Raw genomic sequence first — 55,096 nt, forward strand, 5'->3', positions numbered from 1 at the left:
ACCCAATTGCCGTTGGGATCGTCCTTGATCGACTGGTACAGCGCGACCGTCTCGATGACGTTGAGGAGCTGGCGCTTGTATTCGTGGATGCGCTTGATCTGCACGTCGAACAGCGCGCCGGGATCGACCTTGATGCCGAGCCGCTCGCCGATCAGCCGCGCCAACGCCGCCTTGTTGGCGTGCTTGACGGCGCGGAATTTCTTCTGGAATTCGACGTCGCTGGCGCGAGCTTCGATCAGGCTGAGCTGGGTGGGATCGTCGAGCACGGCTTCGCCGCAGGTCTCGCGCAAGAGATCGGTCAGCTTCGGGTTCGCCAGCATCAGCCAGCGGCGGAAGGTGATGCCGTTGGTCTTGTTGGTGATGCGGCCGGGATAGAGATGGTTGAGATCGTGGAACACGGTCTCGCGCATCAGGTCGGAATGCATCGCCGAGACGCCGTTGATGCGGTGCGAGCCGACGAAGGCGAGCTGGCCCATGCGCACCCGGCGGCCGCTCTTCTCGTCGATCAGCGAGACCGAAGCGCGGAAGTCGATGTCGCCGGGGCAGCGCGCTTCCGCGAGCGCCAGATGCTGCACGTTGATGCGGTAGATGATCTCCAGATGCCGCGGCAAGAGTCGCTCGAACAGCTCGACCGGCCAGGTCTCCAGCGCCTCGGGCAGCAGTGTATGGTTGGTGTAGGAGAGCGTGGCGACGGTGATCTTCCAGGCCTCGTCCCAGCGGAAATTATGCAGGTCGACGAGGATCCGCATCAGCTCGGTGACCGCAAGGCTCGGATGAGTATCATTGAGCTGGACCGCGACCTTGCTGGCGAGGCTGCGCAGCTGGCCGTCGGAGGCGAGGTGCCGTTTCACCAGATCCTGGAGCGAGGCGGAGACGAAGAAATATTCCTGCCGCAGCCGCAGCTCGCGGCCCGCCGGGCTCTCGTCGTTCGGATAGAGGAATTTGCAGATCGCCTCCGCGCGCGCCTGCTCGGCGCTGGCGCTGACATAGTCGCCCTTGTTGAAGGCATCGAGCCTGAGCGGATCGGGCGAGCGCGCCGACCACAGGCGGAGCGCGTTAACGTGCTGGCCGCGCCAGCCGACGATCGGCGTGTCGTAGGCGATCGCCTGCACGGTCTCGCCCGGATGCCAGATGGCGCGGTCGCGGCCCTTATCGTCGACATGCTCGACGGCGCCGCCGAAATTGATGTCGTAGATCACCTCCGGCCGCTGCAATTCCCAGGGATTGCCGAAGCTCAGCCATTCGTCCGGATATTCCTGCTGCCAGCCTTGATTGATGATCTGGCGAAATAGGCCGTAATCGTAGCGGATGCCGTAGCCGATCGCAGGGATCGACAGCGTCGCCATGCTCTCCATGAAGCAAGCGGCGAGCCGGCCGAGGCCGCCATTGCCGAGCGCCGCATCCGGTTCGCATTTGCGCAGCTCGGGCAGGGAGACACCGAGGTCGCCGAGCGCGACCTCGAAGATCTTCAGGAGCCCCATATTGTTGAGCGCGTCGGTGAAGAGGCGGCCGATCAGGAATTCGAGCGAGAGATAATAAACGCGCTTGCGCCCGGCATCGTAGCTCAGCTTCTCCGCGCTCAGCCAGCGATGCACGATGCGGTCGCGCAGCGCGAGCGCTGCGGCCTGGTACCAATCGTGCCGGGTCGCCATGCCTGCGTCCTTGCCGATGGCAAGGCGCAGCTTGGCGAGGATCGCGCCCTTGATCTCAGCCAGCGCGAGCTCGTCGATAGGCTGTCCGGGAGCGGGAAAATTCGGCTGGAACGATTGATCTTGCAAGGCCTTCACTTCCTGGTCGACTGAACACTCACCCTACGCGTCTTGCTTCTGCGCCGGAACCGTCACTGGTGCGGCCGTGCACTGCGCTGGCTTAAACTTATGCAAGGAACGCGCCGGCTTGGGAACCCGGACGAGCACGGAGAAACACGGATTTGCTGCTAGAATGCAGGCCAATTCAGCCATCACTATGGAGGAGACCGTTGAGACCTCTGATGAGACTGCTGATCGAAATCGCCACTGCGACCTTGCTCGTCGTCTGCATCACCGTCTCCACCGCCGCCTCCGCCGCCGGCAGGCCGGGCCGCAGCGCCGATGGCCTCAGTTGCGCCGTCTCCCTCCCGCAAAACGCAACGTCAGCAGCACGCTGCGCCGCCATCAAGCGCCAATGCGGCGGCAAGTTTTATGCGAGCGCGTGCGGAGACAAGTTGATGTCGGCGGCGAGGTGAGGCGAGGGATCGTACCGCGGAATCAGCGTTCGTTTGGGCGAAGGCTTTCACGCGGGTTGTTTCTCGGCAAAGGCCGGGACGACCTTCTGGACTCATCAGAACGAATTAAGAACACTTTAGCAAGTCTTTGATATATCATAGTGATTCGGCGCCGTGCCGACACAATATCTAGCGTCCGTCAGACTTTGCGAGGACTACATGTCCACCATTGCCTTCGATCAATTTGCCCTCACCCGGATCGCCGATTTTGCGCGGTCGCTGTCGCTTCTGCATCGGGCGGCGCGGCGCCAGAGGATCGATGACGACCAGTTCGACCGCGAGTTCAATGCGGTGTGCCAGTCGATCTGGGGCTACACCATCGACGATATCAGCGACGAGCTGTTTTCGACCGACGACCATCTGTTCCTCGACACGCTGGACGAAGCGCATGCGCGCATCTTCGCGGCCGAGCAGGGTTATGACCTCGTCGACGATCAGGGCATGCTGACCGATTGGTGGGGCTTTTGCTGGATGATCCTGGCCGAGAAGCGCGGCCTCCTCACGCCGGAAAACCGCGCCGCTGCGCGCACGGCGATCGAGGAGAAATATCTGGCGGCGCCGAATGTGATCGGGGTGATCATCGGGAGGTGACGGCTCAGTTGCCGTCATTCCGGGGCATCGCGCAGCGATGAACCCGCAATCTCGAGATTCCGGGTTCGATGCTGACGCATCGCCCCGGAATGACAACTCATTCCACTAATCCAACCCTGCGCGCTTGGCCGGCTTTGCCGTCTTCGGCACCGTGACGTCAGGCAGCGCCTCGCGCACGATCTCGGCGGCCGGGGCATCCGCCGCGACCGTCTCGGCCCGCACCGGCGCCACCTTCATCTCGCCGAGCCGCGCGCGGACCTGTGCGGTGAGGCCGGGATAAGAGGCAACCGGGGTGAAGTCCGCAGCCTGGTCGTTGCCGACACGGATGCCGGTATAGGCGACGAGGCCGTCGGCCGTGGCAATCACGTCGCCGGCTTTCAGCGATGAATCCAGCGCGAGATCGACCGGCGCGAGGCCGACCGGCTCGCGGCCGTTGCAGGTGCAGTCGGCGCGCAGCGCCTTGCGATACGCGAACGCGTTCTCGCTGTCGGTGTAGCGCTCGCCGGTCTGCGACGCGGCCGCCTCGATCGAGGAGCCGAAATAAACCTTCGTCGCACTTGCAGGACAGAACGCCTGACACATCTGGGCAGGCGAGGCGAGCCCGCGCATCAGCGGGAAATATTTACCATCGCAGCTGCGCACGCAGAAGGCCGGGCCGGAGCCGCCGGCCGCCGCCGAACGGGTCGGCGGCACGTATTGCGGGGTTGCGGTATTCTGCTGGCCGGTGAAGGGATCGGCGTAGGAGCCCGCCTGCTGCGGCACCTCGCGCTGCGGGCGCTGTTGCTGCATGGCGCCGAAAAAGAAGTCGAACAGGCCTTCGGCCGCAACCGGGGCCGGGGCCGCGAGCAGCGGAGCGGCAAGGCTGGCGGCCACAAACATCGCGCGACGCCGCCGGCGCGCATGGGACGAGATTGTACGCAATGCGCTACTCCACCCGACGCTACTGAACCGGCCGAGACCAGCGAGGTCTTGGCACATGGTTCACCATAAAGCGGGATGGTAAATGAGCAGTTGAGCGGAGGCGGTTTCAAGTCGAGGCCGTGACCTCTTTGAGGCCGGGCACAGCTTCCGACAAATCGTTGCTTCCGGGCCACGCCCGGGCATGACGGCCGGGGCTGTTTCGCGGCCTCAAGCCTTCAAGAACTCGGATGCCTTGTACAGCGAGCGGAACGGCAGGCCGGCCGCACCGAACGTGTCGGTGGCGCCTTCCTCGCGGTCGACCATGGTCAGAACCAGCACCACATTGGCGCCGGTCTCGCGCACGGATTCCACCGCCTTCATTGCCGAGCCGCCGGTGGTGGTGACGTCCTCGACGATCACGACGCGCTTGCCGGCCAAGGTCTCGCCCTTGGGCAGGCCCTCGATCGCGAGCTTGGCGCCGTGCTCCTTCGGCTTCTTGCGCACGAAGAATGCCGCGATCGGATGGCCTTTGATCCAGGAGATCTGCGCCAGCGCCCCGGCGAGCGGCACCGCGCCCATCTCGAGCCCGCCGATGAAATCGAGCTGGTCGTCCTTCAGCGCCTCGTAGGTCAACTCGGCGAGCAGCGTCGCGCCCTCGGGGTCGAGCATGGTCGGCTTCAGGTTGAAGTAGAAATCGCTCTTGCGGCCCGACGCGAGCGTCACCTCGCCGCGGCCGAATGAACGCCGGCGGATGATTTCGAACAGGCGGGCGCGGGAGGCTGATTTCGACACGGCGGTCCCTCGGAAGCATTTTTGGAGGAGGCGGAATTTATCCGCGACCGCCGCCACATTCCAGAGGGGGCGTCCCCCGTCAACAGGGATCGGCTATCCCGGTCCGCCGGTTGTGGGGGTGCAACCTTCTGGAGTAGGTGAGGGCCGAACCTTTCAGGGGCAAGGAAGCAAGGCATGAGCATCGAACTGCACACCTGGAACACGCCGAACGGCCGCAAGATCTCGGTCGCGCTGGAGGAGATGGGGCTGCCTTACAAGGTGATCCCGGTGAACATCACCAAGGGCGAGCAGATGGCCACGGAGTTCCTGAAGCTCTCCCCCAATAACAAGATCCCCGCGATCGTCGACCCCGAGGGTCCCGACGGCAAGCCCGTCAGCATCTTCGAATCCGGCGCCATCCTGCTCTATCTCGGCGAAAAGACCGGCAAATTCCTGCCGAAATCGCTTGGCGGGCGCATCCCCGTCTATGAATGGCTGATGTGGCAGATGGGCGGTTTCGGCCCCATGCCCGGACAGGTGCACCATTTCATCGCGCTCGAAAACGAGCAGGACCGCGCCTATGGCCTCAAGCGCTTCATGGCGGAGACGCGCCGGCTCTATGGCGTGCTCGACCGCCGGCTGGAGGGTCGCGACTTCGTCGCCGGCGACCTCTCGGTTGCCGATTTTGCCATCCTGGGCTGGGCCTGGCGCCATCCTCGCCACAAGGTGGACCTCGCCGACTTCCCCAACGTCAAGCGCTGGTACGAGGCGCTGATGGCACGGCCCGCCGTGAAGCGGGGCATGGAGGCGAAGCTGGATTAATTTCGCTTACCCTCCCCTGGAGGGCCTTCCAGGAGAGGGTCAGAAAGCTCACACCTTCTTCGCCTCGACCGCCATCCGCACAGCGAGCCCGGCCAGCACCGTGCCCATCAGCCAGCGCTGCACCAGCATCCAGCTCGGCCGACTTGCGAGGAACAGCGCAATCGATCCGGCTGCGAGCGCGATCATCGCATTCACGCTGACGCTGATTGCGATCTGGATCGCCCCTAACACCACCGACTGCGCCAGCACGCTGCCGGCAGTGGGATCGATGAACTGCGGCAGCAGCGCCAGATACAGCATCGCGATCTTCGGGTTGAGCAGGTTGGTGACGAAGCCCATCGCGAACAATTTGCGCGGGCTGTCGATTGCGAGCTTCCTGACCTGGAACGGCGAGCGTCCGCCCGGCTTCACCGTCTGCCAGGCGAGCCACAGCAGATAACCGGCGCCGGCAAAGCGCAGTGCGTCATAGGCGAAGGGAATCGCGAGCAGCAGCGCCGTGATGCCGAAAGCTGCGCACAGCATGTAGAACACGAAACCCAGCGCCACGCCGCCGAGCGAAATAATGCCCGCCATCGGCCCCTGCGTGATCGAGCGCGAGATCAGGTAGATCATGTTCGGCCCGGGCGTGAGCACGAGACCGAGGCAAACGAGGGCAAAGCCGAGCAGGGCGGGGGTGTGGGGCATGGGGCGACCGGTGCGGCAGACGGCACGGTTCTAATATGCGTGGGATCGCCTCGCCATCGCACAATTGCTCGGAGGACAATTGAGTACTCGGGTCCCGGACGTGGCGCACGTGAAACCGTGCGCCACGCAACATCCGGTGAAAGTAGGATCAATGCGCCTCGTCCCAGTTCGTCGCCGCCCGCGCATCGACATGCAGTGGCACTGATAGCAGCACGGCTGGGAAGGGCGCGTCCTGCATCACGTGCTGCACCACCGGCAGCGTCGCCTCGACCTCGTCGTCCGGCACCTCGAAGATCAGTTCGTCGTGCACCTGGAGCAGCATCTGCGCCGAGAGCTTCTTCTCGGCCAGCGCGTCCTCCACCCGCGTCATGGCGCGGCGAATGATGTCGGCAGCGGTGCCCTGGAGCCGTGCGTTGATCGCGGCGCGCTCGTTGAAGGCGCGCACCGAGGCATTGGAGGCCTTGATATCCGGATAGTGGCATTTGCGGCCGAACAGCGTGGTGACGTAGCCGTGGCTGCGGCAGAAGTCGCGCGTCTCGTCCATATAGGCGCGGATGCCGGGGAAACGCTCGAAGTATTTCTTAATGTAGGCGGCCGCTTCCTCGCGGGCGATGCCGAGCTGGTTGGCGAGGCCGAATGCGGAGATGCCATAGATGATGCCGAAATTGATCGCTTTGGCGCGGCGGCGGATTTCACTCGGCATGCCCTTGATCGGCACGCCGAACATTTCCGACGCCGTCATGGCGTGAATGTCGAGCTCGTCGCGGAACGCCTGCTTCAGCACGGGAATGTCGGCGATCTCGGCCAGCAGCCGCAGCTCGATCTGCGAATAGTCGGCGGAGACCAGCTTGTGTCCGGGCGTCGCGACGAAGGCCCGGCGGATCTTGCGGCCGTCCTCGGTGCGCACCGGGATATTCTGCAAGTTCGGCTCGTTCGACGATAGCCGGCCGGTCGTGGTCGCGGCCAGCGCGTAGGTGGTGTGGACGCGGTGGGTCTGCGGATTGACGTAGGTCGGCAGCGCGTCGGTGTAGGTCGATTTCAGTTTCGAGACCTGGCGCCACTCCAGGATCTTCTTCGGGAAGTCGTGGCCCTGCTCGGCGAGCTCGTCGAGCACCTGGGCGGTTGTCGACCACGCGCCGGTCTTTGTCTTGGTGCCCCCGGGCAGTCCCATCTTGCCGAACAGGATGTCCCCGATCTGTTTGGGGCTGCCGACATTGACCGGCTCGCCCGCAATCTCCTGGATCTCGGCCTCGACCCGCGCCGCGGTCTGGGCGAATTCGCCCGACAACCGCGACAGCACCTGGCGATCGATCGAGATGCCGCGCCGCTCCATGCGCGCGAGCACGGACACCAGCGGCCGTTCCAGCGTCTCGTAGACAGTGGTCATGTGCTCGGCGACGAGGCGCGGCTTCAGCACGCGCCAGACTCGCAGGGCAATATCGGCAGCTTCCGCCGAGAGCGGCGCGGCCTTGTCGATCGTCACCTGGTCGAACGTGATCTTGCCCTTGCCGCTGCCGAGCAGCTCGCTCTCCTTCAGCATGGCATGGCCGAACCAGCGCTCGGCGAGCTGCTCGATCGCATGCGAGCCACGGCCGGCGTCGAGCACGTAGGAGATGAGCTGCGCATCGTCGATGTTGCGCAGCGTGATTCCGTGCTGCGCCAGCATCACGGCGGTGAATTTGACGTCGAAGCCGATCTTGAGGATGCCTGACGATTCCAGAACCGGCCGCAGCGCTTCGATGGCATCAGTGTGCTTGATCTGGTCGGGTGCCAGACCCGCGTCGAACAGGCCGGCACCACCGCCGGATTGCTTGTGCGCCAGCGGCACATAACAGGCCTCGTTCGGCGCCACCGCCAGCGCGATGCCGCAGAGATCGGCCTGCATCGGATCGATGGAGTTGGCTCTCGTCTCGATCGCGACGTGGCCGGCGTCATGGATGCGGGCGATAAAGGCGTTGAGCTCCTGGAGCGTCTTGATCGCCTGATACTTGCTGCGCTCGACCGGAAGCTTGCGCAGTGCCTCTTCGCGCGCGGCGGCCAGCGAGATCGGCGCACCCTTCTGGCTTGCGGCCTTGTCCTCCTTGCTCGCCGATTTATTGCGTTGGCCGGGAGCCGCTTGTGCCGGCGTGCCGGTGCTCGGCGCGGGCACGACGTCCGAGGGTGGCAACGGCGAGAACACGCTGGCGCCGCTCGTATAGCCGGGATCGGCATCGACACTGGCGGGATCGATCTGGGAATATTCGGCGACGCGCCGCGTCAGCGTCGTGAATTCCATCGCCTTCAGGAAGGCGATCAGCTTGCGTGCATCCGGCTCGTGGACGGCGAGATCGTCGAGTGGCACCTCGAGGCCCACCTTGTCGTCGAGCAGCACGAGCTGCCGCGAGATGCGCGCCTTCTCCGCATTCTCGAGCAGCGCCTCGCGCCGCTTGGGCTGCTTGATCTCGCCGGCGCGGAACAACAATTGGTCGAGGTCGCCATATTCGGTGATCAGTTGCGCCGCGGTCTTGATGCCAATGCCGGGCACGCCGGGCACGTTGTCGGTCGAATCGCCCGCGAGCGCCTGCACCTCGACCACCTTGTTCGGCGGCACACCAAACTTTTCGATCACCTCGGGGATGCCGATGCGGCGATCCTTCATGGTGTCGTACATCGTGACGCAATCGGTGACGAGCTGCATGAGGTCCTTGTCGGAGGACACGATGGTCGCGCTCGCGCCGCGCTCGCAGGCCTGCCGCACATAGGTCGCGATCAGATCGTCGGCCTCGAACCCCACCTGTTCCAGGCAAGGCAGGTCGAAGGCGCGCACGGCCTCGCGGATCAGTGAAAATTGCGGGATCAGATCATCAGGCGCCGGCGGCCGGTGCGCCTTGTAGTCGGAATAGATCGTGTTGCGGAAAGTGATTTCCGACTTGTCGAAGACGATCGCCAGATGCGTCGGCCGGTTGTCCTCGGGCATCTCGCGCAACAGCTTCCACAGCATGTTGCAGAAGCCGAGCACGGCATTGACCTGGAGGCCGTCGGACTTGCGGTTCAGCGGCGGCAGCGCGTGATAGGCGCGGAAGATGTAGGAGGAACCGTCGACCAGGAAGACATGGTCGCCCTTGCCGGCCGCCTTCGCCGCGACCGGCTTGGCAGCAGCTTTGGCAGCAGACGATTTGCTCTCGGCGGCCGCCTTAGGTGCGGCCTTGGTGTCAGCTATGGCGGTGGTCTTCGGGGATGTCTTGGGCATGGCCGCAATGTATGAGTTTTTGCGGGCTTTGACAGCCTTCGGAGGCGGATTTTTGGCTCGCTATCCCCACGGTCATCCCCCGCCTCCGCGAGGGCATGACAGCTATTCCGCCGCCTGCAACACCGCCCCGGCTTTTTTCTTCGGCGCGATCCAGAACGCATCGGGCCGCTCGAACAGGAAGTGCGCATGGAGCCGCAGCGCAATCTGCCAGATCGCGAGTGCCCCGAGCACGCCGAGAACAGTGACGATCAGCGAGACCGTGCCGATGTCGCCAATGACGCCCGTGCGCAGCAGCAGCGTCCGCGTCGCCGCCATCGGCAGGAAGAAGGCGAGATAGATCACGATCGAATGCTCGCCGCAGAAGCGGAGAAAGTTCAGCCACTGCGCGCGCGCGAGCAGCGTGCCGATCGTGATGATGGCGCAAGCGCCGGCGAAACCGAGCACGAGCGAGACGATCTTCCATTCGCTGGCCCCATGCGCGACGAGGCCGGCATTGACCAAGGCCCAGCCCGCGAGCGCCGCAAGCGCAAGGGCGGGACGGCTGCGTGCGCGATCCGACAGCGCGAACACGTAAGGCGCGAACAGATAGCCCGAATAGAAATAGACAAAGCGCGCGCAGAACTCGTCGATGACGGTCCAGCCGGTCGTGATGCGTGCCGTCTCCAGCGCCGCGGCGGCGAGCCAGATCGCGAGCGGCGGGATTTTGCGTGTCAGTTTCGTGACGACGAAGAAGATCGGCAGCAGATAGATGAACCAGAGCGTGCCGAACGGCTCGATGAAGGATTCGAGGTACAAGAGGCCAACTTCGCGCCAGTTCGTTTCCGCCGCGAAGGCCGGCGCCTTGAAGCCGAACTGGATTGTCACCCAGACGACATAGAAATAGGCGAAATGCACCACCTTGCGGTCGAGATAGGTTCGCCAGTCCCGATCGATCACCAGGGCCAGGAACAGGCCCGAAATCAGGAAGAAATCCGGCATCCGGAACGGCTTTGCGAAGGCGACGGCGACATGCATGAAGCCTGTCTGGCCAGCGGCGAGCTCAACCCCGAGCACCGAATGCATCATCACGACCATGACGATGCAGATGCCCTTGGCGTAGTCGACCCAGTCGACACGCGCGGCAGAAGGGGGCTTGGAACGGCCGCCTGCAGCGATTGTGCCTGATCGTGCCATGGTGTCCCCTTTTGAGGCGTGTTCCGCCGCTCTCCGTCTGTCAGCGGGGCAGTGTGGCGCCTTGCGGTTTCAGACTTCTTTACCGGTTCAATTCCCGTGCCGCTTTTTTGCATGCGGACTCTTCCCTCCCCTCGGGAAAATGCTAAACCGCCCCGCGTCGGGGTTTCATTAACCAATCTAAGACAGGGATTTTCATGCGCATCGCGATGATCGGCACGGGCTATGTGGGATTGGTGTCCGGGGCCTGCTTTGCGGATTTCGGTCACGACGTCACCTGCGTCGACAAGGACGAGAAGAAGATCGCGGCGCTTCATCGCGGCGAAATCCCGATTTACGAGCCAGGGCTGGACGAGCTGGTGGCGAACAATGTGAAAGCCAAGCGGCTGGATTTCACCACTGATCTGTCCAAACCGGTCGCGGAGGCCGATGCCGTGTTCATCGCGGTCGGCACGCCCTCGCGTCGTGGTGATGGGCACGCTGACCTCTCCTACGTCTACGCCGCCGCTCGTGAGATCGCGCAGTCGCTCACCGGCTTCACCGTCGTGGTGACGAAGTCGACCGTTCCGGTCGGCACCGGCGATGAGGTCGAGCGCATCATCCGCGAAGCCAATCCGTCAGCCGACGTCGTGGTCGCCTCTAACCCCGAATTCCTGCGCGAAGGCGCGGCGATCCGCGACTTCAAATTCCCCGACCGCGTCGTGGTTGGTACCTCGGACGAGCGTGGTCGCAAGCTGATGGGCGACATCTACCGCCCGCTGTCGCTGAACCAGGCGCCGCTGATGTTCACGGCGCGCCGCACCGCCGAGATGATCAAATACGCCGCCAACGCGTTCCTGGCGACCAAGATCACGTTCATCAACGAGATCGCCGATCTCTCGGAAAGGGCCGGCGCCAACGTCCAGGAGGTCGCGCGCGGCATTGGTCTGGACAACCGCATCGGCACCAAATTCCTGCATGCCGGCCCCGGCTTCGGCGGCTCGTGCTTTCCGAAGGACACCAAGGCGCTGATCAAGATCGCGCAGGACTATGACGTGTCCCTGCGCATCGTCGAATCCGTGCTCGCCGTCAACGAGAACCGCAAGCGCGCGATGGCGCGCAAAGTGAGCCAGGCGCTCGGCGGTTCGCTGCGCGGCAAGACCATCGCGGTGCTCGGCCTCACCTTCAAGCCTGATACCGACGACATGCGCGATGCACCCTCGATCCCGCTGGTCACCGGCCTGATCGACATGGGCGCGAGCGTCAAGGCGTTCGATCCCGTCGGCATGGAGCAGGCCAAGGGTGAGCTGCCCAACATCATCTATTGCGAGGATGCCTATTCCTGCGCGCAAGGCGCCGATGCGCTCGTCATCGTCACCGAATGGGTGCAGTTCCGCGCGCTCGATCTCGACCGGCTGAAGGCGACCATGGCAAAGCCCGTGGTCGTCGATCTCCGCAACATCTACCGCCCCGAGGAGATGGAAGCCGCCGGCTTCGTCTACGAGAGCATCGGCCGCCCGTCGGTTCAGGGCTGACGATCTGCCGCCAAATAATTCCGTCATGGCTGGGCTTGCCGTCTTTCGCCTAGGCTTCGCCGGCCCGATTCTGTAAGCCCGGCGAAGCATTCGCGGAGCCGGGTCCCGGCCATCCACGTCTGTTTTTTAGTCCAAGGATGTGGATGCACGGGACCAACCCGGGCACGACGAACGGACAGATACTTGCCCCGCAGCTTCGACACGCCCCTCCCGATCGATGCCGTGCTCGATGACCTCTCGCGCACGCTGGAGGCGCATAACGCGGCCGTGCTGGTGGCGCCGCCGGGTGCGGGCAAGACCACGCGGGTGCCGCTGGCGCTGCTGGATGCGCCCTGGGCCAAGGATAAGAAGATCATCGTGCTGGAGCCGCGCCGCATCGCCGCCCGCGCTAGTGCCGACCGCATGGCCAAATCGCTTGGCGAGCGCGCTGGCGAGACCGTCGGCTATCGGGTCCGCTTTGGCTCCAAGATCTCGCGCGCCACGCGCATCGAAGTCGTGACCGAAGGCATCTTCACCCGTCAGATCCTCGATGACCCCGAGCTTTCGGGCGTTGCCGCGATCCTGTTCGACGAATTCCACGAACGCTCGCTCGATGCCGACATGGGCCTGGCGCTGGCGCGCGATGCGCAAACCGGCCTGCGCGAGGATCTCCGTATCCTCGTGATGTCGGCCACGCTCGATGGCGCGCGCGTGGCAAGATTGCTCGGCGAGGCGCCCGTCGTCGAGAGCGAGGGCCGCGCCTTTCCGGTCGAGACCCGCTATCTCGGCCGCAAAGCGGACGCACCGCTAGAGCGGCAGATGGCCGACGCGATCGCGGCGGCACTGCGCGCCGATAGCGGCTCGGTGCTGGCGTTCCTCCCCGGCGCCGCCGAAATCCGCCGCACTCAAAACTTTCTCGCCGAACGTGTGCAGGACGCTTCGATCGAGATCGTGCCGCTGTTCGGTGCGCTCGATGCCGCCGTGCAGGACCGCGCCATCGCGCCGGCGCCCAAGGGCATACGCAAGGTGGTGCTGGCGACATCGATCGCCGAGACCTCGCTCACCATCGAGGGCGTGCGTATCGTCGTCGATTCCGGTCTCGCCCGCGTGCCGCGCTACGAGCCCGACATTGGGCTGACCCGGCTCGAGACCGTGCGCGCCTCGCGCGCGGCGGTGGACCAGCGCCGTGGCCGCGCCGGCCGCACCGAGCCCGGCGTTTGCTACCGCCTGTGGGACGAGCCGCAGACGGCTTCGCTCGCGCCTTATACCCAGCCGGAAATCCTCAGCGCCGATCTGTCGTCGCTGGTGCTCGATCTCGCGCAATGGGGCGTTGCCGATCCTGCAGCGCTGTCGTTCCTCGATCCGCCGCCGCAGCCGGCCTGGAAAGAAGCCAAGAGCCTGCTCTTGGAGCTCAACGCGCTCGATGGCGACGGCCGCATCACCGCGGAGGGCAGGAGCCTGCGTGCGCTGGCGCTGCCGCCGCGGCTGGCGCGCATGATCGTGGATTCGCATCGCGCCGGCAGCGGCGAGGCGGCTGCTGAGATCGCGGCCATTATCACCGAGCGTGGGCTCGGCGGCGACAGCGTCGATCTCGAGCACCGGCGCGACCAGTTCCGCCGCGACCGCTCGCCGCGTGCCGCGAGCGCGCGCGAGCTGGCGCGGCGCTGGGCCTCGCAGGTGGCGGCATCGGAGACAGCGGGGCAGCAGGAGGAACTTTCGACCGGCCTGATGCTCGCCTATGCCTTTCCGGATCGTGTCGCGCGCAACCGCGGCAATGGCAGTTTCGTGCTGGCCAACGGCCGCGGCGCTTCCGTCGAGCAGACCTCTTCGCTGGCCCGCGCGCCTTACATCGCAATCGGCGAAATGACGGGAACGGCCGCGAGCGGACGCATTCTGCTCGCCGCGCAGATCACGCAGGACGAGATCGAGCGGCATTTCGCTTCGCATATCGAGAGCACCGACGAGATATTCTTCGATCGCGGCGCGATGGCGTTGCGGGCGCGGCGCAAGCGCGCGCTGCACGCGATCACGCTCTCCGAGGCGACGCTTGCCGTGTCGCCCTCGGAGGAAACGGCGCGCATCTTCGCCGATGGCCTGATCGCCGCCGGCCTCGACCGGCTGCCCTGGTCAAAAGCCGCCAAGCAGTGGCGTGATCGGGTGATGTTCCTGCGCAAGGCCGAGGGCGAGAGCTGGCCTGACCTGTCCGACAACGGATTGGTCGCACGGCGCGACGACTGGCTGGTGCCGGCGCTCTATGACAAGACCGCGCTCAAGGATGTTTCCGCCGGCGATCTCTCCGATGCACTGATGGCGCTGCTGCCGTGGGACATGCGCACGCGGCTCGACCGCGAGGCGCCGACGCATTTCGAGGCGCCGACCGGGAGCATGCTGGCGATCGACTACGAGGCCGAGCAGGGGCCGACGATCGCGGTGCGGCTGCAGGAATTGTTCGGCCTCAACACCCATCCCTCGATCGCCGCCGGCAAGGTGCCGTTGGTGCTGGAATTGCTGTCACCCGCGCAGCGCCCGGTGCAGGTGACGCGCGACCTTCCCGGCTTCTGGCGCGGCAGCTACAATGCGGTACGCTCCGACCTGCGCGGCCGCTACCCGCGCCATCCCTGGCCGGATGATCCGGCCAGCGCGCTGCCGACAAGGCGGGCGAAGCCGCGTGGGACGTGAGATGTCTTCTCGCTCTTCCCGCAGGCGGGGAGAGGTCAGGCGGCCGCATTAACCGTCCGCTCATCCTTTTCGTCAAAATGGCATCGGTCCAGCCGTGGCTTCGCTCGTGGACGGGCGTGCCGCGTGGTGAAATCGAGCTTTCCGGCTCGGAAGTGGTGTGATGCGTAACATAGTGATCTTCGCGGCCGTCATGATCGGCCTCGGCACCTTCATGGCGCAGATGGCGGACAAGATGAGCTCCGCCTCCGCCACCTCGGTGCCGCGCACGACGGTGGCAGTCGCTTCCTCCGCGCCGGCCGGCGGCCGCAGCCTCGCCATCTCTCGCGACGGCCGCGGTCATTTCCAGGCAGAGGGCCGGATCGAAGGCCAGCGTATCGGCTTCATGGTTGACACCGGCGCGTCCGTCGTTGCGCTGAACGAGACCTCGGCGGCCCGCTTCGGTCTGCGTCCCTCGCGCAGCGAATACAACGCGACCGTCTCCACTGCCAACGGCACCATCAGGGCCGCGCGCACCCGCATCGCCATGCTCGAGGTCGGCGGCCTCATCGTGCGTGACGTCGATGCCATGGTGCTGCCGGACGCAGCGCTGTCGGAGAACCTGCTCGGCCTTTCCTTCTTGTCCCGCCTCAAGCGCTTCGAATACGCCAACGGCCAGATGGTGCTCGAGCAGTAAGTTCGCTTTAGCGGCCGAAGAGGCTCTCCCACCGGAGCAGGCGGGGTGCTATATTCGATTCATGAACGGCCCCGATGCGATAGCGATTCTGCGACAGTTCGAGCCTGCCCTGCGCGAGCGGGGCGTTTTGCATGTCGCGTTGTTCGGCTCGGTGGCGAGGGGTGAAAATCATCCCGGCAGCGATGTCGATATCATGGTCGAGATCGATCCGAATGCGGGGATCACGGTCTTCGATTACGTCGAGCTCAAGGAATATATTGCCAAGCTTTTTGATGAACCCGTTGACGTCGTCAACCGTGACGGCCTGAAATCATACGTCGCTCCCGCCGCAACGGCCGACGCTATCTATGCCTTCTGATCGCATCCCTGCGACTCTGCGAGACATCTTGCATCACATCGATTTGGCGGCTGAATTCGCCAGACGTCTTGATCGCGAGGAATTCGCGGCGGATCTGCGGACCGTCTACGCAGTTACGCGGTGTCTGGAGATTATTTCAGAAGCATCCCGCCGTCTGCCCGAGGAGTTGAAGGCGAGGCACCCGGCGATCGCGTGGAAACAGATGGCAGCCGCCGGCAATGTCTATCGCCACAACTATGAGGACGTTGCCGCCCATTTCGTGTGGGAGACTGTTCAACGGGCTCTGCCGCCCCTCAGGGAGGTCCTTGAAGAGGAGGTTGCACGACTACAGCGTTAGCCCATTCTGGTCAGACATCTATATCGCGCGCGCTTCGTTACCAAACTGCCGCAATTATCGGCCATAAGCCTTCATTCCCGCCTTCCGCTGCGGCCCAGCATTCGTTAAGGCTGCAGCAAATCCTGCCTCCCTTTTCACGAGACCGTCTCAATGTTCCCGAAGCCGAAGTCCGTATTGTTGCCCAACACCTATGCCTTCGAATCCGAGCCGATGGTGAAGCCGACGGGCTTTCGCGAGTACGACGCGCGCTGGTTGTTCCAGAAGGAAATCAACCTGATGGGTGTGCAGGCGCTCGGCATGGGCCTGGGCGCGTTGTTCGCCGAGCTCGGCGTCAGGCAGGAGATCGTCACCGGCCATGATTTTCGCGGCTATTCGGCCTCGATCAAATACGCGCTGATCTCCGGCCTGATGGCGGCCGGCTGCAAGGTGCACGACATCGGCCTTGCGGTGACGCCGATGGCCTATTTCGCGCAATTCGATCTCGACGTGCCCTGCGTCGCCATGGTGACAGCCTCGCACAACGACAATGGCTGGACCGGCGTGAAGATGGGCGCCAACCGCCCGCTGACCTTCGGTCCCGACGAGATGACGCGGCTGAAGCAGATCGTGCTGGGCGCCGAGTTCAAGAACAAGGCCGGCGGCTCCTATCAGTTCCACGAGAACTATCCGGCGCGCTACATCGCCGATCTCACCTCTCGTCCGAAGCTGAAGCGCAAGCTCAAGGTCGTTGCGGCCTGCGGCAACGGCACAGCCGGCGCATTCGCGCCTCAGGTGCTGGAGGCGATCGGCTGCGAGGTGATCCCGCTCGATACCGAGCTCGACCACACCTTCCCGAAATACAATCCAAATCCCGAGGACATGGAGATGCTGCACGCGATCCGGGACGCGGTGCTGCATCACAAAGCCGATGTCGGTCTCGGCTTCGACGGTGACGGCGACCGCTGCGGTGTCGTCGACAACAGCGGCGAGGAGATCTTTGCCGACAAGGTCGGCGTGATGCTGGCGCGCGACATGTCGGCGATCCACAAGGACGCGCAGTTCGTCGTCGACGTGAAGTCGACCGGCCTGTTCGTCACTGATCCCGTGCTCCAGAAGCAGGGCGCGAAGGTCGCCTATTGGAAGACAGGTCATTCCTACATGAAGCGCCGCACCAACGAGATGGGCGCGCTGGCGGGCTTCGAGAAGTCGGGACACTTCTTCTTCAACAAGCCGTTCGGCCGCGGTTATGACGACGGCCTGGTCTCGGCGATCGCGATCTGCGACATGCTCGACCGCGCTCCGGGCAAGTCGATGGCCGACCTGAAGAACGCGCTGCCAAAGACCTGGTCGTCGCCGACCATGTCGCCGCACTGCGCCGATGAGGTCAAATACGGCGTCATCGACGCCGTTGTGAAGCATTTCGAGGGGTTGCAGGCGAAGGGCGCCAAGATCGGCGGCCAGGCGATCCGTGATCTCGTCACCGTCAACGGCGTGCGCGTCACGGTCGAAGACGGCAGCTGGGGCCTGGTGCGCGCTTCCTCCAACAAGCCCGAACTCGTCGTCGTGGTCGAGAGCCCGGTCTCGGAGCAGCGCATGCACGACATGTTCGAGATGGTGAACAGCGTGCTGCGCACGCATCCCGAGGTCGGCGAGTACAACCAGAAGATCTGAAGCGCGCCGAACCGCGGCGGCCTGAGTCGAGGCGAGTGCAGCCGACTATGCCATGCGCGGGCGGCTCACGCCGCCTGCAGCGCACCGAGAAAGCCGTTCACCTCGGATTTCAACTGATCGGATTGCGACGACAAGCCGTTGGCTGCCTCTAGCAGCCGGTCAGTGGCCTTGCTCGCGTCTTCCGATGCCCGGCTGACACTGAGGATGTTCTTGTTAACGTCTCTGGTCCGGTCGGCAGCCTGTTGCAAATTGTTGGCAATCTCACGCGTCGCTCCGCCCTGCTGCTCGACCGCAGCGGCAATCTCACCGGAGATGCGGTCGATTTCGGCGATAGTGCCGCCGATCGCCTCGATCGCGCCGACCGCCTCACCGGTGGCCGCCTGGATGTCCTGGATCTGGGCGGAGATCTCTTCAGTTGCCTTGGCGGTCTGATTGGCCAGTGCCTTGACCTCGCTTGCGACGACCGCAAAGCCCCGACCATGCTCACCGGCTCGCGCCGCTTCGATGGTCGCGTTCAGGGCCAGCAGGTTGGTTTGGCTGGCAATACTCTGGATCAGCGTCACGACCTCCCCGATCTTTTGCGTGCCGGTTGCGAGCATTTCGACAACCGTATTGGTCCGACGCGCTTCCTCAGCGGCTTTCGCCGCGATTTGGGCCGATCGCGTCACCTGCTCGGAGATGCTGTTGATCGAAGCCGTGAACTCTTCGGTTGCCGCCGCAACGGTCTCTACATTGGCCGTCGCGTAGGTCGAAGCCGTGGCAGCAGCCGTGCTCTGCCGCATCGCTTCGACGTTACTGCCCCGCATCGACGCGGATAGGTCCTGCATCTCGCCCGCAGCGCGCGCCACCGCTTCGACGACACCGCTGATCCTGTGCTCGAAACCGGCTGCAAGGTTGCGACGGGCGTCGTCCCGCTTTTGTTTGGCGCGTGCTGCCTCCAGTCGGTCTGCGTTGGCGCGGGCTTCAGCGGCGCTTGCAGCCTGGGCCTCGGCGGTTTTCTGAGCCGCCATTGCGAAGATCCCGGTGACCGTATGCGCGAGCCAGATCAGGACGCCGGCCTCGATCAGAACGATGACGGCGTGGAGCACCACGCGGCCGAGATCCGCGCCGCCGGGGTAGATGGCCGCCGGCAGAACGAAATTCAGCGTCAGGTGATGCAAAGCGACTGCAACCGTGCCGGCGACGATCGGACGATAGTCGCAATACGCGACGAGACAGGCTAGCGCCGCGAAGAAGTACATGTGCATGTCGACCTGCCACGGGTGACCGGCGAACTGGAACACCAGCATCGAAACGCCGCCCATCAGCGCAACGGCAACGATCATTTGGGTCGAAGGTCCGTTTCCTCCAGCCGACCACGCGATGCTTGCGGCCGAGGCCATCGCGGCCATGAAAATGGCCGGTAGCAACCACCCGGTGCCCAAGATCACGCCGACCACGACCGCGAGCGGGACATGCAGCCAGAGCGCCACGAGCAGGATCTTGCTCGTGCCCGCGCGCAGGACCGCCAGTTCATCACCTTCGAAGGTCATTCCCCAGTCCCCAATGGCTTGTTCGTGAAACAGGCATCGATCGCTTGCGGGTCGAGGGTCAGCCAGGCCCCCGCCTCGTGCAGCTTCTTCAATCCATCGTGGCTGTCGGGACGCAGCACCAGAACGGCCGGCGCGGCCGTCATCCGCACAAACGCGGCGTTCGCCGATGCGGCGGCCAGCAACGCCTGCTGGGCGTCCCACCAGGGCGGGAATGCCACTGCCACCACCTCAGCGTTCGGTCGCGCCTGCAGCGAAAGTGCTGCGACCGCGACCCAGCTCACCAGCAGCAACGCTGCTGCCGGCAGCCAGCTTGTTCTGAGGACGTTCCCCGACTCCATCTCCGAGGATCATAGCTTCACGAAGCTAACCGAGCGTAAATCTCTGGTAGAAGAAAGCCGAGCCCTCGCGAGCCTGCCGCTCTATGCCGCGACCACCGCCGGGATCGGCAGCGCAGTGACCGACTTGATCTTCTCCATCGCGAAGCGCGAGGTGACGTTCTTCAGCGGCACGGCGCTGATCAGCTTCTTGTAGAAGACGTCATAGGCCTGCATGTCCGCCACCACCACGCGCAGCATGTAATCGACGTCGCCGGCCATGCGATAGAACTCCATCACCTCGGGCATGGCGCTGACGGCTTCGGCGAACCGCTTCAGCCAGGCGTCCGAGTGATCGGCGCTCTCCACCGAAACGAACACGGAGATGCCGAGCCCGATCTTGTTCTGGTCGACGAGGGCCACGCGCTTGATGATCACGCCGTCGGCCTCAAGCCGCTGGATGCGCTTCCAGCAGGGGGTCGAGGACAGGCCGACGCGGTCGCCGATCTCGGCGACGGAGAGGGAGGCATCTTCCTGGAGCACCATCAGGATCTTGCGGTCGATGGCATCGAGGCGGCGGCTGGTCTCGGGGATCTGGACAGCAAGGTCGGTCATTTGAAGAACTTTGTTCCATTTCAGGGGCGAATTTCCCTGATACAGAGAAAATCATTCTATAGCAAGTCTATAGTGCTGGCGCCTGACCGGGCATCGTCGCCTGCTGCCCTCTCAAAAACTCTTCAACTTCAACGCGTTGTGGGGCGGCTAGGCCACCGCCATGGCGGGTGCATTTCAGCGCCGCGGCGGCCGCGGCGAATCGCAGCGCCTCCCGCGTCCCCTCACCCTCGGCAAGGCACAGCGTGAATGCGCCATGGAAGACGTCGCCGGCGCCGAGCGTATCCACTGCCTGAACAGGGAAGGCTGGCGTCTCCTTCAACTCGCCTGTCTCGTTCAGCCAGATCGTGCCGAGGGGACCGCGTGTGGTGGCGAGGAAGGCCGGCGTCAGCTTGGCGAGGCGCTTCAATGCCTCGCCGTCGTCGGCGATGCTGGCGGTCTCCTGCACCTGTTCGCTGGCGAACAGCAGATGCGAGGCGGCCGTGAGCAGGCCGTCCTGCAACGACATCGCGCGGTCCACGCCGACGATGAGGGGAATGCCGCGCCGCCGTGTCTCGGTGCAGAGGGAAGTCGCGAACGAGGCGCAGCGGCTTTCGACGAGGACCGCGCGGCAATCGGCCAGCAATTCGTCCAGGTCCGGCAGTTCCACGCTCCACAAAGCCGGATCACGATAGATGGTGATGGTCCGCTCGCCGGAAGGCTCGATCATGATCGCCGAGACCGGCGTGGACAGGCCCGGCATGCGAACGATATGGCTGGCGTCGATGCCCTCCAGCGCCATCCGTTCGAGGATGAAGCTGCTCGACGTCTCCCGCGCATCGCCCATCGGCCCAGCGAACGCGACACGACCACCGAGTCGCGCAATGGCAATCGCGGCATTGAGCGCGTTGCCGCCGCAGATCTCCGCAAGCTGGCTCGCGTGGGCCTTGCTGCCGCGCGCTGGCACGTGTTCGACGCGGAAGGTGAGGTCGCGCACGGGAATGCCGATGCAGAGGATGCCCGGCGCGTGTCCCGTTCCGGTCATGGGCGCTCTCAGCTCAGGAGCGGCTCTTGTCGTGCACCCAGCGGCCGAGCAGGTGATGGGCGATCGCGAAGGGATGAGGGCCGGCGAGCCCGTCGGGGTGCGTCCGCGTCAGCATCAGAGCGGCCTCCTCGCGCGTGAACCAGCGCGCGTCTTCCAGCTCCATGCGATCGACGACGATGTCCTCGTTCAGCGCCCGCGCGCTGCAGCCGATCATCAGCGACGACGGATATGGCCAGGGCTGCGTCATGTAATAGTGCACGTCGGTGCAGCGGATCCCGGACTCTTCCAGGATCTCGCGGCGCACCGCGTCCTCGATGGTCTCGGCCGCCTCCACGAAGCCGGCAAGGCAGGAATACATGCCGGGTGGAAACTGCTTCTGGCGGCCGAGCAGGCATTTGTCGCCGGAGGCGACCAGCATGATCACGACGGGATCGGTGCGCGGAAAGTGCTCGGCCTTGCAGGCAGGACAGTCGCGCTTCCAGCCGCCTTCCTTCATGCTGGTGCGCGCGCCGCAATTGGCGCAATAGCCGTGGCGCTGGTGCCAGCTCACCATCGACTTCGCCATCGCGATCGCCGACAGCTCCTGTGGCGGAAGCGCGCCCTGCATCGCCATGCCGCGCAGCTCGGTCACGGTGTAGTCGTCGCGGCCGACGAGCTTCTCGGCCGCCGCCTGCGACATCCCCATGCCGAACATTGCTGCGCCGTCGCGCAGCCCCAGAAAGACCGTGCCGGGATTGGCGCCGCATTTCACTGCCTCGTCAATTCCCAGCAGCGCCCGCACCTTCTCGCCCTCGCGCTTCACCAGGAGCGAGTCGCGATAGACCACATAGGCGCGCGATGACGGCTTCTGCTCCAGCGCGAACAGCTTTTCGTCGTCACGGCGCAGATGCGCGGCACGATCGAGGACGTTGGTGACGAAGGCCGGCTGTCCCAGCGGGAACGCGTCGAATGCTGACATTTTTTTCTTTCAACCCAACCAAATCTTGCGGCGGAGCGCGCTGATGAAATTCTGCACTTCAGTGGCGTCGTGCGCCAGCGGCGGCATCACGCCCCACACCGGCCGCGGCCAAGCCGCATCACTGGTGCGGCGCGCGATGATATGAACATGAAGCTGCGGCACGAGATTGCCGAGCGCGGCGACATTGAGCTTGTCGCATTTGGTGATCTCCTTCAGCGCGCGCGAGACGCGGGAGATCTCGGTCATCAGCTGCGCCTGCTGCACCTCGTCGAGATCGATGATCTCGATCGCATCGGGCCGCCGCGGCACCAGCAGCAGCCAGGGATAATGCGCGTCCTTGATGACCAGCACCTTCGACAGCGGCAGATCGCCGATGTCGATCGTGTCCTCTTTCAGGCGGGAGTGCAGCGACCAGGCGGGTTCGGGCATGGAGGTTCCGGATGGGCCCGACGGGTTCGGGCTTGTTGGAGCCGACCATACGATACGGAGTCAGCGAGGGGAAGGTTGAGGCTCCGCCGCCACTGCATACGCGATCGTCGCCCTGGACAAGCGCGCCGATCCGGGACCATTGCCGAGGGACTCGTTTGACGAAGACTCGTAGTGACCAGCCTCGTGCCTCTCTGGTATCGCCGAATTCCATCCGGATCGCCTTGCGATAGGCGCGAAGACGCCTAACCCATTCGCGGCTTGTCAGTCATCTAACGGTTTCCTTATCGATGATGTGTGAGCGCAAGGCGGCGCGCCGCGACATGATGTGGGTCCCGAGGGCTCAGCCGTGCCAATGGGAGTTGCGGATGACGCTGCAGAAATTGCCGCGATGGAAATGCGGCTCCTTGTCGGCGATGACGTCGGCCTTGACGTTGCCGAACGTCGTCTGGGGCCGATGCTTGATGCCGTCGTAGAACGCCTGGATGATGTCTTCCTTGAAGTGCGCCGTTCGCGGAAATGCCTTCACCACGGCCTCGCGTTCCTCATCGGGATATTCGTCGTAGGTGAGCCCGAGAACGTCCATTTCGACGCCAGCGGTCACCAGCGCGACGACGGGATGCATGTGCTGGGGAATGCCCGGCGTGGTGTGCAGCGCGATCGCGCTCCAGACCGTGTAGGCATCCGCTTCCGGGATGCCGTGGCTGCGCAGGAAATCGCGCGCCGCGTGGGCGCCATCGACTTCGAACCGCTCGTGCTTGCTGCCATGGCCGGGCATCAGGCCGATATCGTGAAACATGGCGCCGGCGTAAAGCAGCTCGCGGTCGAACTTCAGTCCGCGGCGGATGCCTGCCAGCGCCCCGAAATGGTAGACGCGGCTGGAATGATTGAAGAGCAGGTCCGTCTCGGTGTCGCGGATATATTCGGTAATGGCACGCGCGAGCATGCTGTCGGGAATCTGGGCGGCTTCGTTGATTTTCGACATGACGTTCTCCTGAAAATCTCTGGTGGCTGGCAAGCTAAGTCTGGGCTATTCTGTCTGCAATTGACGCGATACGTCTAAAACGGACAAATCTGCACCGAGGCGGACATGAATGGGAAGCCAAAATCGAGGACTGTTGTGATCGTTGCGCTGCCAGGGGTGCAGCTTCTCGACGTCGCCGGGCCGCTCGACGTGTTCGCCGAGGCCAACGTGCAGGCCGGCCGTGCGGCCTATGCGCTTTTCGTGGCTGCGACCGAGCCGGGCCCGATCCTCAGCTCCTCCGGCATCCGCTTAATGCCGGACCGAATCATCGACCGCGACTTCCAGGAGCCGATCGACACCCTGCTGGTCGCCGGATGCCCGAACGCTACCGAGATCCCCGCGAATGCCAGTGTGGTCGGCTGGCTTCGCCAGCGAGCGTCCAGGACGCGGCGGTTCGGGTCGGTGTGCAGCGGCGCATTCTTCCTTGCGGCGGCCGGCCTTCTCGACGGCCGGCGGGTTACGACGCATTGGGCAGTCGCCGATACCCTCGCGAGTAAATTTCCGTCGGTCACGGTCGACAAGGACGCGATGTACGTCATCGACGGAAAACTTCGCACAGCAGCCGGCGTGACCGCAGGGCTCGATCTCGCGCTTGCACTGGTGGAGGAAGACCTTGGACGCGGGATCGCGATGAAAGTCGCTAGCCAACTCGTGATGTTCTTCAAGCGGCCCGGTGGGCAGATGCAATTCACCCGCAAGGGCGCGGCCGTTCCTGCCGGGCGTGCGGCATTGCAGGAGCTCCAACGCTGGGTCGCCGCCAATCCCGGTCTGGACCGCGGCATTTCGCGCGGCTGTTCCATGCCGAGGTAGGTATCACGCCTGCGACCTGGGTCGAAGAAGCCCGCGTCGACGCCGCGAGGCGGCTGCTGGAGTTCGGTAACGAAGCGCCAAAGCAAGTGGCGATTCGTTGTGGATTTGCGGATGCCGATACCTTGCGGCGCGCTTTCGCTCGCCACGTCGGCGTGACGCCGGCCGAATATCGCAAGCAGTTTGCGCACATGGCTGAGGTTCCGGGGCAGGTGCCCTGACCACGCTCGGCATCCGATCTGGCGGTACCCGGCAGGTATGCTGGATTGGGGATGGCCCCCGACAGGGAAACTATGTCCGTGGACAGCCGACTTGCTTTCCGCTTCCTTTGGCCCCAAATAGGGACCGGGAGATTGGCGGTGGACGAGCCACTCGCCAACCGGGTCAGGTCCGGAAGGAAGCAGCCCTAACGAGGTCCGGATCGGGTCGCTCGTCAGTCTCCTACCTGTTTTTCGAGCGAATTGCGCCAGCGGCCCCCCGCTGGCGCGCTCCTTTCCGCAAAAGCCGGCCAACAGACATTTCATTGCGGATCGACCGATGACCGACGCTGGCGCCCCTCCCGATCCCGACAGCGCGAGCCAGGCCGCCGCACCCTACCGCGTGCTGGCGCGCAAATACCGCCCTTCCTCTTTCGATGATCTGATCGGCCAGGAGGCTGTCGTCCGCACCGTCTCCAACGCGTTCGAGACCGGTCGCATTCCGCAGGCGTGGATCCTCACCGGGGTCCGCGGCGTGGGCAAGACGACCACCGCGCGTATTCTCGCCCGTGCGCTCAACTACGAGATGCCGGATGCTTCGGTGAAGGGCCCGACCATCCACATGCCGACCCTCGGCGTGCACTGCCAGGCGATCATGGAAAGCCGGCACATGGACGTGCTGGAGATGGACGCCGCTTCGCACACCGGCGTCGACGACGTCCGCCAGATCAATGACAGCGTGCGCTATGCCCCCGCCAGCGCCCGCTACAAGGTCTACATCATCGACGAAGTCCACATGCTGTCGACGGCGGCGTTCAACGCCTTCCTGAAGACGCTGGAGGAGCCGCCGGAGCACGCCAAGTTCGTGTTCGCCACGACCGAAATCCGCAAGGTTCCGGTGACCGTGCTGTCGCGCTGCCAGCGTTTCGACCTGCGCCGCGTCGAGGCCGACGTGCTGATGAAGCACCTCGCCAACATCGCGGCCAAGGAAAGCGTCGAGATCGAGCCCGAGGCGCTTGGCATCATCGCCCGCGCCGCCGAAGGCTCGGTGCGCGATTCGCTGTCGCTGCTCGACCAGGCGATCGCGCATGCGGCTGGCACCGTGAAGGCCGATGCCGTCAGGCAGATGTTGGGCCTCGCCGATCGCACCCGCGTCATCGATCTCTTCGATTCACTGGCGCGCGGCGACATCGCGGCCGCTTTCAAGGAGTTCCGCGACCAGTACGATGTCGGCGCCGATCCCATCGTCGTGCTCTCGGACCTCGCCGAGTTCGTCAATTTCGTCACCCGTGTGAAGATCGTGCCGGCGACCGCCGACAACGTCGCCTATGGCGAGACCGAGCGGGTCCGCGCGCGGGACTTCGCGTCCAAGATTTCCATGCGCGTGCTGTCGCGGATGTGGCAGATGCTGCTCAAGGGCATCACCGAGGTGCAGGCCGCGACGCGTCCCGCCGCGGCGGCGGAAATGGTGCTGGTGCGCATTGCCTATGTCGCCGACCTGCCGACGCCGGACGAGGCGATCCGGATGCTGGAGCAGAACGGCGGCGGTTCGCCGGTCGTGAGCAGCGGCAGTGTCACGCGCAGCGCGCCTTCCGCACCGGTCGCGTCTGCTGCGCCGGTTCGCATGCCGACATCCGCGCCGTCCCCGTTCGGTGCCAGCGCCCGGCCGCAAATGGCGGCGCCCGCGCCGGATCCGCAAGCTGCAGCGCCGGTGCTGCGCGTCACCAGCTTCACCCAGCTCGTCGCGCTGGCCGGGCAGAAGCGCGACATCATGACCAAGAGCGCGCTCGAAGGCGACATGCGCCTCGTCCGCTTCGAGGAGGGCCGGCTGGAAGTCGCGCTCGAGCCCAACGCCTCCAAGACCATGATCTCCGAGCTCGCGAAAAAGTTCGAGCTGTGGACCGGGCGCCGCTGGACCGTGATCGTCTCCAACGAGCAGGGCCAGCCGACGCTGCGCTCGGTGAACCAGGCCGCGAAGCAGGAGCATGCGCGCACCGCCGAGGCCGATCCGCGCGTGCAGGAGGTGCTGTCGCGTTTCCCCGGTGCGAAGGTCGTCGAGGTCCGCAGGCTTGCCCCCGAGCTGCCGGAAGCCAATATTAACGCCGACTATGGCAGTGACGATCCGCCCGACGGTTCCGACGGCGACGATGAGCTCTGAGCCATTCTTTCCAAGGACGAGCACCGATGGCTGATTTTCTCGGCATGATGAAGCAGGCGGCGCAGCTGCAATCCAAGATGCAGGAGATGCAGGACCAACTCGCCAACGTGGAAGTCGAAGGCATCTCCGGCGGCGGCCTCGTCGCGGTGCGCATGACTGCGAAGATGGACGTTAAGGCCGTCAAGATCGACCCTGCGCTGATGAAGGCGGACGAGCGCGAGGTGCTGGAAGACCTGCTCGTCACCGCCTTCGGCGATGCCCGCCGCAAGGCGGAGACTGCGATGCAGGAGAAGATGCAGGCCCTGACCGGCGGGCTCGGCCTGCCGCCGGGGTTGTTCGGCCAGTAATATGGGCGCCGTTGCAGGTCCGGAGATCGAGCGGCTGGTCCAGCTCCTCGCGCGGCTGCCGGGCCTCGGCCCGCGCTCGGCGCGGCGCGCGGCGCTGCATCTGATCAAGAAGCGCGAAGCGCTGATGGTGCCGCTTTCGTCGGCCCTCCAGGTCGCGCTCGACAAGGTCGAGGTCTGCAAGACCTGCGGAAACATCGATACGCAGAATCCCTGCACCGTCTGCACCGATCCGAAGCGCGATCCCTCCATCATCGTCGTCGTCGCCGACGTCGCCGACCTCTGGGCGCTGGAGCGGGCCAATGCCACCCAGGGGCGTTATCATGTGCTCGGCGCGACATTGTCGCCGCTCGACGGCGTCGGCCCGCAGGACCTCACCATCGACGCATTGGTGGCGCGCGCGCATGATTCGCAGGTGCACGAGATCATTCTGGCGCTTAACGCAACGGTGGACGGCCAGACCACGGCGCACTACATCACCGACCTGCTCCAGGACGCCAATGTGAAGGTGACGCGGCTCGCCCATGGAGTTCCTGTCGGCGGCGAGCTTGATTATCTCGATGAAGGTACGCTATCGGCTGCGATGCGGCAGCGTACCCTGTTCTAGCCATCCAGAATTTACGGAACGGACGACATGACGAAACCTTTCGCCATACGATCGGCTTTGGTTGCGACGATGATGATGCTGGTGAGCCCGGCCATCTCCGCGCAGCAGGGCGATGAGGCGCTGCCGCCGTCCAAGCCCGGCAAGCCGATCAACACCGGCGACGTGCTCTCCGGCGAGTTGAATGCGATGAAGGTGCGCGACCTCAAGAACGGCAAGCGCGTTGCAACCTACCAGATCACCTCCGAGCCGCGCCGCCTGCCGCCCCCGAACGGGCTGTGCAATCTCGAGACCGGCCCCGAAACCTTCCAGCTCGTCACCTCCAGCGACGCGCAGGCCGCGCAGCTGAAATCATTCGTCGGCAAGGAAATCTCGGTCAAGGTTGACGAGATCGCCTGCGCCAGCGATGCCGGCCAGATGAGCGAGGCCGTGATCACCAAGTGGAGTTTGATCAAGAAGCAGTAGGAATGGCTCGCGATTGCCCCCTTGCCGCGGCTTTCTCCGCCGTCATTGCGAGCGAAGAAGCAAATCCAGAAATTCTTCCGCGGAAACGGTCTTGATTGCTTCGTCGCAAGAGCTCCTCGCAACGATGAAGGCGAGACGTCGGTCCTATACCCTGACTGGCCCCAGCGTCTTGAAATGCCCGCGCTTCTGGAGCCAGGCCAGCAGTACCAGGCTCGGGATCGCCACCAGCACGCAGATCACGAAGAACAGCGCCCAGCCGGTCGTATCAGCCACGAAGCCGGCACCTGAGGAGAGATACGTTCGCCCCACCGCCGCGAGCGCGGTGAGCAGCGCGTATTGCGTCGCCGTGTGCAACGGGTTCTTGCACAGGGCGGAGAGATAGGCGACGAAGATCACGGTGCCGATGGCGCTGGTGAAGTTCTCAGCCGTGATGGCGAAGGCGAGCGCCCATTGGCTGGTGCCGACGAACGCCAGCCAGGAGAACGAAAGGTTGGCGAGTGCCTGCACCACGCCGCCGATCCACAGGCTGGTCGCGAGCGAATAACGCCGCGCGACAAAACCGCCGGCAAAGCCGCCGAGCAACGTCGCGGCGAGCCCGACCCCCTTCACGATCGCCGCATAATCGTTGCGGGAAAAGCCGAGGTCGATCACGAACGGCGCGGTCATCGTGCCGGAGAACGCGTCGGTGAACTTGAACAGAACGACGAAGGCGAGCGCGGCGAGCGCGTCTTTCCGCGACAGGAATTCCGAGAACGCCCCGATCGCGGCGCGCAGCACGCGCGCGAACGCGGTCTCGGCCTTTGTCGCAGCTTCCGCCCGCACCGATTGCTCGGGCTCGGTTGCGAGGAGCGCCGTGATGGTGCCAATCAGCACCATCGCCGCCATCACCACATAGCCCCACATCCAGGCCGATTGCCGGCTAATGCCGGTGCCCTCGAAGCCGGAGACGATGAACAGCGCGCCCGCGGTCGAGACCAGCATGCCGATGCGATAGGCCGCGACATAAGCGGCCATGCCGGCTGCCTGCTCGCTCTCGGGCAAGCTCTCGACACGGAAGGCATCGACCACGATGTCCTGGGTCGAGGACATGGTTGCGACCAGCAGCGCGCCGAGCGCGACGTAGAACGGCGAGCGCGCGGGATCGGTGAGCGCCAGCAGCAGGATGGCGATGATCAGCAACATCTGCGAGAACAAGAGCCAGCCACGCCGCCGCCCGAAGGCGCGGGTGAACAGCGGCACATGCATCGCATCCACCAATGGCGCCCACAAAAATTTCAGCGTGTAGGGCGTGCCGACCAGCGCAAACAGCCCGATGGTCTTGAGATCGACTCCGGCCTCGCGCATCCACACCAGCAGCGTCGAGCCCGACAGCGCCAGCGGCAGGCCGGATGAGAAGCCGAGGAACAGCACGATCAGCACCCGCGGTTGCAGGTACACGGCAAGGCTGTCACGCCAAGAGGCGGCGGCAGCGCCGGCGGAGGAGGTCGCGTCGGGTGCGGTCATGCGGAGGTGTTAGCAGATTCTGGCCGCCACAAGGGAGGTGTCGTCGCCCTCTCCGCTGTCATCGTCCGCGAAGGCGGACGATCCAGTATCCACCAGCGTCTCGATCCAATAGGACCGCCGCGGCGTACTGGATGCCCCGCCTTCGCGGGGCATGACGACCTTATGGCAGCCCGGCTATTCCGGGATACAAGTCATCCCAGTTCGGGTTGTGCTGCTCAATCAGCCGGATCTTCCAGGCCCTGTTCCACTTCTTAAGGCGCTTCTCGCGCTTTATTGCGTTCTCGGGATCATCGAACTGCTCAAAGTAGACAGCCTTGCGACGTCGTACTTTTCCGTGAAGCTCTCGACGAGTTTTTGATCTGTGCTCTGCGACCCGGCGGATGAGGTCATTTGTCACGCCGATATAGAGCGTTGCGCCAATTTTGCTGGCGAGAATGTAGACGTAGTAATGGCGTGCACTCATGCGACACCCCTACTGCTGTCATCGTCCGCGAAGGCGGACGATCCAGTAATCACCAGCGCCTCGGCTCAACCACGATTGCCGCGGCGTACAGGATGCCCCCTGCGCGGGGCATGACAGTGTGCCCCAAATCTCACTCCCCTGCCTGCAGCTTCCTCGGGAACACCTCGCCCGCGCCCGTCGCTACCAGCCGTGGGGCATCGGGGGCATCGCTCTTGCTGAAATCGAGCTCCTCGATACGTCCGGCGCGCTTTTCGATCTTGTCGGCCGAGATCAGAACCTGGCGGACGTCCTCGTTGACGTCGGAGAAATGCTTTTGCAGTTTCAGCACTCGGTCGCGCAGACGACTCAAATCGTCGCCGAGCTTGATAACCTCGGTGCGGATCTGGTCGGCTGCGTCGCGCATGCGCGCGTCCTTCATGATCTGCTGCATCACCTGGATCGCGAGCATCAAAAGCGACGGCGACACCAGCACCACGCGAGCGCGGTACGCTTTCTGGATCACGTCGTCAAAGCCGTCATGGATCTCGGCATAGACCGATTCCGACGGCACGAACATCAGCGCCATCTCCTGGGTCTCGCCCGTGACGAGGTATTTTTCGGCGATGTCGCTGACGTGCTTCATCACGTCGCCGCGTAGCCGCTGCGTGGCAATCCGCCGCTCCTCGTCGGTGCGGGCATCGTGCAGGGCCGTCACCGCCTCCAGCGGAAATTTTGCATCGATGCAGAGCGGGCGCTGGTCGGGCAGGAACACGACGCAATCCGGCCGCTTGCCGGTCGAGAGCGTGAACTGGAACTCGTAGGACCCCTTTGGAAGACCGTCCTGGACAATCGCCTCCATCCGCGCCTGGCCGAAGGCGCCGCGCGACTGCTTGTTGGCGAGCACGTCGCGCAGGGTCGTCACCTGGGTGGTGAGGTCGGTGAGGTTCTTGTGCGCGCTGTCGATGATGCCGAGCCGCTCATGCAGCGCGCGCAGGCTCTCCATGGTGTTGCGGGTGGAGTGTTCCATGGACTGGCCGACGCGATGCGTCACCGAATCCAGCCGCTCATTGACCGCCCGTGCCATCTCGGCCTGGCGGCCGGCCAGCGCCTGGGTCATGGCGTCGACCCGGCCCGAAGCCTCGCTCTGCGCCCGCAGCACCTCGCTCAGGCGCTCCTCGAGCTCGTCGGCACGGATGGCATTGGCCATCGCGAGTTCCGCGCCGCGCCGCCCGGAGCGCGCGATCACCACGGCAATCACCACCAGCAGGATGAGGACGAGGGCGCCGAAGCCGATCAGCGCGTCGATGGTGCGCACCGGCCAGTCGCCGAGCACGAAGATGATCTCGTTCATGCCGACCCTTCTAGCCGATTCGCCGGGCTCCACGAACGAATAGCGAACGTCTATGGCCAAAGTCCCGTTGATTCTTATGGTTAACGAAATCTGAAGTTTTATGGTTAGCGGAGGGTTAACGGAGTTCCGCGCCGGATTGACCGCACCCGACACGCAGCTTAAATCGCGGCCATGGCCCTAAGAGAAATCATCATCCTGCCCGACAAGCAGCTGCGTTTGGTCTCCAAGCCGATCGAGAAGGTCACGTCGGAGATCCGCAAGCTTGCCGACGACATGTTCGAGACCATGTACGACGCGCCTGGCATTGGCCTCGCCGCGATCCAGGTCGCGCAGCCGCTGCGGCTGATCACCATGGACCTCGCCAAGCGCGACGAGGACGGCGAGACCAGGCACGAGCCGCGCGTCTTCATCAATCCGGAGATTCTCTCCTCCTCGGAGGAACTTTCAGTGTACGAGGAAGGCTGCCTCTCGATCCCCGAATATTACGAGGAGGTCGAGCGCCCGGCGAAGGTGCGCGTGCGCTTCACCGATCTCGACGGCAAGCTGCACGAAGAGGATGCCGAAGGCCTCTATGCCACCTGCATCCAGCACGAGATCGATCATCTCAACGGCGTCCTGTTTGTCGACTACCTGTCGAAGCTGAAGCGCGACCGCGTCATGAAGAAGTTCGAGAAGGCCGCCAAGCGCGCGGGGTAGAGTAGGCTTTCTGTCGTTCCGGGGCGATGCGAAGCATCGAACCCGGAACCTCGAGATTCCGGGTTCGGCTCTTCGCGCCGCCCCGGAATGACTGTCACGGGATTGCGCCTTTCGCAGGTCTTCCACATGCCCCTCCGCCTGATCTTCATGGGCACGCCCGATTTCTCCGTGCCGACGCTGCTCGAGCTGGTCGCGCATGGCCACGAGATCGCCGCCGTCTACACCCGCGCGCCGAAGCCGGGCGGACGGCGCGGCCTGCAATTGCAGCCCACTCCGGTTGAAGAAGCCGCGCGAAAACTCGGCGTTCACGTGCTGACGCCGAAGACGTTGAGGACGCCGGAAGCGCTCGACGAGTTTCGCGCCTTCGATGCCGATGCCGCCGTCGTCGTCGCCTATGGCATGATCCTGCCGCAGGCGATCCTCGATGCGCCGAAGCTCGGCTGCTACAATCTGCACGCTTCGCTCTTGCCGCGCTGGCGCGGCGCCGCGCCGATCAACCGCGCCATCATGGCGGGCGATGCCGAAAGCGGCGTGATGGTGATGAAGATGGATGTCGGCTTAGATACCGGCGACGTCGCCATGGCCGAGCGCATCGCGATCACCGACAGCATGACCGCGGCCGATCTGCACGATCGCCTGTCCCGGTTAGGTGCCGATTTGATGGTGCGCGCGATGGCGGCGCTCGCACGCGGCGGGCTCCAGCTCAAAAAGCAGAGCGAGGACGGTGTCACCTATGCCGCTAAGATCGACAAGGCCGAGGGGCGGATCGATTGGACCAAACCCGCACGCGCGGTGCTGCGCCACATCCATGGCCTGTCGCCGTTTCCCGGCGCCTGGACCGAGCTTGTGGACGTCAGCGAAAATGCGCGCGTCAAGATCCTGCGATGTGAATTGGCGAACGGCTCAGGTGCGCCGGGCGAGGTGCTCGACGACCACCTCACCATCGCCTGCGGCGAGGGTGCGGTTCGCATCCTCGAGCTGCAGCGCGAAGGCAAGGCCAGGATGCGGGCCGCGGACTTTCTGCGCGGCGTGCCTGTGAGGGCCGGCGCGAAATTCAGCTGACACTGTCATACCCCGCGAAGGCGGGGTATCCAGTACGCCGAGGCTTCTCGGTTGATCTGATAGGCTGCGGAGTACTGGATTGCCCGCCTTCGCGGGCAATGACGGTGAAACTGGACACGATGCCCCGTTACAAGCTCACCATCGAATATGACGGCGCGCCGTTCTTCGGCTGGCAAGTGCAGGAGACGCTGCCCTCGGTGCAGGGCGCGCTGGAGGCCGCGGTCAAGGCGATGACCGGCGCGGGCGCGCGGGTGCATGGCGCTGGCCGCACCGATGCCGGCGTGCACGCGCTTGGCCAGGTCGCGCATGTCGACATCGGCAAGCAATTTGCGCCGGATCGTTTTCGCGACGGGCTCAACGCGCATTTGCGCCCGCATCCGATCGCGGTGCTCGAGGCCGAGATCGTCCCCGAGACCTTCGAGGCACGCTTCTCGGCCATCAAGCGCCACTACCGCTACCGCATCATCAACACCCGCGCCAATCTCGCCATCGACGTCGGTCGCGCCTGGCGCGTGCCGCGCCGGCTCGACAGTGACGCGATGCATGCAGCAGCCCAGCGTCTGCTCGGCAAGCACGACTTCACGACGTTCCGCGATACCGAGTGCCAAGCCAAGTCGCCGGAGAAGACGCTCGATCAGCTCGACGTGATACGCGACGGCCGCGAGATCACCATTGTCACCTCTGCGCGCTCGTTCCTGCACAGCCAGGTGCGCTCGATGGTGGGATCGCTGGTCTGGGTCGGCGAGGGACGCTGGACGGCCGATGATCTGTCGGCCGCACTCGCCGCCCGCAGTCGCGCCGCCTGCGGCATCGTCGCCCCGCCGCAGGGGCTGTATCTGGTGAAGGTGGATTATTAGAGCCTAATGCCGCCAGTAGCGTCATGCCCGGGACAAGCCCGGGCATGACGGCGGAGGATTTGGCGAAGACACCGCAGGCAAAGCAGCAGCACCTTACGCAAAATACCGCGCCAAAATTCCCCGATACACCCGCGTCAGCTTCTCCAGATCCGTCACCGGCACCCGCTCGTCGATCTGGTGCATGGTCTGGCCGACCAGGCCGAACTCGATCACTGGGCAGTAGCTGGAGATGAAGCGCGCGTCCGACGTGCCGCCCGAGGTCGACAGCTCCGGCTTGCGGCCCGTCACTTCTTCGATCGCGGACACTGCAAGATCGGTGAACGGGCCGGGCTTGGTCACGAACACGTTGGAGTTCGAGTGATCCCAGACGATGCGGGCGCGGATGCGGTTGCCGCAGGCTTTGGCGAGGCGCGCCTCGACCAATTCGCGCAAGGATGCTTGCGTGTGGTTGTCGTTGTAGCGGATGTTGAATTTCGCGCGGGCCTCGCCGGGGATGACGTTGCTGGCCTTGTTGCCGACGTCGACCGAGGTGAATTCGAGATTGGAGGCCTGGAACTGGGCGCTGCCATGGTCGAGCGGCTCGTCGGAGATCGCCACGATCAGCCGCGCGATATCAGGCACCGGGTTGGAGGCGCGATGCGGATAGGCGACATGGCCCTGCACGCCGTCGACATAGAGCGTGCCGGATTGCGAGCCGCGGCGGCCGACCTTGATGGTGTCACCGAGCGTCTCGACGTTGGAGGGCTCGCCCAGCACGCAATGGTCGAACTTTTCGCCGCGCTCGGCGGCCCATTCCAGCAGCTTGACCGTGCCGTTGATCGAAACGTCTTCCTCGTCGCCGGTGATCAGGAAGGAGATCGAGCCCTTGCCGTCCTTGCGCGGCTTGCCCTCATTGGCGGCGAGATGCTCCAGCACCGCCGCCACCGAGCAGGCGATGCCGCCCTTCATGTCGACCGCGCCGCGGCCGTGCAGGAAACCATCCCGGACCTCGCCCGAGAACGCGCCGACGCTCCAGGCGCTCTCGTCACCGGGCGGCACCACGTCGGTGTGGCCGGCAAAGGTGATGTGCGGGCCCTCGCTGCCGATCCGCGCATAGAGATTGTCGATGTCGGCGGTGCCGGGTTCGCTGAAGGTCACGCGGTGACAGGTGAAGCCTGCTGCGTTCAGGGCTTGTTCAAGCACCCCGAGCGCACCGGCATCGGCCGGGGTTACCGAGGGGCAGCGGATGAGATCGCGGGCAATGGAGAGAGCATCGGTCATGCGCGTCCGATCAATCCCGCAGCAGCTCGTTGATGCTCGTCTTCGACCGCGTGCGCTCGTCGACGCGCTTGACGATGACGGCGCAGGCGGTGCTCGGACCGGGCTGGCCGTTCTTCATGGGCTTGCCGGGCAGCGCGCCCGGCACCACCACGGAATATTCGGGCACTTCGCCCATGAAGATTTCGCCGGTCTCGCGGTCGACGATCTTGGTGGAGGCGCCCAGGAACACGCCCATCGCCAACACCGCGCCCTTGCGCACGATCACGCCTTCGGCGACCTCGCTCCGCGCGCCGATGAAACAGTCGTCCTCGATAATCACGGGCTCGGCCTGGAGCGGCTCGAGCACGCCGCCGATGCCGGCGCCGCCGGAGATGTGCACGCGCTTGCCGATCTGGGCGCAGGAGCCGACGGTGGCCCAGGTGTCGACCATGGTGCTCTCATCGACATAGGCGCCGAGGTTGACGAAGGACGGCATCAGCACGACGTTCTTGGCGATAAAGGCCGAGCGGCGCACGATGGAGCCGGGGACGGCACGGAAACCGGCATCGCGAAAGCGGTTCTCGCCCCAGCCTTCGAACTTCGAGGGCACCTTGTCCCACCAGGTCGCCTTGCCCGATCCGCCGGGAATGACGTCCATGTCGTTGAGGCGGAAGGAGAGCAGCACGGCCTTCTTCAGCCATTGGTTGACCTTCCACTTGCCGTCGCTGCCGCGCTCGGCAACGCGCGCCTCGCCCTTGTCCAGGATTTCCAGCGCCTGGTCCACGGCCTCGCGCACCTCGCCCTTGGTCGTGGTCGAGATGGTCTCGCGCGCGTCGAAGGCGCTGTTGATGGTGGATTCGAGGGCTGCAAGGGACATCGGGATTTCCTCAAAGGAAACGGGAATTTTGATGGATTGGGGCGCTTTTTCGGGATTTGGAAAGGTCAAGTCAAGCGCACATTCGTCGCTACCGGGCTTGCCCCGGGTATCTCCACCGTCATTCCGGGGCGATGCGAAGCATCGAACCCGGAATCTCGAGATTCTCCGGTGCGCAATTGCGCACCGTAGTTTGCCCTTCGGGCGCCCCGGAATGACGATGCATGGTTGAGCGATAAGGCCTACCCCGACAGCTTGGCCAAAAACCCCGTCAGATCATCCGTGACGTGGTCGACATGAGCGGCGTCGCGGCCCTCCAGCTCCCAGTCCTCGCGCACCACCTCTTTCGCGCCGTCGGGCACCACGAGCACCGTGGTCATGCCGAGCTGGTGCGGGAGGGCGAGGTTGCGGGCGAGATCCTCGAACATAGCGGCGCGGGTCGGATCGACGGCGTGCTGACTGAGGAATTTGCGGTAGGTCTGCGGCGCCGGCTTGGGCTCGAACTCGGCGGCGATGATGTCGAACACGCCGTCGAAATGCGAGGCGAAGCCCAGCCGCGCCAGCACCGCATCGACATGGTCGACCGAGCCGTTGGTCAGGATCAACTTGCGGCCCGGCAGTCCAGCGATGGCTGCACCGAGCGCCGGGTTCGGCTCCAGCGGCGAGTGGTCGATCTTGTGGACGTAGGCGAGGTAGTCGTCGGCGGAGACGCCGTGCAGGGTCATCATGCCGCGCATGGTGGTGCCGAAGCGCAGGTAATAATCCTTCTGAATCTTGCGCGCTTCCTCTGGGGTCACGTTCAACCAGCTCGACACGAACTCACCGATCCGCGCATCGACCTGCTGCCACAGATTGACGTGATGCGGATAGAGCGTGTTGTCGAGATCGAACACCCAGGTGTCGACCTGAGCAAAGGCGCGGGGAGATTTCATCACAACACTCTCGCTCACGGCATCGCAAACCGCAGCGTCTTGCCGCCGCTCGACATATCCACCGCCCCAAACCCCGTTGCCGCAAATCCGCGCGCGCTGCAATCGGCCTGCTCGCTCGTCTCGAATTTGGTCTCGCGCGTGCAGAGCTGCTTGTCGCCGCCCCAGTTCAGCGGCCGGTCCTTCAGCTTGATGACGCGGTTGTCGGCATCGACCGCTTCGGCGAAGCTGAAGATCTGCCGGGGCTGGCCGGTCACATCAGGATGCAGGCATGTCTTTGGATCGATGCGATACCAGCCTCGGCTCGTCACCGACTTGCCGTCGTCGGTCGCGACCGCCGCCATCACCTTGTGCGGCGTGTCGTTGCACCAGGTGAGGCCAGTCGCCGACGGCGTCTGCACCGCATCGATCATGGTCTTGAAGACATTTGGCGACGACACCACGTCGGACGACAGCCCGCGGCCCTTCAAAAAGGCAGCCAGCGCGGCTTGCGTCTTCGGCCCATCGACGCCGTCGATCGCGCCGACGTCGTAGCCCGCGATCACCAGCAGCCGCTGGATGCCGGCGAGGCGCGCCTGCTCGTCGTCATATTCGGAATCCTCGGCGAGATAGGCAATGAGGTTGCCGTCCGCGCCTTGCGTCGGTGTCACCTGCGTGAACGCGGCCTGGGTCTGGCCGCTGCGGCACTGCCGCGCCGCCGCGATGACGAAATTGTCCTGCGCCACGCACAGCATGTCGCGGCCGTTCTGCGGGATCGGCGAGGCGCCATAGACACCGAGCGCGCGCGCATTGAGCAGGATGCGGTCGGCGGTTAACATGCCCTGCACCACCACGCGGCAGGTGGCGGGATCGATCCTGAACCAGCCCCGCGTCGCGGTCGCGGCCTTGTCGTCGATGCCGATCGCGGCCTCGACGACATAGGACATGCGGTTGCAGATCTTGAGGTCCGCAAAGGCCGGCGCGGAGGAGAAGAAGAACGAGGCGGCTGCGGCAGGCAGCGTCATCAGGCAGCGGGTGAGGGGCGAGCGGCGGTGCTGCGATCCAGTCATTCCGGGGCGATGCGAAGCATCGAACCCGGAATCTCGAGATTCCGGGTTCGCCCTTCGGGCGCTCCGAAATGACCGAGCAATGCGAGAGTCGTGGATGGCCGGGCCTTCGCCTCGCCGAAGCGGCTTCGGCCGCGCAGGCGGGACAAGCCCGGGCATGACGCCCTCTTTCCTTGCCCGTTCCCGCATCACTTGTGGATCAGCGTTCCCGTGCCCTGGTTGGTGAAGAGCTCGAGCAGCACCGCATGCTGCATCTTGCCGTCGATGATGACGACGCCCTGCACGCCCTGTTCGAGCGCGTAGATACAGGTCTCGACCTTCGGGATCATGCCGCCGGAAATGGTGCCGTCGGCGATCAGCTTTCGCGCGTCCTTGACGGACAATTGCGGGATCAGCTTCTTGGACTTGTCGAGCACGCCAGGCACGTCGGTGAGTAGCAAGAGGCGCTTGGCCTTGAGCGCGCCGGCCACCGCACCCGCAAACGTGTCGGCGTTGATATTCAGCGTCTGGCCGTCCTGAGAGGTCGCGAGCGGCGCCAGCACCGGGATCAGCTCGTAGCCGATCAGCTGGTTGAGCAGGGTGAGATCGACCTTCTCGGGATCGCCGACGAAGCCGAGATCGATCGCCTTCTCGATGTTCGAGTCCGGATCGATGATGGTCCGCGTCGTCTTCGACGCTTTCACCATGTTGCCGTCTTTGCCCGACAGACCCACGGCCTTGCCGCCAGCTTCGTTGATGTACCCGACGATCTGCTTGTTGACGGAGCCGGCGAGCACCATCTCGACGATCTCGATGGTCGCGGCATCGGTGATGCGCAGGCCGGCGGCGAATTCCGAGACGATGCCGAGGCGCTTGAGCATGGTCGCGATCTGCGGCCCGCCGCCATGCACCACCACCGGGTTGATCGCGGTCTGCTCCAGCAGCACGATATCGCGCGCAAAGTTCTTGGCCGTCTCCTCGTCGCCCATGGCATGGCCGCCATATTTGATGACGATGGTTTCCTCGTCATACTGCTGCATGTGCGGCAGCGCTTCGGACAGGATGCGGGCCTGGTCGAGCGGGGAGATGTCGGTCATGAGGCGGATCTCGCTGGCGGGACTAACGCGGGCTGCGTTCTATCCGATTGGCGGGCGTGGCGCAAAGTGCTCTTACGCTCCCTCCAGGCGAGGGTAAGAAAGAGAGCTACGTCTTCACCGCCACCGCCGCCACGCTCACCGCCAGCCAGCCCAACATCATCACCGTTCCACCCGTCGGCGCTGCATACGGAAATAGCCCAGATCCCGCATATTGCCGTAAGGTGAAATCGCCCGCGAACAGCGCGGCGCCTGCTGCAAGGCCGAACGCGGCAACGAGGCCAATTCCGCCATGCAGAAGGCCGCGCGCGAGCAAGGCGACGGTTGCAAGTATGCCAGTTGCATGAAACAGCAGCATGGCGCTGGCAGATGCCAGCCGGCTCGCATCGCCGTCATGCGCCGAGGCGGCCGCCAGCGCAACGCCGGCGGCGCCCATCAAGCCGGCAAGCCCAATCAGCAGGCGTTGTGCCGTCATCAGGCGGTCCGCTCTTCCAAGAGCTTCGCCATGGCGGCGCGCAGCTCGGCCATGCCGATCGAACTCCGCGACGAGGTCGCGAGCACGTTCGGGAATGCAGCGGGATGCTTGGCCAGCCCGGCCTCGGTCTCGGCGATGCGCGATTGCAGCTCGGACGCCTTCACCTGGTCGGCCTTGGTCAGCACGACCTGGTAGCTGACGGCGGAGCGGTCGAGTGTCTTCAGAACTTCGAGATCGACGTCCTTGAGACCATGTCGCGCGTCGATGAGCACGTAGACGCGCGCGAGTGAGGCACGTCCCAGCAGGAATTTGTGGATCAGCTCGGTCCAGGACGCGACCTGGCTCTTGGGCGCCTTGGCATAGCCGTAGCCGGGCATGTCGACGAGGCGCAGGTCACTCTTTCCCGGGACCTCGAAAAAGATCAGCTCCTGGGTGCGGCCCGGCGTATGCGAGGTGCGCGCCAGCGCGTTGCGCCCCGTGAGCGCGTTGATCAGGCTGGACTTGCCGACGTTCGAGCGGCCGGCAAAGGCGATCTCCAGCCCCGCCATCGGCGGCAACGTGGCAATCGAGGGCGAGGCCCAGATGAACTGCCAGTCGCGCGCGAACAGCTTGCGCCCGGCCTCGATCAGCTTCGCATCTTTGTCGTCGGTCATGCTCAAGGCCCAGTGCTAGTTCCTCATGGTGAGGAGGCGCGCAAGCGCCGTCTCGAACCATGCAGGCCCGGGAGCCCGTCGCCATCCTTCGAGACGCGGCCTCGCGGCCGCTCCTCAGGATGAGGTTCGAAGTCCTCGGCCTACGTCGCTTTCCTCGCGAACGTCGCCTTGAGATTGTCGAACAGCTCCACCTTCACGCCGTTGCGGCGCATGATGTAGCTCTGCTGGACCACCGAGAGCAGGTTGTTCCAGGCCCAGTAGATCACGAGGCCCGCCGGGAAGCCGGCCAGCATGAAGGTGAAGATCAGCGGCATCCAGTTGAAGATGATCTGCTGCGTCGGATCCGGCGGCGTCGGATTCAGCTTCATCTGGAACCACATCGTGATGCCCATGATGATCGGCCAGATGCCGAGCGCGAGATAGTGGCCGAACACGGGGATCGTGGTCGGGTCGAACGGGATCAGCCCGAACAGGTTGAACAGGTTGGTGGGATCGGGCGCCGAGAGGTCCTTGATCCAGCCATAGAACGGTGCGTGCCGCATCTCGATGGTGACGAACAGCACCTTGTAGAGCGAGAAGAACACCGGGATTTGGATCACCACGGGAAGACAGCCGGCGACCGGGTTGATCTTCTCCTTGCGGTAGATCTCCATCATCTCCTGCTGCTGCTTCACCTTGTCGTCGGGATAGCGCTCCTTCAGCGCCTGAAGCTGCGGCTGGATCGACTTCATCTTCGCCATGGAGGCGTAAGACTTGTTCGCCAGCGGGAAGAACAACAGCTTCACGATCACCGTGACGAGCAGGATCGAGATGCCGAAATTGCCGAAGAAGCGATAGAAGAAGTCGAGGCCGAGAAACATCGGCTTGGTGATGAAGTAGAACCAGCCCCAGTCGATCAAGAGATCGAAATGGTTGAGGCCGAGCTCCTTGTTGTAGCCGCCGAGGCCTGCGAGCGGGAAGTTGATGCCGACCACGCCGGCTTCCTTGGCGCCCGCGAACAGCCGCGTGTTGGCTGTCGTCGTGCCGCCGATTGCGACGGTCTGCGCATCTTGCAGGTAGTCGGTCTGGTATCGGATCTGGGTACCTGGTTCGGCGACGAAACGTGCCTTGAGCGTTGCCGACGTGTCGGGAAGGAGCGCGGATGCCCAGTATTTGTCGGTAATGCCGAGCCAGGCATTGGTGACCTTGTTGAATTCGAATCCGTGTCCGCCGTTGCCGATCGCAGGGGCTTCGCTGACGGCCTTATAAGCCTTCTCCTGCAAGCCCTGGTCGCCGAGATAGCCGATGAGGCCTTCATGCAGGATGTAGTAGCCTGAGACTTGCGGCGTGCCGTGGCGCGAGATCAATGCGAACGGAAAGAGCTTGACCGGCGCGTTGCCGACATTGGTCACCTCGTCCTTGATGCTGAACAGGTAGCGGTCGTCGATCGTGATGGTGCGGCGGAAGGTGAGGCCCTGACCGTTATCAAATTTCAGCACCAGCGGCGTGGACGGCGTCAGGCTGTTGGAGCCCTCCTGCTGCCAATCGGTGGTCCGGTCAGGCACCTTCGTGTCGCTTGTCGCGGCCACCCAACCAAATTCGGCGTAATACGGCTCCGCCGTGCCCGAGGGCGAATAGAGGATGATCGGCGGCGACTTGGGGTCGACCGTTTCTCGATACTGCACGAGCGCGAGGTCGTCGATGCGCGCGCCTTTCAAGGAAATGCTGCCGGTCAAACGAGGCGTTTCGATCTTGACACGAGGGGAGGCGGCAATCGCGGCCTCGCGGCTGACGATCGGCTGGGCCGGCTGGTTCGCGACAGGGGGAGCCGAGGGAGTGCCGCCCGCCTGCGGCGCGGCACCCGGCGTCGGCGACGCCGTCGGCTGCGGTGTGCCTTTCTGGAGCTCGGCCTGCGTCTGTTGCTGGGCGCGCTGCTTCTCCATCTGCGGCACGTTGTAGAAATACTGCCAGGCGATCAGCACCAGGCCGGACAGAATGACGGCGAGGATGGTGTTGCGATTGTCTGTCATCATTCTCTCGTCATCAATCCGGTTTGCGGCTTATCGCGGGGCCCGGCTTTCGCCGGTCCCTTGGGCGTATGCCGCGCGGGCTTCGCGAATGCTATGCGCAGATCGTCGAGCATGGTCGCGAAGTCGCGCGAGAGCGCGTCCCTTCGGCCGACCAGCACATAATCATGATGGGGTTGCATCGACACCGGATCTAACCGCTTCACCAGTTCGCGAAGCCGGCGCCGGATACGATTGCGCTCGGGGGCGTTGCCGTTCTTTTTGGTAACGGTAAAGCCGATCCGGATCGGGCCGCCGTCGTCCCGGCGACGGCTTTGCAGGACGAACGCGGGACTATTCACCCGCGCGCCATTGGCAACGGCGAGGAAATCCGCCCGCTGCCTCAGCCGATCCATGATGAATCCCGGAAAAAGGGGGTCCGGCTCAGGCGCTCAGACGCTTGCGGCCGCGGGAGCGGCGGGCGGCGAGAACCTTGCGGCCGCCGGCGGTGGCGAGACGGGCACGGAAGCCGTGACGGCGCTTGCGCACCAGTTTGCTGGGTTGATAAGTCCGCTTCACGGGTTTTTCTCCGCTGACCGGGCAATTTGCCTGTAGAATTGATGGTAAAGTCCGGAAGATGCGGCCCAAAACGGGCCCTTTTCCGGCCCCAAGAGAGCCGCTCCCGGTGTCGCACCGGGTCATCGCGGACAATTCGCGCGGCTTATAAGCGAGCGCCTTGTTTTCGTCAACGCCGCACAAGCGCGCGTTTCCAGTGAATATCGCTGTTTGTGCGGGGTTTTTAACCCTTGAGGTAGCGACTCGCTTTATCAGCGCTTACATCTCACCTCGGCAGATTAGCGATCCGTAATTTGACCGGGTCCGGGGCCGGTCGCATCTTGCATCAGCCAAGGCCAACAGGGGCGAATTTCGTGGCAGCCACAGATCGCCAGCCGATCCAGGATCTGGATCAGCCGGACCAGCCGGCGATGCGGCCGCGCGGCTCGCGCGGGCTCGGGCTGTCAGGCAAGCTGCTGCTGCTTACCGTCCCGCTGGTGATGATCGCGGCCAGCCTGCTTTACGTGCCCGCCATCGCCAACTTCTGGGTCAACCGGCTCAACGACCGGGTGGCGGCGGCCAACACCGCGGCGCTGGTGCTGGACGCCGCGCCGCTCGGCATGGTTCCCGATTCGCTGTCGCGGCAGATATTGAAGAGCATCAATGCCCGCGCCGTCGCCATCAAGATGGGCCAGCAGCGCCGGCTGCTCGCCAGCGACAACCTTCCCACGGCCATCGAGCATGACATCGATCTGCGCGACGTGACGGCGTGGGAGGCGATCACCGGCTCGTTCCGGATGATGCTGGAGACCGGCAACCAAGCCATCCGCATCGTTGGGCCGGGCGTCGGCAACGCCCAATTCATCGAGATCGTCACCGACGAGCTGCCGCTGCGGCAGCAGATGTACCGCTTCTCCCGTAATGTCGTGGTGGTTGCGCTGATCATCGCGGCGCTGACCGCGGGCCTCGTCTATCTCGCTCTGCATTATCTCTTCGTGCGCCCGATGCGGCGGCTCACTGCGAGCCTGGTCGGCTTCCACGAGAATCCCGAGAGCTCGGCGCGGATCATCGTGCCGAGCCAGCGCAGCGACGAGATCGGGGTGGCCGAGCGCGAATTGTCCGACATGCAGCGCGACCTGATGTCGATGCTGAATCAGAAGAGCCGGCTCGCCGCCCTCGGCCTCGCCGTCTCCAAGATCAACCACGATCTGCGCAACCTGCTGGCCTCGGCGCAGCTTTTGTCGGACCAACTCGCCAGCGTGCCGGATCCGCGGGTGCAGCGCTTCGCGCCAAAACTGGTGCGCTCGCTGGAGCGCGCCATCGCCTTCTGCCAATCCACCTTGTCCTATGGCCGCGCTCAGGAGGCCGCACCAGACCGCCGCATGATCCTGATCGAGCCGGTGGTGCTGGAGGTGCGCGAGACCGCTGGCCTCGCCAACGACGCCTCGATCGCCTGGGTTTCGGCGATCGAGCGCGGGCTTGCGGTCGATGCCGATCCCGACCAGCTGTTCCGCGTGCTGCTCAACCTCGTCCGTAACGCCGCCCAGGCGCTGGAAAGCCATGCCTCGTCCGGCGACGGCGGCGTGCAGCAGATCCGGATCACCGGAAAACGCGAGGGCGCGGTCGCCATCCTGGAGGTTTCCGACACCGGCCCGGGCGTGCCCCAGAAAACCCGGGAGCACCTGTTCGAGGCGTTCCAAACCTCCGGTCGCCCCGGCGGCAGCGGCCTTGGCCTTGCCATCGCCGCCGAGCTCGTCCGCGCCCATGGCGGCGACATCCACCTCGTCGAAGGCACCATCGGCGCCACCTTCCGTATCGTCATCCCCGACCGCCCCGTGGAACTGCTCTCCATCCGCAACGAGCGGGCGCGGGCGTAGCCGGCCAGCCGACAGTCTCTCGTCATTCCGGGACGGCCCAAAGGGACGGGCGCGGAATCAGAGGTTTCGGCGCGAGATTCCGCACTTCTCGCTTGGCGGGGTCACGCTGACGGTCATCTCCTTGCAAAATCTCCCCATCCCGGATCTTGCCAACAGGGACAAGAGCGGCTAGTCAGAGCGCTCTTTCGCACCCCTCCCGGCCCTCCGGGAGATGCGTCGCGGGCCATGCCCGCCATCGCTGCTTGCGAAAAACGCGCCCGTAGCTCAGCTGGATAGAGCATCAGACTACGAATCTGAGGGTCGGACGTTCGAATCGTTCCGGGCGCGCCATTCCTTGACGCCGGTCAGGCAACCGGCATCCGAGATCGCGGATCGGCCGCGCCCTGTCGGGAACCAAATGAAGATATCGCAGGCATTCAAATTCGAGGCGGCGCATCGGCTGCCGAAGGTGCCCGAGACGCACCGATGCAGCCGGCTGCATGGTCATTCCTACCGAGTAGAGGTTCAGCTCGACGGACCGGTCGACCCGCGCACGGGCTTCGTCGTGGACTTTTTCGATCTCGAGAAGTGCTTCGCCGACATCGTGGGCGCGTTGGACCACAGGTGCCTGAACGACGTCGAGGGGCTCGAGAACCCGACGGCCGAGAACATTGCGATCTGGATATGGGACCGGCTGGTGCCGAGCATGCGGCAAATCTCGGCTGTCCGCGTTTACGAAACGGCGGACTGCTGGGCCGAATATCAGGGGCGGTGACGCGCGACGGCGCCGTGGTCAAAATGCGCTCGACATCGTATCCCGAACCGGAGCCTCGCTCGGCTGGGATACGCGTGGTGGCAATCACCGCAGCCCCTGTTCGTCGATCAGGATGCGGTGGATCTCGATGCGTTCCGGTAACTCGATCAGGAATTCCGGATCGCGCGGGAGATGATGCACCTTGATCGGCTCGCCTTTGGTGAAAGCCGTCATGGCCTCGACGTCCGCCCAGTAGGAGATGGTCGTGAACCACGTCTCCTTATCGCGGTCCTCGCGCAGCTGCTGCACGCCGAGCGCCGTCTTCAACAGCGGCGGAATGCCCTCCGCCTGCAGGTAGGCCTGGTAGGCGTCAGCGACCTCGCGGCGAGTACGGCCGCGCCAGATGCGGGCGATGGTCGGTTTGGTCGGCATGGGGGACTCCTTCGGGCGAACGCCGTGCTTCGCATTCTCGTTCCAGCGTCTCCATGTCACGGCCGTCAGCCGTCCCTCGAACTTGGTGCCACATCATTGAGCTGAAGCAATGATGGTCTTCGGCATAAGTGCTCTTCTGAACTCAGCTGACCGCCGCGTGTAATCTGTTTCACACGCAAACGCCCCCAATGACGCTAGACGAATCAGACCGCGCTCTGCGCGGCCTGGTCCGGAGCTGGCGATGATGGCTGCACTGGCAAAAGCACTATCCCGTGCAATGAGAATCACCATCGACGTCGAGACCCTGAAGATCCTCATGATCTTCGCGGGAGCGTGGGCGCTAATCTTCCTCGTTGCCGCCATGATCTACGGACAGGCGCTGAAGGCCGCATTATTCTGAGGTCGCGCGAGTAAAATCGCCCTTCGCCGCGAGACGAGCCCTCGAGGGCCCGCCACAGAGGCGGGCGTCTCGAAGGATGGACACAAAGAACGCTCTGTAACGGCGGGCCGGGCATCATCGAATTGCCATTGCCCAGTCATCCGCGTCGCCCTCTCGGATTGATGCCGGGCTTGCCGCCCCGCAGGAACTTCCACTTTTTCCCGACGTTGAGCAGGCGGCTCGCACGGTCCACCGATGAAGAACTTTGCCAATACCGAGTTTTCCCCCGAGGTGATCGAGCTGATGACCACCGCGCTGCGATTGCGACCCTGCCGGAGCCCGTGCATTCCTCGCACGTCAATGCACTCGCCGAATCCATCCTGCGCACGGCCGGTGCGGGTGAGCGCAACCCCGCCGCCTTGCAGAGGATCGCCTTGATGGAATTGCAACTGGCGCCGCGTCATTGATGAGGCCGACATGAGGACAGCAGCTGCTGTGGTCATCGCGCTCTGGGCGACATCATCCGTTGCCGGGGCAGACAGCTGGACGACCTACCGGATTCCGGAATCCGGAACGTCGGCCGACATTCCCGCCTCGCTTTTCACCGAGCCCGCCGGAAAGCCCGACGGATACGGCCAGCAATTTCGCACCTCCGATGGCCGCGCCGATCTCACCGTGCAAGCTGTTCCCAATCAAGGTCTCTCGCCGGCCGAATTTCTCGCCAGGAAGAATCCGCCGTCCGGGATCATCTATAAACGGATCACACCGAGATTTTTCGTAGTCTCCAGCATCAAGCGCGGCAAGATCTGGTACGACCGTTGCAATTTCTCGCGGCGCTACGTCCATTGCGTGCTGATCAATTATCCGGCGGCTGAGAAGCGGCAATGGGACGGCATCGTGACGCGCATCAGCCACAGCCTGAGTGCCGGTTGACCGGAAGACAACACAAACAACACAAAAAAGGCTGCCCGAGCGACTCGGGCAGCAGGTCGTGAGGATGAGCGCGTTTTCTAGCGACGTGGATACTGGTTCGCGACGAAAACGCGTCAAGGAGCTTCAAGACAAGGAGCTTCGGTTCTGATTCAACCAGAACCGATACGCCCTAGCGAGCCGTCGTCGATGTCGTCGACATGGTCGGCTTCGAGCCCGGTACATGCGACATCGACTTGGTGGTCGAGCCGACCTCTTCGCCGGCCTTGACCTTGGTGCGCGTATGCGAGCGGCTGAACGTGCCGCCTTCATGGGCCTGCGCCCGCGCGTTGGAATTCAGCACGGGCCCGTTGCCCTTGTTCATGCTGACGCCGGTCTGGGACTTGCCGTTGACGGAAGCGGCGCTTCCACCGGCCGCGATCGAGGAGCCGGTGCTGCCGGTCGGCGACGTGGACGTGCCGCCGGTGCCGACGGTGGAGGCGGAGGTGCCGCCCGCGGCAGCCGAGCCGCCGCTTCCGCCGGTGACGCTCTTCTGTGCAAGAACCGGCGAAGCGGCAGCGAGCAGGGCCGCGGCCGCCGCGGTCGTGAGTAAGTTTCTCATGTTTCAATCCTCTATAAATTTAGGGTGACGAGGTCGAGATTGTGCAGCCATTGACGGTGATGGTGCTGGCACTGGTGGAGCCAGGACCGCCAGCCGTCGACGACGAGCTCGAGACGTTGCCGCCGCCGGCCTGCACGTGCACCGATGATCCGCCGGCCGAGCTTGAGCTCGACAGCGAACCGCTCGATGAGGTCGATCCGGTCGTGCCTGAACCAGATGAGCCGACCGCGGTAATGCTACCGTCAGCGTGCTTCTCGACCGTCACCTTGCAGGTCTCGCCCGAAGCCGTCTTTCCTGTCTTTTCCATGGTTGTTGCCTGAGCCGCGCCGCTCATCAAAGCCAACGCTGCGATCGCTATGATTGATCTGTTCATGCGCGTCCTCCTCCAACAAAGACGAAGGAGCGGCATTGCTGCCGCTCCGGGTAAAGGCTCAATCCTTGTCCTTCTTCATCTCGTCCTTGTGGTGGCCTTTGCCCTTCTCCATGCCCATGTCGCTGGCATGGCCCGCAGACGAGCCGGCCGCGCCGACCGTCGAGCCGCTCTTGCCGCCGCCGGCCGAAGAGCCGCCGGTGCCGACCGTCGATGCGGAGTTGGAGCCCGAGCCAGCCGCCGAGCCGCCGGTGCCGACGCTTGACGAACTCTTGCCGCCACCAGCCGACGAACCGCCGGTGCCGAGCGTCGAGGCCGAGCCGCTTCCCGAGCCGCTGCCGGCCGCGGAGCCACCGGTACCGACAGTCGAACTGCTGGTGCCGCCGCCTGCAGACGAGCCGCCAGTGCCCAGCGTCGACGCGGAGCCTGATCCGCTGCCCGAGCCTGCTGATGAACCGCCGGTTCCGACCGTCGAGTTGCTGGTGCCGCCGCCGGCCGAAGAGCCGCCGGTGCCGACCGTCGAACTCGATTGCGCAACAGCGAGTGCCGTGCCGGCCAACAGCGCGGCCGCAGCCGCGGAAAGCTTCAGGATCCTCATGTCCATTTCCTCCAGGGTTTCCAAAAACAAATCGCCAAATCAGGCACGGGATAAATTGGCAAACACGCAAACGTTCCTTGCGTCGGACACGTTGACGCTCTTGCGCAACCTGAAGTGAAGTTCCGCGATCCGCGAACACGGCCACGCATCCTCTTATTCATCTGGCGTTCATCTGGAGCGAGCGCGAACGGCTGCGCGCCTCTTGCGCCGCGATCACGCTGCATCAGCACATCTCAGAATGCCCCGACCATCACCTGGCGATCGTAGAGTCGACGTGAGGACGCCGAGCGAGCTGCGCGATTTGAACGGAGACCGGCTGCTCGCGTCGTGGCGCGCTGAGGTGCGGGCGTGTTCGTGTCTGGCTTCCGCGGTTCAGCCATCGCCAATGCGTTGCTCGTAACGTGGCCCGGCGGATCGGCGGCGAGCAGAGGCGAAGAGACGGTGGCGGCGATCTGAGTGGACGTGTCGAAGATGATTTTTTCAGGCAAGGCTCGTGCGGAGTGGATGCGAATGATGCTTCTGTCGACCTCCGGGCCGACGGAGCGCTCGCCAAGTGGCGGCAGATTGCGATCGAGTGCGAAGAGCAGCGCCACGACCAATGCGCCTGCAAACAGGAAATATCGAATGATGGGCATCGGGCCCCCTACCGCGAAATGAAAGCAGGATGCACGGCGAGCCGCTCCTCCACGGCCCGCCGCGCGGCGCAGTTAATCCACCTCCTGGACCACCATGCGGGTCTCGGGGTCCACCAGCATGACCCGGTTACCCGAATAGACGTAGCGATACTTCGTCAGCGACGGGCCCCAATCGGCCGGCACGCTGGCGAGCTCGACGTCGCGCGGGACCGGCGAGCCGACCACGATCTTTTCGCGGGTTTCGACCGGACGGATCTTGTGCTCGGTGACGTAAGATCGAATCTTGGTGCGGTATTCCGGCTCGATCTGCACGGTCGCGCCGTGTCCGGCCCCGGTCGTCGTGGTGACGGTGGTTTGCGCCATCGCGCTCGTCGACACGAGCAGAGCGGCGGCCGAAATCAGCATGAACTTCTTCATCGCATTCTCCCTCGCCGCTTGATGCGGCGCTGCGATGAACTCGCCATCAGCTCGGCCGTTCCGCAGGAACGCGGAACGTTTGCCGTTTTTTCCTGTTTCTTCCTCGGGAGCAGTTATTCGGAGGAGAGGATAATGCCTGTATTGATTCTCTGGGCCGTGCCGGCGATCCTGGTTGTCGGCGGTGGCATCTATCTCATTGGCCACATGCACTAAATGCAAAGGCCCCGGTTTCTGAATGCAAGAAGCCGGGGCTGCATAGCTGCAAGGAATTCTCGACGACCTCGTCAGCCCTACGTCGCCCGCTTTCTAAAAACTGAACGGCATCGTACGAGCGACAGCTGCCGGTCGTTTGCCTCACCGCCACCGCAGCGCCGGCGCCACCTGAGTCAGGATCGCCTCGAGCGCATGCGCGCAATAGGCGACGCCAAGCTGGTTGGGAATCGTCAGCAGCAACGTGTCCGCTTCCGCGATCGCCTCGTCCTGGCGCAGTTGCTCGATCAGCACGTCAGGCTCCGCCGCATAGGAGCGGCCGAAGATCGCGCGGGTGCGCGGGTCGATGAAGCCGATCTGATCCTCCCCTCCGCGCTCCCCGCCGAAATAAGCGCGGTCGCGATCGTCGATCAGCGCGAAGATGCTGCGGCTCACCGATACACGCGGCTCGCGGCTGTGCCCCGCCTCTTTCCACGCCGCGCGATAGGCGCGGATCTGCGCCGCCTGCTGCACATGAAAAGCCTCGCCGGTCTCGTCGTTCTTCAGCGTCGAGCTCTGCAAGTTCATGCCGAGCTTTGCTGCCCACACCGCGGTGGCGTTCGAGCCGGCGCCCCACCAGATGCGTTCGCGCAAGCCTTGCGCATGCGGCTCGAGGCGCAACAGCCCGGGCGGATTGGGAAACATCGGCTGCGGATTGGGCTCGGCAAAACCCTCGCCGCGGAGCAGGTCGAGGAAGACTTCCGCGTGGCGCCGACCCATGTCGGAATCGCTCTGGCCCTGGGCCGGGCGATAGCCAAAATAGCGCCAGCCGTCGATCACCTGCTCGGGCGAGCCGCGGCTGATGCCGAGCTGGAGCCGCCCTCCGGCGATGAGGTCGGCGCTTCCTGCGTCCTCCACCATGTAGAACGGGTTCTCGTAACGCATGTCGATCACGGCCGTGCCGATCTCGATCCTGCTGGTCTTGGCGCCGACGGCGGCGAGCAGCGGAAAGGGTGATGCGAGCTGCCGGGCGAAATGGTGGACGCGGAAATAGGCGCCGTCCAAGCCGAGCTGTTCCGCCGCAACCGCAAGCTCGATCGATTGCAGCAGCGTGTCCGCGGCCGAGCGGGTCTGTGACTGCGGCGAGGGCGTCCAGTGTCCGAAGGACAAGAATCCAATCTTTTTCATGGAGGCAAAGTAAGTATGATCGCAGGAGTTTGCGATACGGCTGGAGGAAAGTTGGACAGAGCGGAAGGCGTGTACTCGCAAGTGCCGCCCTTTGGGGAGAAGCAGACCTAAGCAGACAACGCCGTCATTTCGCAGTTTGACCCATCGCAGGCGTTCGGGCCTCTGGGGTCGGCGTCGCGTTTTGACGCTGAACAGACGACTAAATGTTGCCGACAGCGACGCATTTGGAAAACATCTTCGCCCGACAGCCCAGAGCCGAGGCCCCGTCATCGCTCTGCATGGTCTCGCCATGCCTGCGCAGCGTCTAGCGCCGCTTCCCAATAAGACGATGCGGGCATCCGGTGCTCGCGTAAAATTACGGCCAAATGCCGGATAGAAGCTAACGCACCGGCACGACGCGGGTCATCTTGCTGTGCTGGCCTAAGGTCTTGCATTAGATTGTTGAGCAATATTGCTGCTTGATCTTCGCAGGTCTCCCGCGCTTCTTGCAATATCAGGAGCGCGTAACGCGCCTCTACGTACTGGCTCATTATCGTCGCCTGAATTCAACCGACGGAGACCGAAAATCTTGCCTCTGTGCTGGTAATGTCCCTTACCTGCCGCAAAGAGGCGCAGACCGGAGCACCGGTTGTTGCCTTCCGGCAGCGGCCCTATTTCGCAGGCAACTGGCGCTTCCCGTGAGCCTCCCCGCGCTCGCACTTTCCTCCAGTTCTCTCCGCCTTCTGCTCGGCTAAAAGCACTTGCGCTCGCAACTGTTCCAACTCGGCAAGTTGAAAAACGAGCGCTTCAAGGCGGTCGTGAAGAACTACAACTTCGTGCGCGCGGACGTAGTGCATTGCCAGCCCCTCTTCTTTTAAGACTTGGCCCGTTCGCTGGACCCGCGGGAAAATCTGGCAACTTCGGCCATGGCACGCATTTACATACAGCAAGGTGTATCGCACCAAGGCCAGTTAGCCGGGGCACCCGCCGCATCGCATGCTTCGTGTCTGATGCTGGAGAACCTGGAACAATCCTTCGCTAAGCATCTCGGTTCTTGCGCCGGTTGGAACTGCGTTGTTCGACTTATCGGTTGGCCAGGCCATCGAGTTCCAAGCGCCAGGCCAAAACAGGCGACCATGGAGGGTACTCGGCGTGTCGAACTGAAGGAGGCGTTGGCATGCGCCATGGTTCAGCTAAACAGGCCGCCTTAACAGTCATCGATATCACCGTCGTTCTGGCTGTCGTACTACCTGGCAACCTTCTTCAGGGCTTTAAGTCCAACTGAACTGCCCTCTCGATCTATAATCGAGCTGGGCACCCACCGCTGCTTACCCACGGCTCTTTCAAGGCGCACTGCGGGAAGATCTTTGATGGTTGTTCTGCACTGGATGAGTCCGATTGTGGGCCGAATGCGAAGTCGGGTCTCACCGTTCAGCCATCTCCTCGTCAGGGCAAACCGGAAATGGCACTCCAGCTGCCCAATAGGCGCTTTTGACCCGGAGCGGAAGTTCCGCGTTTCGACGCGCAACGCAATCTTTACCATGGGCTCGTCGCAAGCCGGAAGGATCAACTTGGGGGGTGCCGCGGATTGCAAGGATGCATAAGTGATCAGTATGAGCAAAGGCATCCCAACCGGCAAAACTTATCTCGGGTTCGCCTTGCTCTGGCAGGTCGTGTTCTTCGTCGCGTGGTGTATCGTCTTTTTTGAGGCTGGTTACTTCGCGACCACAATGGTTGTGATCCTGCTCACCGCGTATGGGTTCTTCCGACATGCCAGATCGATTGGCCGTCGCGCAAAGCAAGTCATTCGGCCGCCAACGCCTGAGCTTCGCCGATGGCTCTCGATCACGTCAGAGCGCCGAGACGCTATCAACGGCGGTCCTCGCTATTAAACGGCTGGTTCTGACCCTGAACGGACGTTGGGTCGGTGTGCCCTCGTCAGAGTGCGACTGTTTCCTCGACAACATGTTTCAGCGGCGTCCCCTCAGCGGACAGCGTCATTCGCAGTTTGAGCTCGCCACCTTTCACCGCCCCGCTACGCACTAGATTCTCGATTTCACGCTGCGATGTAACTCCGACATGCTTCAGAAACTTACGGATAGCCATATTGAAGCGGTCTTCATCGAACTCGGCGGTCATGGCTTTTCTCCCTGATCGGCTGGGCAAAGCCTAACACATTGGCGATCCCGTGTTTACAGCCCCCAAGTCCCGGACTAGAGATCAATGATCGGGACGTTCATTCGCCCGTTGCTTCTGGGCATCGTGGCGAGTTCAATCTTGTTGCCGGGACTGGCTGCGATCTTGGTCATCTCAGTGGTCAAGGTTTGACGACGCGAGTAAGCCGCCTCGCTTCGCGGCGTCGCTCGTCAGAATGTCGCCTGTTGGCCTGCTGAAGACCGAATGCTCCATCCGTAAGTCTGCTCGCTGGGACTAACTGGACATAGTTCGGCCCCAGCGCGATCGCTGCTCGTGACCCGGAGCGGGCATCTATGGGCGCGTGCCGTCGGCAAGATGCATGCTCTGCTAGCCGACTACTCGCCTCCATTAGAGTGCATGCGCCGTTGGCTTAGATCGGTCTGGTGCGCAACTGTCCCTGGAAATGGTATTTTCCAAGCGGTATGCCCCGCGTGCGCAGGATGTTGTACGCTGTGACAGCATGGAAATAGAAGTTGGGTAGTGAGTACGAGAGGAGGAAAGTCTCTGGCGTGAGGGCCAATGTCCGCGGGACCCAGCCCGAAGTTGTGGGATTGTCCACGTCGAGCGGCTGATAGATTTCGATGTCCAGATTCTTGCCGGACCAACTATTGACCTCATCGGGTGAGAACGCTTCCAGCGCCACTATTGCGTGGCCGACCATCGTTCGTAGGTCGGCAAACGGCATCGCGCCGACCAGGGGCGGTGGGGCGAACACGCCGGTCTTCACAGCCTCCATCCCCCATATTGCATGATGCGTCAGGGCTTCGATCTGGAAGTGAAAAGGTGCCATGTCGGGGAAGAGGCGGGCCTTCACAACTTCTTCCAGGCCGGCCCCGGTCTCGGCGCAATGTTTGGTCGTGCGGTCGAGAAAGCCTCCGACGGCCCTAGCGGTCTGCAGGAAAGTCGGAACGCTGAGGTCGTAGAGTGATGTCGCAACCTGTGCCATGGTGAAAATTGTATCATAGAGCGGACAACTTAACACCAACTGCTGGCTCTCGCGCCGATGCACCCTCTTGGCCTGTAGCTGCCTCGCCCGACCATGCAACGACCGTCTGCTTTGAGGTGGAGAGCGGATTAGGGGCGTGAAGTCTCTTCGCTTCAGCATGTGGCCCTTAGCTGACTTCCAAAGGCGAACCGGCCAGGTCTGCTTTCGAAGGCAGAACGGACGCAGCCTGCTTGGGGGCTGATCGATAAATGCACGCCCTAGCGCCTCGGATTTGGTGTCGGCCGTGTTGACGAAGCTGTGACGGCTCGGGCGTGGACCACCAGCCGCGAAGGGTGAAGCCGGTGTCACACGGTGCCAAAGTGCTAATTCCCCGGGGAGTATATCCCCCTGCACGCGTCGAACAGGCGTGTGACAGCCTGCGCGCGGGACGCGGTGTGAAGCTCGAGGATATCGATGCGGGCAGAGACCGGGCTCGCTCTATCCCGCCTGCCCAATGATGCCATCATGCGCCTGTGTTGCCCGACGGGGCAACGACTTTTTGCCCGACGGGTCAGCGTCTCTGCAAGGTGTCCAAGCCATTGATCCCGCTAGGGGCGGCTACCGTGCATGGGGTTGTTTTCGACATTTTTTGTTGCGGGGGGCACGAAAGCTCCCTCGTCCCGCTACTTCATCACCCGCACGCCCTTGGTTGTAAACCGCTGCGTCCTGCCGCCGGGGCGCACCGGGCGCTTCGTGCCGGCGGCCTTGCCGGTGCCGGGGGGCTGGTGCGCGGGGACGAGCTGGTGGGGCTGCGAGCCGATC

The 55,096-nt window shown here is 64.0% G+C and carries 57 protein-coding genes, 1 tRNA gene, 1 other RNA gene and 3 pseudogenes (2 of these 62 running past the window's edge); 26 read left to right on the forward strand and 36 right to left on the reverse strand.

The features are described 5' to 3' along the window. Positions 1-1,778 carry the 5' portion of a glycogen/starch/alpha-glucan phosphorylase gene (locus tag IVB12_RS24150; protein WP_247302720.1) on the reverse strand. It extends 739 nt beyond the left edge of the window, so 1,778 of the gene's 2,517 nt are visible here — the first part of the coding sequence; its start codon is at positions 1,776-1,778; the stop codon falls past the left edge of the window. 212 nt (positions 1,779-1,990) lie between these two features. On the opposite strand from IVB12_RS24150, the gene IVB12_RS24155 reads away from it, so the two are divergent. Both IVB12_RS24155 and IVB12_RS24160 read left to right on the forward strand, forming a co-directional pair. After that, positions 1,991-2,224 (forward strand): hypothetical protein, encoded by a 234-nt coding sequence (locus tag IVB12_RS24155; protein WP_247302722.1) that lies wholly within the window; start codon positions 1,991-1,993, stop codon positions 2,222-2,224. Between the two features lie 198 nt (positions 2,225-2,422). Further along, positions 2,423-2,854: a hypothetical protein gene (locus IVB12_RS24160; protein WP_247276404.1), complete on the forward strand. Its 432-nt coding sequence runs from the start codon at positions 2,423-2,425 to the stop codon at positions 2,852-2,854. Between the two features lie 105 nt (positions 2,855-2,959). Here IVB12_RS24160 and IVB12_RS24165 read toward each other — a convergent pair whose 3' ends face one another. Beyond that, a complete protein-coding gene (locus tag IVB12_RS24165) occupies positions 2,960-3,733 on the reverse strand; it encodes a DUF2865 domain-containing protein (RefSeq protein ID WP_247302724.1) in 774 nt (257 codons plus the stop codon). A gap of 249 nt (positions 3,734-3,982) precedes the next feature. Continuing rightward, the gene (gene pyrE / locus IVB12_RS24170) at positions 3,983-4,546 is read right to left on the reverse strand and encodes an orotate phosphoribosyltransferase (protein ID WP_027575142.1); all 564 of its coding nucleotides are present in this window, start codon (positions 4,544-4,546) and stop codon (positions 3,983-3,985) included. A gap of 174 nt (positions 4,547-4,720) precedes the next feature. On the opposite strand from pyrE, the gene IVB12_RS24175 reads away from it, so the two are divergent. Next, positions 4,721-5,347, forward strand: a complete 627-nt coding sequence (locus IVB12_RS24175) for a glutathione S-transferase family protein (protein ID WP_247302727.1) — start codon at positions 4,721-4,723, stop codon at positions 5,345-5,347. 48 nt (positions 5,348-5,395) lie between these two features. Here the strand turns inward: IVB12_RS24175 and IVB12_RS24180 are convergent, their stop codons facing one another. The 3 genes from IVB12_RS24180 to IVB12_RS24190 form a co-directional block, all read right to left on the reverse strand. Further along, positions 5,396-6,031 (reverse strand): LysE family translocator, encoded by a 636-nt coding sequence (locus IVB12_RS24180; RefSeq protein WP_247302728.1) that lies wholly within the window; start codon positions 6,029-6,031, stop codon positions 5,396-5,398. 148 nt (positions 6,032-6,179) lie between these two features. Further along, positions 6,180-9,260 (reverse strand): DNA polymerase I, encoded by a 3,081-nt coding sequence (gene polA, locus IVB12_RS24185; protein WP_247302730.1) that lies wholly within the window; start codon positions 9,258-9,260, stop codon positions 6,180-6,182. Positions 9,261-9,362: 102 nt separating this feature from the next. Further along, a complete protein-coding gene (locus tag IVB12_RS24190) occupies positions 9,363-10,433 on the reverse strand; it encodes an acyltransferase family protein (protein WP_247302732.1) in 1,071 nt (356 codons plus the stop codon). 194 nt (positions 10,434-10,627) lie between these two features. Between IVB12_RS24190 and IVB12_RS24195 the strand changes: the two genes are divergently transcribed. The 6 genes from IVB12_RS24195 to IVB12_RS24220 all read left to right on the forward strand — a co-directional run bounded on the left by IVB12_RS24195 (position 10,628) and on the right by IVB12_RS24220 (position 17,620). Next, positions 10,628-11,944 (forward strand): UDP-glucose/GDP-mannose dehydrogenase family protein, encoded by a 1,317-nt coding sequence (locus IVB12_RS24195; RefSeq protein WP_247302734.1) that lies wholly within the window; start codon positions 10,628-10,630, stop codon positions 11,942-11,944. 183 nt (positions 11,945-12,127) lie between these two features. After that, the gene (gene hrpB, locus IVB12_RS24200; RefSeq protein ID WP_247302736.1) at positions 12,128-14,602 is read left to right on the forward strand and encodes an ATP-dependent helicase HrpB; all 2,475 of its coding nucleotides are present in this window, start codon (positions 12,128-12,130) and stop codon (positions 14,600-14,602) included. A gap of 160 nt (positions 14,603-14,762) precedes the next feature. After that, positions 14,763-15,275: a TIGR02281 family clan AA aspartic protease gene (locus IVB12_RS24205; protein ID WP_247302738.1), complete on the forward strand. Its 513-nt coding sequence runs from the start codon at positions 14,763-14,765 to the stop codon at positions 15,273-15,275. Between the two features lie 61 nt (positions 15,276-15,336). Next, a complete protein-coding gene (locus IVB12_RS24210; protein ID WP_247302740.1) occupies positions 15,337-15,633 on the forward strand; it encodes a nucleotidyltransferase family protein in 297 nt (98 codons plus the stop codon). A 28-nt stretch (positions 15,634-15,661) separates the two neighbouring features. After that, complete coding sequence (locus tag IVB12_RS24215; protein WP_346658375.1) at positions 15,662-15,970, forward strand: HepT-like ribonuclease domain-containing protein; 309 nt, start codon at positions 15,662-15,664, stop codon at positions 15,968-15,970. Between the two features lie 150 nt (positions 15,971-16,120). Further along, positions 16,121-17,620 carry a phosphomannomutase/phosphoglucomutase gene (locus IVB12_RS24220; protein ID WP_247302744.1) on the forward strand — a complete coding sequence of 500 codons (1,500 nt, stop codon included), beginning with the start codon at positions 16,121-16,123 and terminating at the stop codon, positions 17,618-17,620. 65 nt (positions 17,621-17,685) lie between these two features. On the opposite strand, the gene IVB12_RS24225 is transcribed toward IVB12_RS24220, so the two are convergent. The 7 genes from IVB12_RS24225 to IVB12_RS24255 form a co-directional block, all read right to left on the reverse strand. Next, positions 17,686-19,059 carry a methyl-accepting chemotaxis protein gene (locus tag IVB12_RS24225; protein WP_346658522.1) on the reverse strand — a complete coding sequence of 458 codons (1,374 nt, stop codon included), beginning with the start codon at positions 19,057-19,059 and terminating at the stop codon, positions 17,686-17,688. 89 nt (positions 19,060-19,148) lie between these two features. After that, on the reverse strand, positions 19,149-19,433 hold the full coding sequence (locus IVB12_RS24230; protein ID WP_346657763.1) for a hypothetical protein: 285 nt from the start codon (positions 19,431-19,433) through the stop codon (positions 19,149-19,151). A gap of 138 nt (positions 19,434-19,571) precedes the next feature. Beyond that, entirely contained in the window at positions 19,572-20,081 is a 510-nt protein-coding gene (locus IVB12_RS24235; protein WP_247276417.1) for an Lrp/AsnC family transcriptional regulator, read from the reverse strand. Between the two features lie 67 nt (positions 20,082-20,148). After that, positions 20,149-21,102, reverse strand: coding sequence for a sugar kinase (locus IVB12_RS24240; RefSeq protein WP_247302746.1), 954 nt, complete (start codon positions 21,100-21,102; stop codon positions 20,149-20,151). A 13-nt stretch (positions 21,103-21,115) separates the two neighbouring features. Then, positions 21,116-22,060 (reverse strand): NAD(+) diphosphatase, encoded by a 945-nt coding sequence (nudC, locus tag IVB12_RS24245; protein ID WP_247302748.1) that lies wholly within the window; start codon positions 22,058-22,060, stop codon positions 21,116-21,118. 9 nt (positions 22,061-22,069) lie between these two features. Beyond that, on the reverse strand, positions 22,070-22,489 hold the full coding sequence (locus tag IVB12_RS24250; RefSeq protein WP_247276420.1) for an HIT family protein: 420 nt from the start codon (positions 22,487-22,489) through the stop codon (positions 22,070-22,072). A gap of 340 nt (positions 22,490-22,829) precedes the next feature. After that, positions 22,830-23,471: an HD domain-containing protein gene (locus IVB12_RS24255; protein ID WP_247302750.1), complete on the reverse strand. Its 642-nt coding sequence runs from the start codon at positions 23,469-23,471 to the stop codon at positions 22,830-22,832. Between the two features lie 105 nt (positions 23,472-23,576). On the opposite strand from IVB12_RS24255, the pseudogene IVB12_RS24260 reads away from it, so the two are divergent. From IVB12_RS24260 to IVB12_RS24285, 6 genes and pseudogenes are all read left to right on the forward strand, one after another. After that, positions 23,577-24,538: pseudogene (locus IVB12_RS24260) on the forward strand (GlxA family transcriptional regulator). 127 nt (positions 24,539-24,665) lie between these two features. After that, positions 24,666-24,762: signal recognition particle sRNA small type (gene ffs / locus IVB12_RS24265), an RNA gene on the forward strand. Between the two features lie 92 nt (positions 24,763-24,854). After that, entirely contained in the window at positions 24,855-26,672 is a 1,818-nt protein-coding gene (locus IVB12_RS24270; RefSeq protein ID WP_247302753.1) for a DNA polymerase III subunit gamma/tau, read from the forward strand. A gap of 26 nt (positions 26,673-26,698) precedes the next feature. Next, positions 26,699-27,019, forward strand: coding sequence for a YbaB/EbfC family nucleoid-associated protein (locus IVB12_RS24275; RefSeq protein ID WP_247276423.1), 321 nt, complete (start codon positions 26,699-26,701; stop codon positions 27,017-27,019). A 1-nt stretch (position 27,020) separates the two neighbouring features. Further along, on the forward strand, positions 27,021-27,623 hold the full coding sequence (gene recR / locus IVB12_RS24280) for a recombination mediator RecR (RefSeq protein WP_247302756.1): 603 nt from the start codon (positions 27,021-27,023) through the stop codon (positions 27,621-27,623). A 27-nt stretch (positions 27,624-27,650) separates the two neighbouring features. After that, on the forward strand, positions 27,651-28,085 hold the full coding sequence (locus IVB12_RS24285) for a hypothetical protein (protein WP_247302758.1): 435 nt from the start codon (positions 27,651-27,653) through the stop codon (positions 28,083-28,085). Positions 28,086-28,229: 144 nt separating this feature from the next. On the opposite strand, the gene IVB12_RS24290 is transcribed toward IVB12_RS24285, so the two are convergent. The 3 genes from IVB12_RS24290 to rmuC form a co-directional block, all read right to left on the reverse strand. Continuing rightward, positions 28,230-29,588, reverse strand: a complete 1,359-nt coding sequence (locus tag IVB12_RS24290; RefSeq protein WP_247302760.1) for an MFS transporter — start codon at positions 29,586-29,588, stop codon at positions 28,230-28,232. Between the two features lie 160 nt (positions 29,589-29,748). Further along, positions 29,749-30,051 (reverse strand): GIY-YIG nuclease family protein, encoded by a 303-nt coding sequence (locus IVB12_RS24295; protein ID WP_247302762.1) that lies wholly within the window; start codon positions 30,049-30,051, stop codon positions 29,749-29,751. A gap of 130 nt (positions 30,052-30,181) precedes the next feature. Beyond that, entirely contained in the window at positions 30,182-31,381 is a 1,200-nt protein-coding gene (gene rmuC, locus IVB12_RS24300) for a DNA recombination protein RmuC (RefSeq protein WP_247302764.1), read from the reverse strand. 171 nt (positions 31,382-31,552) lie between these two features. Here rmuC and def point away from each other — a divergent pair, with 171 nt between their 5' ends. The 3 genes from def (at position 31,553) to truA (ending at position 33,996) form a co-directional block, all read left to right on the forward strand. Then, positions 31,553-32,077, forward strand: a complete 525-nt coding sequence (gene def / locus IVB12_RS24305; RefSeq protein WP_247302766.1) for a peptide deformylase — start codon at positions 31,553-31,555, stop codon at positions 32,075-32,077. 126 nt (positions 32,078-32,203) lie between these two features. After that, complete coding sequence (gene fmt, locus IVB12_RS24310) at positions 32,204-33,139, forward strand: methionyl-tRNA formyltransferase (RefSeq protein WP_247302768.1); 936 nt, start codon at positions 32,204-32,206, stop codon at positions 33,137-33,139. Between the two features lie 119 nt (positions 33,140-33,258). Then, positions 33,259-33,996, forward strand: a complete 738-nt coding sequence (gene truA / locus IVB12_RS24315) for a tRNA pseudouridine(38-40) synthase TruA (RefSeq protein ID WP_247302877.1) — start codon at positions 33,259-33,261, stop codon at positions 33,994-33,996. Positions 33,997-34,089: 93 nt separating this feature from the next. Here the strand turns inward: truA and dapE are convergent, their stop codons facing one another. The 10 genes from dapE to rpmH all read right to left on the reverse strand — a co-directional run bounded on the left by dapE (position 34,090) and on the right by rpmH (position 42,849). Further along, positions 34,090-35,256 (reverse strand): succinyl-diaminopimelate desuccinylase, encoded by a 1,167-nt coding sequence (gene dapE / locus IVB12_RS24320; RefSeq protein WP_247302770.1) that lies wholly within the window; start codon positions 35,254-35,256, stop codon positions 34,090-34,092. 10 nt (positions 35,257-35,266) lie between these two features. Continuing rightward, positions 35,267-36,112 carry a 2,3,4,5-tetrahydropyridine-2,6-dicarboxylate N-succinyltransferase gene (dapD, locus tag IVB12_RS24325; protein ID WP_247302773.1) on the reverse strand — a complete coding sequence of 282 codons (846 nt, stop codon included), beginning with the start codon at positions 36,110-36,112 and terminating at the stop codon, positions 35,267-35,269. A 239-nt stretch (positions 36,113-36,351) separates the two neighbouring features. After that, complete coding sequence (locus tag IVB12_RS24330) at positions 36,352-37,041, reverse strand: pyrimidine 5'-nucleotidase (RefSeq protein WP_247302775.1); 690 nt, start codon at positions 37,039-37,041, stop codon at positions 36,352-36,354. A gap of 14 nt (positions 37,042-37,055) precedes the next feature. Next, on the reverse strand, positions 37,056-38,042 hold the full coding sequence (locus tag IVB12_RS24335) for a DUF1036 domain-containing protein (protein WP_247302879.1): 987 nt from the start codon (positions 38,040-38,042) through the stop codon (positions 37,056-37,058). A gap of 230 nt (positions 38,043-38,272) precedes the next feature. Further along, positions 38,273-39,160 (reverse strand): acetylglutamate kinase, encoded by an 888-nt coding sequence (gene argB / locus IVB12_RS24340; protein WP_247276433.1) that lies wholly within the window; start codon positions 39,158-39,160, stop codon positions 38,273-38,275. 106 nt (positions 39,161-39,266) lie between these two features. Next, positions 39,267-39,632: a DUF423 domain-containing protein gene (locus tag IVB12_RS24345; protein WP_247302777.1), complete on the reverse strand. Its 366-nt coding sequence runs from the start codon at positions 39,630-39,632 to the stop codon at positions 39,267-39,269. Beyond that, positions 39,632-40,285: a ribosome biogenesis GTP-binding protein YihA/YsxC gene (gene yihA / locus IVB12_RS24350; RefSeq protein ID WP_247302779.1), complete on the reverse strand. Its 654-nt coding sequence runs from the start codon at positions 40,283-40,285 to the stop codon at positions 39,632-39,634. Before yihA ends, IVB12_RS24345 begins: the two co-directional genes overlap by 1 nt. A 140-nt stretch (positions 40,286-40,425) precedes the next feature. Further along, positions 40,426-42,294 carry a membrane protein insertase YidC gene (gene yidC / locus IVB12_RS24355; RefSeq protein ID WP_247302781.1) on the reverse strand — a complete coding sequence of 623 codons (1,869 nt, stop codon included), beginning with the start codon at positions 42,292-42,294 and terminating at the stop codon, positions 40,426-40,428. Beyond that, positions 42,294-42,686 (reverse strand): ribonuclease P protein component, encoded by a 393-nt coding sequence (rnpA, locus tag IVB12_RS24360; RefSeq protein WP_247302783.1) that lies wholly within the window; start codon positions 42,684-42,686, stop codon positions 42,294-42,296. Before rnpA ends, yidC begins: the two co-directional genes overlap by 1 nt. A gap of 28 nt (positions 42,687-42,714) precedes the next feature. Beyond that, positions 42,715-42,849, reverse strand: a complete 135-nt coding sequence (rpmH, locus tag IVB12_RS24365) for a 50S ribosomal protein L34 (protein ID WP_212501943.1) — start codon at positions 42,847-42,849, stop codon at positions 42,715-42,717. Between the two features lie 407 nt (positions 42,850-43,256). On the opposite strand from rpmH, the gene IVB12_RS24370 reads away from it, so the two are divergent. The 3 genes from IVB12_RS24370 to queD all read left to right on the forward strand — a co-directional run bounded on the left by IVB12_RS24370 (position 43,257) and on the right by queD (position 45,456). Beyond that, the gene (locus IVB12_RS24370) at positions 43,257-44,702 is read left to right on the forward strand and encodes a HAMP domain-containing sensor histidine kinase (RefSeq protein WP_247302881.1); all 1,446 of its coding nucleotides are present in this window, start codon (positions 43,257-43,259) and stop codon (positions 44,700-44,702) included. Between the two features lie 253 nt (positions 44,703-44,955). Further along, a tRNA-Arg gene (locus tag IVB12_RS24375) sits at positions 44,956-45,032 on the forward strand. A 67-nt stretch (positions 45,033-45,099) separates the two neighbouring features. Next, the gene (gene queD, locus IVB12_RS24380; RefSeq protein ID WP_247302785.1) at positions 45,100-45,456 is read left to right on the forward strand and encodes a 6-carboxytetrahydropterin synthase QueD; all 357 of its coding nucleotides are present in this window, start codon (positions 45,100-45,102) and stop codon (positions 45,454-45,456) included. 84 nt (positions 45,457-45,540) lie between these two features. Here the strand turns inward: queD and IVB12_RS24385 are convergent, their stop codons facing one another. Beyond that, complete coding sequence (locus IVB12_RS24385) at positions 45,541-45,867, reverse strand: hypothetical protein (RefSeq protein ID WP_247302787.1); 327 nt, start codon at positions 45,865-45,867, stop codon at positions 45,541-45,543. Between the two features lie 241 nt (positions 45,868-46,108). Here IVB12_RS24385 and IVB12_RS24390 point away from each other — a divergent pair, with 241 nt between their 5' ends. The 3 genes and pseudogenes from IVB12_RS24390 (at position 46,109) to IVB12_RS24400 (ending at position 47,179) form a co-directional block, all read left to right on the forward strand. Beyond that, entirely contained in the window at positions 46,109-46,267 is a 159-nt protein-coding gene (locus IVB12_RS24390; protein ID WP_247302789.1) for a hypothetical protein, read from the forward strand. A 234-nt stretch (positions 46,268-46,501) separates the two neighbouring features. Beyond that, a pseudogene (locus IVB12_RS24395) lies at positions 46,502-46,713 on the forward strand (hypothetical protein). 10 nt (positions 46,714-46,723) lie between these two features. Then, positions 46,724-47,179, forward strand: coding sequence for a hypothetical protein (locus IVB12_RS24400; protein ID WP_247302791.1), 456 nt, complete (start codon positions 46,724-46,726; stop codon positions 47,177-47,179). Positions 47,180-47,348: 169 nt separating this feature from the next. Here the strand turns inward: IVB12_RS24400 and IVB12_RS24405 are convergent, their stop codons facing one another. After that, positions 47,349-47,777, reverse strand: coding sequence for a hypothetical protein (locus tag IVB12_RS24405; protein WP_247302793.1), 429 nt, complete (start codon positions 47,775-47,777; stop codon positions 47,349-47,351). A 50-nt stretch (positions 47,778-47,827) separates the two neighbouring features. On the opposite strand from IVB12_RS24405, the gene IVB12_RS24410 reads away from it, so the two are divergent. Then, entirely contained in the window at positions 47,828-48,097 is a 270-nt protein-coding gene (locus tag IVB12_RS24410; protein ID WP_247302795.1) for a hypothetical protein, read from the forward strand. A gap of 111 nt (positions 48,098-48,208) precedes the next feature. Here the strand turns inward: IVB12_RS24410 and IVB12_RS24415 are convergent, their stop codons facing one another. The 6 genes from IVB12_RS24415 to IVB12_RS24440 all read right to left on the reverse strand — a co-directional run bounded on the left by IVB12_RS24415 (position 48,209) and on the right by IVB12_RS24440 (position 53,292). Beyond that, the gene (locus IVB12_RS24415; RefSeq protein WP_247302797.1) at positions 48,209-48,745 is read right to left on the reverse strand and encodes a hypothetical protein; all 537 of its coding nucleotides are present in this window, start codon (positions 48,743-48,745) and stop codon (positions 48,209-48,211) included. 233 nt (positions 48,746-48,978) lie between these two features. Next, positions 48,979-49,338, reverse strand: coding sequence for a hypothetical protein (locus IVB12_RS24420; protein ID WP_247302799.1), 360 nt, complete (start codon positions 49,336-49,338; stop codon positions 48,979-48,981). Between the two features lie 114 nt (positions 49,339-49,452). Further along, positions 49,453-49,797, reverse strand: coding sequence for a DUF1236 domain-containing protein (locus tag IVB12_RS24425; RefSeq protein ID WP_247302801.1), 345 nt, complete (start codon positions 49,795-49,797; stop codon positions 49,453-49,455). Positions 49,798-50,151: 354 nt separating this feature from the next. Then, positions 50,152-51,174, reverse strand: a complete 1,023-nt coding sequence (locus tag IVB12_RS24430; RefSeq protein WP_247302802.1) for an LLM class flavin-dependent oxidoreductase — start codon at positions 51,172-51,174, stop codon at positions 50,152-50,154. A 1,403-nt stretch (positions 51,175-52,577) separates the two neighbouring features. Beyond that, complete coding sequence (locus IVB12_RS24435) at positions 52,578-52,925, reverse strand: hypothetical protein (protein WP_247302804.1); 348 nt, start codon at positions 52,923-52,925, stop codon at positions 52,578-52,580. Between the two features lie 166 nt (positions 52,926-53,091). Continuing rightward, complete coding sequence (locus IVB12_RS24440; RefSeq protein WP_027547784.1) at positions 53,092-53,292, reverse strand: DUF6494 family protein; 201 nt, start codon at positions 53,290-53,292, stop codon at positions 53,092-53,094. Positions 53,293-53,373: 81 nt separating this feature from the next. Between IVB12_RS24440 and IVB12_RS24445 the strand changes: the two are divergent. Next, positions 53,374-53,481: pseudogene (locus tag IVB12_RS24445) on the forward strand (sulfite exporter TauE/SafE family protein); the annotation flags it as partial. A gap of 238 nt (positions 53,482-53,719) precedes the next feature. Here IVB12_RS24445 and IVB12_RS24450 read toward each other — a convergent pair. Together IVB12_RS24450 and IVB12_RS24455 are read right to left on the reverse strand one after the other, a co-directional pair. Then, positions 53,720-54,295: a DUF1993 domain-containing protein gene (locus tag IVB12_RS24450; RefSeq protein ID WP_247302806.1), complete on the reverse strand. Its 576-nt coding sequence runs from the start codon at positions 54,293-54,295 to the stop codon at positions 53,720-53,722. Between the two features lie 662 nt (positions 54,296-54,957). Further along, positions 54,958-55,096, reverse strand: the 3' end of a protein-coding gene (locus IVB12_RS24455; RefSeq protein WP_247302883.1) for a YgiQ family radical SAM protein. Its footprint extends 1,883 nt past the window's final position; 139 of the gene's 2,022 nt are visible here — the last part of the coding sequence; its start codon lies beyond the right edge, outside the window — the gene reads right to left on this strand; it ends in the stop codon at positions 54,958-54,960.

The organism is Bradyrhizobium sp. 179, assembly GCF_023073535.1.
Lineage (GTDB): Bacteria > Pseudomonadota > Alphaproteobacteria > Rhizobiales > Xanthobacteraceae > Bradyrhizobium.

Excerpts from the sequence above, each read along its gene's own strand:
- IVB12_RS24405 (WP_247302793.1), bottom strand. The coding sequence starts at position 47,777 with ATGAGAAACTTACTCACGACCGCGGCGGCCGCGGCCCTGCTCGCTGCC.
- IVB12_RS24385 (WP_247302787.1), bottom strand. The coding sequence starts at position 45,867 with ATGCCGACCAAACCGACCATCGCCCGCATCTGGCGCGGCCGTACTCGC.
- def (WP_247302766.1), top strand. The coding sequence starts at position 31,553 with ATGGCCCTAAGAGAAATCATCATCCTGCCCGACAAGCAGCTGCGTTTG.
- IVB12_RS24295 (WP_247302762.1), bottom strand. The coding sequence starts at position 30,051 with ATGAGTGCACGCCATTACTACGTCTACATTCTCGCCAGCAAAATTGGC.
- rnpA (WP_247302783.1), bottom strand. The coding sequence starts at position 42,686 with ATGGATCGGCTGAGGCAGCGGGCGGATTTCCTCGCCGTTGCCAATGGC.
- IVB12_RS24335 (WP_247302879.1), bottom strand. The coding sequence starts at position 38,042 with ATGACGCTGCCTGCCGCAGCCGCCTCGTTCTTCTTCTCCTCCGCGCCG.
- rmuC (WP_247302764.1), bottom strand. The coding sequence starts at position 31,381 with ATGAACGAGATCATCTTCGTGCTCGGCGACTGGCCGGTGCGCACCATC.
- IVB12_RS24285 (WP_247302758.1), top strand. The coding sequence starts at position 27,651 with ATGACGAAACCTTTCGCCATACGATCGGCTTTGGTTGCGACGATGATG.
- IVB12_RS24220 (WP_247302744.1), top strand. The coding sequence starts at position 16,121 with ATGTTCCCGAAGCCGAAGTCCGTATTGTTGCCCAACACCTATGCCTTC.
- truA (WP_247302877.1), top strand. The coding sequence starts at position 33,259 with ATGCCCCGTTACAAGCTCACCATCGAATATGACGGCGCGCCGTTCTTC.
- argB (WP_247276433.1), bottom strand. The coding sequence starts at position 39,160 with ATGACCGACATCTCCCCGCTCGACCAGGCCCGCATCCTGTCCGAAGCG.
- IVB12_RS24180 (WP_247302728.1), bottom strand. The coding sequence starts at position 6,031 with ATGCCCCACACCCCCGCCCTGCTCGGCTTTGCCCTCGTTTGCCTCGGT.
- IVB12_RS24400 (WP_247302791.1), top strand. The coding sequence starts at position 46,724 with ATGAGGACAGCAGCTGCTGTGGTCATCGCGCTCTGGGCGACATCATCC.
- IVB12_RS24425 (WP_247302801.1), bottom strand. The coding sequence starts at position 49,797 with ATGAAGAAGTTCATGCTGATTTCGGCCGCCGCTCTGCTCGTGTCGACG.
- IVB12_RS24270 (WP_247302753.1), top strand. The coding sequence starts at position 24,855 with ATGACCGACGCTGGCGCCCCTCCCGATCCCGACAGCGCGAGCCAGGCC.
- IVB12_RS24175 (WP_247302727.1), top strand. The coding sequence starts at position 4,721 with ATGAGCATCGAACTGCACACCTGGAACACGCCGAACGGCCGCAAGATC.
- fmt (WP_247302768.1), top strand. The coding sequence starts at position 32,204 with ATGCCCCTCCGCCTGATCTTCATGGGCACGCCCGATTTCTCCGTGCCG.
- yihA (WP_247302779.1), bottom strand. The coding sequence starts at position 40,285 with ATGACCGACGACAAAGATGCGAAGCTGATCGAGGCCGGGCGCAAGCTG.
- IVB12_RS24210 (WP_247302740.1), top strand. The coding sequence starts at position 15,337 with ATGAACGGCCCCGATGCGATAGCGATTCTGCGACAGTTCGAGCCTGCC.
- IVB12_RS24190 (WP_247302732.1), bottom strand. The coding sequence starts at position 10,433 with ATGGCACGATCAGGCACAATCGCTGCAGGCGGCCGTTCCAAGCCCCCT.
- IVB12_RS24440 (WP_027547784.1), bottom strand. The coding sequence starts at position 53,292 with ATGACCGCCGAGTTCGATGAAGACCGCTTCAATATGGCTATCCGTAAG.
- IVB12_RS24160 (WP_247276404.1), top strand. The coding sequence starts at position 2,423 with ATGTCCACCATTGCCTTCGATCAATTTGCCCTCACCCGGATCGCCGAT.
- IVB12_RS24205 (WP_247302738.1), top strand. The coding sequence starts at position 14,763 with ATGCGTAACATAGTGATCTTCGCGGCCGTCATGATCGGCCTCGGCACC.
- IVB12_RS24430 (WP_247302802.1), bottom strand. The coding sequence starts at position 51,174 with ATGAAAAAGATTGGATTCTTGTCCTTCGGACACTGGACGCCCTCGCCG.
- IVB12_RS24235 (WP_247276417.1), bottom strand. The coding sequence starts at position 20,081 with ATGACCGACCTTGCTGTCCAGATCCCCGAGACCAGCCGCCGCCTCGAT.
- IVB12_RS24415 (WP_247302797.1), bottom strand. The coding sequence starts at position 48,745 with ATGAGGATCCTGAAGCTTTCCGCGGCTGCGGCCGCGCTGTTGGCCGGC.
- IVB12_RS24275 (WP_247276423.1), top strand. The coding sequence starts at position 26,699 with ATGGCTGATTTTCTCGGCATGATGAAGCAGGCGGCGCAGCTGCAATCC.
- IVB12_RS24290 (WP_247302760.1), bottom strand. The coding sequence starts at position 29,588 with ATGACCGCACCCGACGCGACCTCCTCCGCCGGCGCTGCCGCCGCCTCT.
- IVB12_RS24240 (WP_247302746.1), bottom strand. The coding sequence starts at position 21,102 with ATGACCGGAACGGGACACGCGCCGGGCATCCTCTGCATCGGCATTCCC.
- IVB12_RS24330 (WP_247302775.1), bottom strand. The coding sequence starts at position 37,041 with ATGAAATCTCCCCGCGCCTTTGCTCAGGTCGACACCTGGGTGTTCGAT.
- IVB12_RS24370 (WP_247302881.1), top strand. The coding sequence starts at position 43,257 with ATGCGGCCGCGCGGCTCGCGCGGGCTCGGGCTGTCAGGCAAGCTGCTG.
- queD (WP_247302785.1), top strand. The coding sequence starts at position 45,100 with ATGAAGATATCGCAGGCATTCAAATTCGAGGCGGCGCATCGGCTGCCG.
- IVB12_RS24195 (WP_247302734.1), top strand. The coding sequence starts at position 10,628 with ATGCGCATCGCGATGATCGGCACGGGCTATGTGGGATTGGTGTCCGGG.
- recR (WP_247302756.1), top strand. The coding sequence starts at position 27,021 with ATGGGCGCCGTTGCAGGTCCGGAGATCGAGCGGCTGGTCCAGCTCCTC.
- IVB12_RS24155 (WP_247302722.1), top strand. The coding sequence starts at position 1,991 with ATGAGACTGCTGATCGAAATCGCCACTGCGACCTTGCTCGTCGTCTGC.
- IVB12_RS24435 (WP_247302804.1), bottom strand. The coding sequence starts at position 52,925 with ATGTCGGAAGAACCCATACGCGGTGAGCAGGATCACAACCATTGTGGT.
- IVB12_RS24250 (WP_247276420.1), bottom strand. The coding sequence starts at position 22,489 with ATGCCCGAACCCGCCTGGTCGCTGCACTCCCGCCTGAAAGAGGACACG.
- yidC (WP_247302781.1), bottom strand. The coding sequence starts at position 42,294 with ATGACAGACAATCGCAACACCATCCTCGCCGTCATTCTGTCCGGCCTG.
- IVB12_RS24165 (WP_247302724.1), bottom strand. The coding sequence starts at position 3,733 with ATGTTTGTGGCCGCCAGCCTTGCCGCTCCGCTGCTCGCGGCCCCGGCC.
- IVB12_RS24345 (WP_247302777.1), bottom strand. The coding sequence starts at position 39,632 with ATGACGGCACAACGCCTGCTGATTGGGCTTGCCGGCTTGATGGGCGCC.
- IVB12_RS24255 (WP_247302750.1), bottom strand. The coding sequence starts at position 23,471 with ATGTCGAAAATCAACGAAGCCGCCCAGATTCCCGACAGCATGCTCGCG.
- IVB12_RS24390 (WP_247302789.1), top strand. The coding sequence starts at position 46,109 with ATGATGGCTGCACTGGCAAAAGCACTATCCCGTGCAATGAGAATCACC.
- dapE (WP_247302770.1), bottom strand. The coding sequence starts at position 35,256 with ATGACCGATGCTCTCTCCATTGCCCGCGATCTCATCCGCTGCCCCTCG.
- polA (WP_247302730.1), bottom strand. The coding sequence starts at position 9,260 with ATGCCCAAGACATCCCCGAAGACCACCGCCATAGCTGACACCAAGGCC.
- nudC (WP_247302748.1), bottom strand. The coding sequence starts at position 22,060 with ATGTCAGCATTCGACGCGTTCCCGCTGGGACAGCCGGCCTTCGTCACC.
- IVB12_RS24450 (WP_247302806.1), bottom strand. The coding sequence starts at position 54,295 with ATGGCACAGGTTGCGACATCACTCTACGACCTCAGCGTTCCGACTTTC.
- dapD (WP_247302773.1), bottom strand. The coding sequence starts at position 36,112 with ATGTCCCTTGCAGCCCTCGAATCCACCATCAACAGCGCCTTCGACGCG.